40 protein-coding genes and 1 pseudogene (2 of these 41 running past the window's edge) are annotated in these 57,671 nt (G+C 71.5%); 22 read left to right on the forward strand and 19 right to left on the reverse strand.

The genetic code is table 11. The features are described from left to right. The 4 genes from ABZT02_RS04870 to ABZT02_RS04885 form a co-directional block, all read right to left on the reverse strand. Positions 1 to 296, reverse strand: the start of a protein-coding gene (locus tag ABZT02_RS04870; protein WP_356014231.1) for a sugar ABC transporter permease. It extends 682 nt beyond the left edge of the window; 296 of the gene's 978 nt are visible here — the first part of the coding sequence; the start codon lies at positions 294 to 296; its stop codon lies beyond the left edge, outside the window. A 42-nt stretch (positions 297 to 338) separates the two neighbouring features. Continuing rightward, entirely contained in the window at positions 339 to 1,637 is a 1,299-nt protein-coding gene (locus ABZT02_RS04875) for an extracellular solute-binding protein (RefSeq protein WP_356014233.1), read from the reverse strand. 479 nt (positions 1,638 to 2,116) lie between these two features. After that, positions 2,117 to 3,124 (reverse strand): LacI family DNA-binding transcriptional regulator, encoded by a 1,008-nt coding sequence (locus tag ABZT02_RS04880; protein WP_356014235.1) that lies wholly within the window; start codon positions 3,122 to 3,124, stop codon positions 2,117 to 2,119. Between the two features lie 188 nt (positions 3,125 to 3,312). Continuing rightward, a complete protein-coding gene (locus ABZT02_RS04885; RefSeq protein WP_356014237.1) occupies positions 3,313 to 4,356 on the reverse strand; it encodes a LacI family DNA-binding transcriptional regulator in 1,044 nt (347 codons plus the stop codon). A 291-nt stretch (positions 4,357 to 4,647) separates the two neighbouring features. On the opposite strand from ABZT02_RS04885, the gene ABZT02_RS04890 reads away from it, so the two are divergent. After that, entirely contained in the window at positions 4,648 to 7,197 is a 2,550-nt protein-coding gene (locus tag ABZT02_RS04890) for a GH32 C-terminal domain-containing protein (RefSeq protein WP_356014239.1), read from the forward strand. A gap of 78 nt (positions 7,198 to 7,275) precedes the next feature. Here ABZT02_RS04890 and ABZT02_RS04895 read toward each other — a convergent pair whose 3' ends face one another. Beyond that, a complete protein-coding gene (locus ABZT02_RS04895; protein WP_356014241.1) occupies positions 7,276 to 7,674 on the reverse strand; it encodes a hypothetical protein in 399 nt (132 codons plus the stop codon). A gap of 783 nt (positions 7,675 to 8,457) precedes the next feature. On the opposite strand from ABZT02_RS04895, the pseudogene ABZT02_RS04900 reads away from it, so the two are divergent. From ABZT02_RS04900 to ABZT02_RS04940, 9 genes and pseudogenes are all read left to right on the forward strand, one after another. Continuing rightward, a pseudogene (locus ABZT02_RS04900) lies at positions 8,458 to 8,543 on the forward strand (IS5/IS1182 family transposase); the annotation flags it as partial. A 79-nt stretch (positions 8,544 to 8,622) separates the two neighbouring features. Continuing rightward, positions 8,623 to 9,492 (forward strand): BTAD domain-containing putative transcriptional regulator, encoded by an 870-nt coding sequence (locus ABZT02_RS04905; protein ID WP_356014244.1) that lies wholly within the window; start codon positions 8,623 to 8,625, stop codon positions 9,490 to 9,492. Further along, positions 9,489 to 11,255 (forward strand): non-ribosomal peptide synthetase, encoded by a 1,767-nt coding sequence (locus tag ABZT02_RS04910; protein WP_356014246.1) that lies wholly within the window; start codon positions 9,489 to 9,491, stop codon positions 11,253 to 11,255. The genes ABZT02_RS04905 and ABZT02_RS04910 overlap by 4 nt, the downstream gene beginning before the upstream one ends. Further along, the gene (locus ABZT02_RS04915) at positions 11,252 to 11,992 is read left to right on the forward strand and encodes an alpha/beta fold hydrolase (protein ID WP_356014248.1); all 741 of its coding nucleotides are present in this window, start codon (positions 11,252 to 11,254) and stop codon (positions 11,990 to 11,992) included. Before ABZT02_RS04910 ends, ABZT02_RS04915 begins: the two co-directional genes overlap by 4 nt. After that, positions 11,989 to 13,185 carry a cytochrome P450 gene (locus tag ABZT02_RS04920; protein ID WP_356014251.1) on the forward strand — a complete coding sequence of 399 codons (1,197 nt, stop codon included), beginning with the start codon at positions 11,989 to 11,991 and terminating at the stop codon, positions 13,183 to 13,185. The genes ABZT02_RS04915 and ABZT02_RS04920 overlap by 4 nt, the downstream gene beginning before the upstream one ends. Positions 13,186 to 13,245: 60 nt before the next feature. Beyond that, positions 13,246 to 14,883 (forward strand): tryptophan halogenase family protein, encoded by a 1,638-nt coding sequence (locus ABZT02_RS04925; protein WP_356014253.1) that lies wholly within the window; start codon positions 13,246 to 13,248, stop codon positions 14,881 to 14,883. Next, entirely contained in the window at positions 14,880 to 15,413 is a 534-nt protein-coding gene (locus tag ABZT02_RS04930) for a flavin reductase family protein (RefSeq protein ID WP_356014254.1), read from the forward strand. Before ABZT02_RS04925 ends, ABZT02_RS04930 begins: the two co-directional genes overlap by 4 nt. Next, a complete protein-coding gene (locus ABZT02_RS04935; RefSeq protein WP_356014256.1) occupies positions 15,413 to 19,903 on the forward strand; it encodes an amino acid adenylation domain-containing protein in 4,491 nt (1,496 codons plus the stop codon). Before ABZT02_RS04930 ends, ABZT02_RS04935 begins: the two co-directional genes overlap by 1 nt. 146 nt (positions 19,904 to 20,049) lie before the next feature. Beyond that, a complete protein-coding gene (locus tag ABZT02_RS04940) occupies positions 20,050 to 20,706 on the forward strand; it encodes a DUF2461 domain-containing protein (protein ID WP_356014258.1) in 657 nt (218 codons plus the stop codon). Positions 20,707 to 20,750: 44 nt separating this feature from the next. Here ABZT02_RS04940 and ABZT02_RS04945 read toward each other — a convergent pair whose 3' ends face one another. The 3 genes from ABZT02_RS04945 to ABZT02_RS04955 all read right to left on the reverse strand — a co-directional run bounded on the left by ABZT02_RS04945 (position 20,751) and on the right by ABZT02_RS04955 (position 26,866). Continuing rightward, positions 20,751 to 22,022 (reverse strand): cation:proton antiporter, encoded by a 1,272-nt coding sequence (locus ABZT02_RS04945; RefSeq protein WP_356014259.1) that lies wholly within the window; start codon positions 22,020 to 22,022, stop codon positions 20,751 to 20,753. Positions 22,023 to 22,106: 84 nt separating this feature from the next. Continuing rightward, positions 22,107 to 23,498, reverse strand: coding sequence for a serine hydroxymethyltransferase (locus ABZT02_RS04950; protein WP_356014261.1), 1,392 nt, complete (start codon positions 23,496 to 23,498; stop codon positions 22,107 to 22,109). Continuing rightward, positions 23,495 to 26,866 carry an amino acid adenylation domain-containing protein gene (locus tag ABZT02_RS04955; RefSeq protein WP_356014263.1) on the reverse strand — a complete coding sequence of 1,124 codons (3,372 nt, stop codon included), beginning with the start codon at positions 26,864 to 26,866 and terminating at the stop codon, positions 23,495 to 23,497. The genes ABZT02_RS04950 and ABZT02_RS04955 overlap by 4 nt, the downstream gene beginning before the upstream one ends. A gap of 137 nt (positions 26,867 to 27,003) precedes the next feature. Between ABZT02_RS04955 and ABZT02_RS04960 the strand changes: the two genes are divergently transcribed. After that, positions 27,004 to 28,476, forward strand: coding sequence for an aldehyde dehydrogenase family protein (locus ABZT02_RS04960; protein WP_356014265.1), 1,473 nt, complete (start codon positions 27,004 to 27,006; stop codon positions 28,474 to 28,476). Between the two features lie 27 nt (positions 28,477 to 28,503). Here ABZT02_RS04960 and ABZT02_RS04965 read toward each other — a convergent pair whose 3' ends face one another. Then, on the reverse strand, positions 28,504 to 29,244 hold the full coding sequence (locus tag ABZT02_RS04965; protein WP_356014267.1) for an alpha/beta hydrolase: 741 nt from the start codon (positions 29,242 to 29,244) through the stop codon (positions 28,504 to 28,506). Positions 29,245 to 29,341: 97 nt separating this feature from the next. Here ABZT02_RS04965 and ABZT02_RS04970 point away from each other — a divergent pair, with 97 nt between their 5' ends. Continuing rightward, positions 29,342 to 30,313, forward strand: a complete 972-nt coding sequence (locus ABZT02_RS04970; RefSeq protein WP_356014269.1) for a YafY family protein — start codon at positions 29,342 to 29,344, stop codon at positions 30,311 to 30,313. Between the two features lie 16 nt (positions 30,314 to 30,329). On the opposite strand, the gene ABZT02_RS04975 is transcribed toward ABZT02_RS04970, so the two are convergent. The 6 genes from ABZT02_RS04975 to ABZT02_RS05000 form a co-directional block, all read right to left on the reverse strand. Beyond that, positions 30,330 to 34,712, reverse strand: coding sequence for an amino acid adenylation domain-containing protein (locus ABZT02_RS04975; RefSeq protein WP_356014271.1), 4,383 nt, complete (start codon positions 34,710 to 34,712; stop codon positions 30,330 to 30,332). A 134-nt stretch (positions 34,713 to 34,846) separates the two neighbouring features. After that, positions 34,847 to 36,310, reverse strand: a complete 1,464-nt coding sequence (locus ABZT02_RS04980; protein ID WP_356014273.1) for an MFS transporter — start codon at positions 36,308 to 36,310, stop codon at positions 34,847 to 34,849. Between the two features lie 77 nt (positions 36,311 to 36,387). Then, positions 36,388 to 41,994, reverse strand: a complete 5,607-nt coding sequence (locus tag ABZT02_RS04985) for an amino acid adenylation domain-containing protein (protein WP_356014275.1) — start codon at positions 41,992 to 41,994, stop codon at positions 36,388 to 36,390. A 60-nt stretch (positions 41,995 to 42,054) separates the two neighbouring features. Continuing rightward, entirely contained in the window at positions 42,055 to 43,161 is a 1,107-nt protein-coding gene (locus tag ABZT02_RS04990) for a winged helix DNA-binding domain-containing protein (RefSeq protein WP_356014277.1), read from the reverse strand. A 216-nt stretch (positions 43,162 to 43,377) separates the two neighbouring features. Then, entirely contained in the window at positions 43,378 to 44,412 is a 1,035-nt protein-coding gene (locus tag ABZT02_RS04995) for an aminotransferase class I/II-fold pyridoxal phosphate-dependent enzyme (protein ID WP_356014279.1), read from the reverse strand. After that, complete coding sequence (locus tag ABZT02_RS05000; RefSeq protein ID WP_356014281.1) at positions 44,409 to 45,332, reverse strand: LysR substrate-binding domain-containing protein; 924 nt, start codon at positions 45,330 to 45,332, stop codon at positions 44,409 to 44,411. The genes ABZT02_RS04995 and ABZT02_RS05000 overlap by 4 nt, the downstream gene beginning before the upstream one ends. Positions 45,333 to 45,454: 122 nt before the next feature. Between ABZT02_RS05000 and ABZT02_RS05005 the strand changes: the two genes are divergently transcribed. The 3 genes from ABZT02_RS05005 (at position 45,455) to ABZT02_RS05015 (ending at position 47,312) form a co-directional block, all read left to right on the forward strand. Further along, the gene (locus ABZT02_RS05005; RefSeq protein WP_356014283.1) at positions 45,455 to 45,658 is read left to right on the forward strand and encodes a hypothetical protein; all 204 of its coding nucleotides are present in this window, start codon (positions 45,455 to 45,457) and stop codon (positions 45,656 to 45,658) included. Between the two features lie 782 nt (positions 45,659 to 46,440). Continuing rightward, entirely contained in the window at positions 46,441 to 46,647 is a 207-nt protein-coding gene (locus ABZT02_RS05010; RefSeq protein WP_356014624.1) for a hypothetical protein, read from the forward strand. A 269-nt stretch (positions 46,648 to 46,916) separates the two neighbouring features. Then, the gene (locus ABZT02_RS05015; RefSeq protein WP_355734698.1) at positions 46,917 to 47,312 is read left to right on the forward strand and encodes a helix-turn-helix transcriptional regulator; all 396 of its coding nucleotides are present in this window, start codon (positions 46,917 to 46,919) and stop codon (positions 47,310 to 47,312) included. A 549-nt stretch (positions 47,313 to 47,861) separates the two neighbouring features. On the opposite strand, the gene ABZT02_RS05020 is transcribed toward ABZT02_RS05015, so the two are convergent. Further along, positions 47,862 to 48,551, reverse strand: a complete 690-nt coding sequence (locus ABZT02_RS05020; protein ID WP_356014285.1) for a M24 family metallopeptidase — start codon at positions 48,549 to 48,551, stop codon at positions 47,862 to 47,864. 239 nt (positions 48,552 to 48,790) lie between these two features. On the opposite strand from ABZT02_RS05020, the gene modA reads away from it, so the two are divergent. The 4 genes from modA to ABZT02_RS05040 all read left to right on the forward strand — a co-directional run bounded on the left by modA (position 48,791) and on the right by ABZT02_RS05040 (position 52,732). Continuing rightward, on the forward strand, positions 48,791 to 49,612 hold the full coding sequence (gene modA / locus ABZT02_RS05025) for a molybdate ABC transporter substrate-binding protein (RefSeq protein ID WP_356014287.1): 822 nt from the start codon (positions 48,791 to 48,793) through the stop codon (positions 49,610 to 49,612). Continuing rightward, positions 49,609 to 50,472 (forward strand): molybdate ABC transporter permease subunit, encoded by an 864-nt coding sequence (modB, locus tag ABZT02_RS05030; protein ID WP_356014289.1) that lies wholly within the window; start codon positions 49,609 to 49,611, stop codon positions 50,470 to 50,472. Before modA ends, modB begins: the two co-directional genes overlap by 4 nt. A 697-nt stretch (positions 50,473 to 51,169) precedes the next feature. Next, the gene (locus tag ABZT02_RS05035) at positions 51,170 to 52,249 is read left to right on the forward strand and encodes an ABC transporter ATP-binding protein (RefSeq protein ID WP_356014291.1); all 1,080 of its coding nucleotides are present in this window, start codon (positions 51,170 to 51,172) and stop codon (positions 52,247 to 52,249) included. A 276-nt stretch (positions 52,250 to 52,525) separates the two neighbouring features. After that, positions 52,526 to 52,732 (forward strand): hypothetical protein, encoded by a 207-nt coding sequence (locus tag ABZT02_RS05040; RefSeq protein WP_356014294.1) that lies wholly within the window; start codon positions 52,526 to 52,528, stop codon positions 52,730 to 52,732. A 45-nt stretch (positions 52,733 to 52,777) separates the two neighbouring features. Here the strand turns inward: ABZT02_RS05040 and ABZT02_RS05045 are convergent, their stop codons facing one another. Beyond that, a complete protein-coding gene (locus ABZT02_RS05045) occupies positions 52,778 to 53,221 on the reverse strand; it encodes a DUF6299 family protein (protein WP_356014296.1) in 444 nt (147 codons plus the stop codon). A 243-nt stretch (positions 53,222 to 53,464) separates the two neighbouring features. Here ABZT02_RS05045 and ABZT02_RS05050 point away from each other — a divergent pair, with 243 nt between their 5' ends. Further along, complete coding sequence (locus ABZT02_RS05050; protein WP_356014298.1) at positions 53,465 to 53,659, forward strand: DUF5999 family protein; 195 nt, start codon at positions 53,465 to 53,467, stop codon at positions 53,657 to 53,659. A gap of 462 nt (positions 53,660 to 54,121) precedes the next feature. Here the strand turns inward: ABZT02_RS05050 and ABZT02_RS05055 are convergent, their stop codons facing one another. Then, complete coding sequence (locus ABZT02_RS05055; protein ID WP_356014300.1) at positions 54,122 to 54,520, reverse strand: RidA family protein; 399 nt, start codon at positions 54,518 to 54,520, stop codon at positions 54,122 to 54,124. Beyond that, positions 54,517 to 55,644 (reverse strand): acyl-CoA dehydrogenase family protein, encoded by a 1,128-nt coding sequence (locus tag ABZT02_RS05060; protein ID WP_356014302.1) that lies wholly within the window; start codon positions 55,642 to 55,644, stop codon positions 54,517 to 54,519. The genes ABZT02_RS05055 and ABZT02_RS05060 overlap by 4 nt, the downstream gene beginning before the upstream one ends. 147 nt (positions 55,645 to 55,791) lie before the next feature. Between ABZT02_RS05060 and ABZT02_RS05065 the strand changes: the two genes are divergently transcribed. Both ABZT02_RS05065 and ABZT02_RS05070 read left to right on the forward strand, forming a co-directional pair. After that, positions 55,792 to 57,402 (forward strand): AMP-binding protein, encoded by a 1,611-nt coding sequence (locus ABZT02_RS05065; protein ID WP_356014600.1) that lies wholly within the window; start codon positions 55,792 to 55,794, stop codon positions 57,400 to 57,402. Beyond that, positions 57,399 to 57,671 carry the start of a PaaX family transcriptional regulator C-terminal domain-containing protein gene (locus ABZT02_RS05070; protein ID WP_356014304.1) on the forward strand. 540 nt of this gene lie beyond the right edge of the window, so 273 of the gene's 813 nt are visible here — the first part of the coding sequence; its start codon is at positions 57,399 to 57,401; the stop codon falls past the right edge of the window. Before ABZT02_RS05065 ends, ABZT02_RS05070 begins: the two co-directional genes overlap by 4 nt.

Raw genomic sequence — 57,671 nt, forward strand, 5'->3', positions numbered from 1 at the left:
TCGTCCTGGAAGAGCCGCACGTAGTTGTCGAACCCGACGAACGACACGTTCAGCGGGGTGCGCAGGTCGGCGTTCTTGGTGTCGGTCAAGCCCATCAGCAGAGACCACACCACCGGCAGCAGCATGAAGGCCGCGAACAGCGCGAGAAACGGGGCGGCGAGAACCCAGGCGGCCCGGGTCTGTCGGCCGCGCGCCGTGCCCCGGAGCACGGAGCGCCGGCGACCGGCACTCCGCTCCGGCAGTTTGGTGTTCTGCTCTTGGGTGTCGCCCCGCCCGGGGAGCGTTTTCGTGGACATGGATGTCATCCGTCCGTACGAGGGCTGCTCACGCGTCGGCGCTCAGCGGCCGGTGCCGATACTGGTGGCCTTGGACTGCAGCGACTGCTGCACCTGGGCGACGCTGGCCTTGCCGAGGGTCAGCTTCTCCAGTTCGGAGTCGATGGCGTCGGCGATCTGCTGCCAGGTGGTGATGGCGGGAGGCGCCTTGCTGACCTCGAGCTGCTCGGCGAACGCCTTCATGTTCTCGTCCTCGGTCAGCTTCCCCACCGTCCACGCCTCGGGCGCGGGGGGCAGGCTGCCGGTGGCCTTGGCATAGGCCGCGAGGTTGGCGGGCTCCGTGAGGAACCGGGCGAACTTCCATGCCGCGTCGGAGTTCTTGGCGTCCTTGAACACCGCCAGGTCGCTGCCGCCGGCGAACCCCGCGGGCTTCTTGGTGTACGGCACCGGCATGGTCTTCCACTTGCCGTCGAGCTCCGGGGAGTCCTTGTGGAGGCTGCCTCCGGCCCACGCGGCCTCCTGGTACGTGGCGGTCAGCCCATCCCGGAAGTCCTGCAGGTTGTCCGCCTTGTCGGTCGGCGCCAGGCCCTGCTTCGGGACGCTCGCGTAGTACTCCAGCGCCTTGGCGACCTCGGGCGAGTCGAAGGTGAACTTCCCGGTCTTGGCGTCGTAGATGTCACCGCCCTCCTGCCACACCATCGGCAGCAGGAAGAGCCAGGAGTTGAAGCCCATCACCAGCCCGGTGGCGTGGCGCAGCTTGGGATTCTGCTTGCCTGCGGTGGCCTGGATGGCCTTGAGGTCCTTCAGGTATCCGTCCCGGTCGCCGGCCAGGGCGCCCTTGATGCCGGCCTTCGTGGTGATGTCGGTCCGGTAGTAGACCGCCGTGGTGTCGGCAATGAACGGCACGCCGTAGGCGGTGTCCTTGTACTTGGTGGTGTCCCACTGGCCGGAGTAGAAGTCCGCCGACTTGATCGACGTCGGCGTGGCCTGGAAGCCGTTCATGGCGGCCATTTCGGCCATCCAGGTGGAGCCGACCAGGGACATGTCCGGTGTGTTGCCACCGGCGATCGCGGTGGTCAGCTTGTCGTGGGCGCCGTCCCAGGGCACCGCCGTGATCTGGACCTTGACGTCGGGGTTCTGCTGCTCGAACTTCTTGGCCAGGCTCTCGAGGTTCTTGTCGGTGTCGCCCATGGACCACATGACGACCTTGCCGGTGGCCTTGCCGCTGCTGAGCTTCGCGGGTGCGTCCTTGCCGGAGCCGGAGTCGGCGCTCCGACCGCAGCCGGTGGCCACCAAGGCCGCCGTGACGGTGACGCACAGGATCTGGGCGGTTCTGACGGTGTGACGAGTAGTCGTACGCATTGTGCGGCTCCTTGCCGTTGAAAGCGATACGGGCGCAGGGGGGCGGCGAAGGGTGGGACCGGGCGGTACCCGGATGGGTCGGCCGGAGAGGTGGAGGCCGTCTGCGGTGACGGCGGCATCGACGGTCAGCCGCAGGTGGCGGCTGGCACGTCCGAAGCGGTGTGACGGGGGCCGGGCGGGGTGTGCCCGGTGTGCCTGATCGGGGAGGCGCGGCTGAGCCGGCGCCTCGGCGGTGACCGTGAACGCGGTCCCGCGTGGATGGTGGTGAAGCCGACCGGTGAACAGGCCGGTCGCGGCCGCAGCGTGGAGCGGCTTCAGGTGGAGCTCAGATGGAGCTGGACGACCTACCGCCCTGCCCGAGGGCCGGTTCGGTCAGTTCCGTGGCTGGCTGGAGTCCGTCCCCGCCTGCGGGGCGGGCAGGATGGCGGAGACGGACGGTTCGGAGGACACTGACACCCCACGCATGCGATGACGCGGCGTCAGTTCGAGTTCGGCTTTAACGTCGAGCCACGGACCACGAGGCTGGTGGGAATGGTGCAGGAGGGGGCGGCCTTCGGCGATCCGCGTACGTGGTCCAGCAGCAGACGCGCCGCCGCCTCACCCATCTCCCGCATCGGCTGACGGATGGTGGTCAGTGCCGGATAGGTGTACGACGCCATCTCGACGTCGTCGAAGCCCACCACGGCGACATCCTGCGGAACCCACAGACCGGCCTCGTGCAGGGCGGCGAGCACGCCGGCCGCGGAGGGGTCGTTGTGCGCGAAGACCGAATCGAACTCCACGCCGTCCGCGAGAGCGCGCGCGACCTCGCTCCGGCAGCGGTCGAAGTCGAAGTCACCGCAGACGATGCTGCGTTGGCCGATCTCGACCCCGGCTTCCGCATAGACATCGACGAAGCCGCCCAGCCGTTCCCCAGTGCAGCCGAACGCCTCGGGACCGGTGATCACCAGGGGACGACGGCGCCCGATGTCCAGCAGGTGCCGTGCCGCCTGCGCACCCCCCTCCCGGTTGGTGGTGGCCACGTAGGGGAATCCCGGCCGCTGGAAGCGATCGTCGATCAGCACGACCGGCAGCCCCGCTTCGTGCAGTTCCGTGATGTACCCCATGGCGCCCTCGGGCTCTATCACCAGCAGACCGTCGAACGACTTGGCGGCGACCTGCAGGCCCAGCCTGCGCAGTGACTCCTCACCGCGGTTCCAGGTCAGCATGCGCAGCCCGAAGCCCTCGGCCTCCAGCGTCTCGATGACCGCCTGCACGATCCCGGCCCAGGCCCAGGCCATATCAGGCACGAGCATGCCGATCATCTGGGTCGTGCCGCGTGCGAGCCCGACTGCTCCGGCGCTCGGCACATAGCCCAGCTCCGAGATCGCCTCGCGGACCTTCAGGACGGTGTTCTCGTTGATCTCGCCTTTGCCGTTCAGCACTCGCGAGACCGTCGTCTTGCTGACGCCGGCCCGTGAGGCCACGTCGGCGATGGTGACTCCCATGCCACCTCCTCTCACTCCACGCAGAGGCGGAAGACGTCCTCCCGCACCGAAGGGCCGATCGTACAGAGATCGGTGGAACCGGTACCGGGAGCGGTTCCGGAACCGGTTTCGGTACCGGTTCCGGCAGTGAAGCACCGGGAGGCCCGACCCGTCAACACACCGGAAACAACTCGTTCACGGGGAAGTCGTCAGCCGTCCTCGGGAGCAGGGAGTTCGCCGGAGCCGCGGGCGAGGTAGCGGGTGGGCAGCACGCTGTGACGGGCGGGCCCGGTCTCGCCCTCGATTCGGTCGAACAGCAGGCCGGCGGCCTCCCGGCCGATGGCGGAATGATCCTGGGCGATCACCGAGATACCGGGTTCGAGCAGGTCGGCGAGGGACAGGTCGTCGAAGCCGACCAGCGCTACGCGGTGCTGCAGCCCGCGCTCCTGCAGGGTCATGCGGGCCCCGACGGTCAGGAGGTTCTGTCCGGAGACGAGTGCCGTGGGGGCGTGGGCGAGGGCCAGGAGTTCACGGGTGGCTTCCTGGGCGGCTTCCGCACCGTGCAGGCCACGCCTCACCAGAGAGGGGTGCAGGACACATCCCACCTCGGCCAGCCCGTCCACGAACCCGGCGTAGCGCTCTTCGGCGGTCCAGATCGAGCGGAGGTCCCCGAGGAAGGCGATGCGCCGGTGACCTGCCTCGTGCAGCCTTTTCACCGCTGCCCGCACTCCCGCGCGGTTGTCCACCGTCACGGTGTCCACCTGCGGCGCTGTGGTGCGGCGGTCCACGCAGACGACGGGTGTGCCAGCGCGTCGGGCCGCGTCGAGGTCGGTGTCGTTCTGTCCGGTGGGCACCACGATGAGGCCGTCGACCCGGCGGGCGGTGAAGGTCTTCAGCAGGCCGCGTTCCCTGACCGGGTCCTCGTCGGTGGACCCGGCCAGGAGCAACATGCCGTGCTCGGCGGCAGCGTCCTCCACCGCGCGGTGCAGCGCGGCGGAGAAGGGGTTGGCCGCGTCCTCCAGGACCAGGCCGAGGGTGTGGGTGCGGCGGTCGGCCCGTCGCAGGCTGCTGGCCGTCAGATCCTGGCGGTAGCCGAGCTGCTCGGCGGCGCGCGTCACCCGTTCCGCCAGGTCAGGGGTGACGGGCTTGCCGTTGACGACCCGCGAGACGGTGGCGATGCCTACCCCGGCCGCAGTCGCGACGTCGCGGATGGTCGCCGGTCGCCGACCTGAGTCGTTGTGCTGGCTGGGCAACGTTTTCTCCCGGAGTCGATGGCAGCGTGCAGCCGTCTCGATCCTCGCATTCGGGAGTTTTTCTGCACAGGGTCTGGACTTCGGCGACATGGTCCCCGTACGTTCGGCGAAACGTTTCCAGCCCTGGCTGGAGCTGCCGGTGCCGTGCTGCCCCCACAGCCGGCTCGCCCTTGGCCTTGGATCAGGCCACGGCGGAGCCGCCGCCCGTAACCCGCACCCGTCACGCGCGACTCGTCACGCGTCAGTCCCCCTATGGCTGAGCCGAAGCCCGCCCGCCTGCAAGGAGCCGCCATGTCCAGCACCATCCGTCCGCGCCGCAGACTCCTGCCCGCGCTGGCCGTCCTGTCCGGGCTCGGCCTGGTCGCGGCCTCTCCCGCCATGGCCGACACGCTCTACCACGAGCAGTACCGCCCCCAGTTTCACTTCACCCCGGCCCAGAACTGGATGAACGACCCCAACGGCCTCATCTACTACAAGGGCCGGTACCACCTGTTCTTCCAGTACAACCCGTCCGGCAACAGCTGGGGCAACATGTCCTGGGGCCACGCGGTCAGCACTGACCTCGTGCACTGGAAGCAGCTGCCGGTGGCCATCCCGCAGGACGACCAGGAGATGATCTTCTCCGGCAGCGTGGTGCTGGACAGGAACAACTCCACCGGCTTCGGGACCAAGAAGAACCCTCCGCTCGTCGCCGTCTACACCAGCGCGCAGAAGGCTTCCGGCAAGCAGCAGCAGGCCCTTGCCTACAGCACCGACGGCGGCACCACCTGGACCAAGTACGACGACAACCCGGTGCTCGACATCGGCTCGAACAACTTCCGTGACCCCAAGGTCTTCTGGTATGCCCCCACGCAGCGCTGGCTGATGGCGGTCTCCCTCGCCGACCAGCACAAGATCGCCTTCTACAGCTCGGCCGACCTCAAGCACTGGACCCACCAGAGTGACTTCGGCCCGGCCGGCGCCACCGGCGGGGTGTGGGAGTGCCCGGACCTGTTCCCGCTGCCGGTCGACGGCGATCCGAAGAAGACCAAGTGGGTACTCGCCGTCAACCTCAACCCCGGCGGCATCGCGGGCGGCTCCGGCGCCCAGTACTTCGTCGGCGACTTCAACGGCAAGAAGTTCACCTCCGACGACGACGGCAGCTACACCCCGCCGAGCGGCACCGTCATGCAGGACTTCGAGTCGGGCTCGTTCGGCGACTGGACAGCCACCGGTGACGCGTTCGGCAGCGCGCCGGCGACCGGGGCGGTGGACTGGCAGTCACAGGTCACCGGCATCGAGGGCAAGGCTTTCGCCAACAGCTTCCACGGCGGGGACGCCTCCACCGGCACGCTGACCTCGGCCGAGTTCACGGTGACCAGCAACTACATCAACTTCAAGGTCGGCGGCGGCAACCACCCGTACAACCCCGACTCCGTCCTGGGCGACGAGCCGACACCCACCGGTGAAACCCTCGCCGACTTCGAGGGCAGCACCTACACCAGCCCCATCGGCGACTGGACCACCACCAGCGACGCCTTCGGCACCGGACCGGCCCAGGGCGCCATCGGAGACCAGCAGCAGGTCTCCGGCTACCTCGGCAACGGCCTGGCCAACAGCTTCCTGGGCGGCGACGCCAGCACCGGCACCCTCACCTCCCCGACGTTCACCATCGACAAGAGGTACCTGGACTTCCTCATCGGCGGCGGCTACCACCCCGCGAGCTCCGACGCCCCCACCGCGGTGGAGCTCATCGTGGACGGCAAGGTGGTGCGCTCCGCCACCGGATCCAACGGCGAAGCCCTGAACTGGTCTTCCTGGGACCTGTCCGACCTGCAGGGCAAGCAGGCCCAGATCAAGGTCGTGGACGACAACGCGGGAGGCTGGGGCCACCTCAACCTCGACCAGGTCGTCCTCTCCGACACCCAGGCGAAGCCCCCCTCCATCGAGACCGGCGTCAACCTGCTCGTCGACGGCAAGGTCGTCCAGAACGCCACCGGCGCCGACTCCGAGAACCTCGACTGGGCCTCCTTCAACACCACCGCCTACAAGGGCAAGAAGGTCCAGATCCAGATCGTCGACGCCAACCCCGGCGGCTGGGGACACGTCCTCGCCGACCAGTTCACCACCGCCGACAAGCCCGCCCTGAACACCACCCAGCGCGCCCACTGGCTCGACTACGGCGCGGACTTCTACGCCGCCAACACATGGACCGACGCACCCGGCGGCCGCCGCGTCATGACCGCCTGGATGAACAACTGGAACTACGGGCAGGCCATCCCCACCAGCCCGTGGCGCAGCGCCGACTCTTTCCCCCGCCAGCTCTCCCTTAAGACCGTGAACGGCAGGGTCCAGCTGATCCAGCAGCCGGTCCGCGAACTGACCACCCTGCGCGGCGCCGGCACCAAGGTGCCCAGCACACGCGTCACGAACACCACCGCCCCGCTCGCGGTGCACAGCAGCACCCAGGAACTCCAGGCCGACCTCACCGCCGGCACCGCCGACCGCTTCGGCCTGGACGTCCGCACCGGCGGCGGGCAGCGCACCCGCATCGGCTACGACACCGCCACCGGCGAGGTCTACATCGACCGCACCGCCTCCGGCGCCACCGACTTCGACCCCACCTTCTCCGGCATCCAGCGCGCTCCCCTCGACCTGCACGGCGGCCAACTGAGCCTGCACGTCCTCGTCGACGCCTCCTCCGTCGAGGTCTACGCCCAGAACACACGCGGCGAACAGGTCACCCTCACCGACCAGATCTTCCCCGACCCCTCCAGCACCGGCATCAATGCCTTCGCCGAGGGCGGCACCGCCACCATCGACCACATGCAGGCGTGGCAGCTGAAGTCCATATGGCGGTGACGAGCCCTCAGAAATGTGCCCCGGTCTACGGCGTCGGGGTCAGGGTCAGGACCAGCACAACTGGCCACCTGACACCCATCAGAAGGATGACAAACCAGAGCACCCTACCCCTCGAACGTCACATCGCCTCTTGGTGAGGACATCGCATACAAGGCCCGCGCCAAGGATGCCCAGTGATCGCCGATAAGGCCGCGACGGGTACGTCCTGGCCTCGTCGGCCACTTGTACCTCAATGCGCTTGCCCGCTGGTTCCAGGCCGTGCCGTTTCGCGTAGTTGACGACGCGCCGCCACTCCGCGACCTCGTCGTCATCAGGGTCGGTGATCCGAACGCGGCCCCCGGCGACGAGCCGCTCGATCAGCTCATGAGCCTTCGCCCGCCGGGCTCGTGCGACGGGCCTCTCGCTGTAGGGCGTCCGAGGGTTGGCGGGCGCTGCCGGCTCACTGCCATCAGCGACCGCACAGTCGTCGTCGATCATCAGGACCTCACCATCCCGCAAGGTATCGGCCGAAGGCCAGTCCCTCGACATCTAGGCCCCACTGCCCGCGCTGGAAACGAGGGCGTTCGACGAACCCCTACTGCTATTTGAGCCGAAAGGCGCCCGGGAGCAGTAGGAGTCCTCTGGGACTTTTCTGGGACTTCCGACCCCATCAACGGGCACGAACGTGAAACAGCTGAAAGGGCATTCGCGCAGGTCAGCCGTCCTCAGCCACTCATTGCAGCAGGTCCCCGCGTTCACGGGTCTCTTCCGGGACATCTGATCGGCGCGATGTCGGGCCCCTTGGAGACAAAGGGGCCCGACACTTCGACATGCCATCCGACCTGTGGATACCCCCCTTCACGCCCCTCCACGATCACTGTTGTTTCTCAGCACCTCGTGCAACACACATGAAAGATGATCTTGCTGGCTGATCATGGGTCAGCATGAGCGGAGCTTCCGCAGGATTCGCCGGCACTTCAGGGTGGCTGCGTCCTCCACTGTTGCGCGCGGTGCGCCGGAGAACTCGACCGAGTTGAGCTGTCGCGCTACCTGCCCTCTCCAGCCGAGCGACGGCCATAATCTGTCACGCCGTCCGCGATAAGTACTTACGATCACTATTTCGCCAAATCGTCTGGACGGGGTGACATGAGGCGGGGTTGAGTACTGGAGTACCCGCTCAACCATGTCCGACTCGCTGTCCACGCACGTGACTGCATCACCCCCGGTGAGGTCCCTCATCGAACGATGCCGATGGCGGGCCCGCTTCTCGGTCGCACCCACGTGGAACACGTCATCGGCGTATGAGGAACGACAAGTTCCTCCGCAACTGCCGACAGCATGGCGATGGCCCGCATCACGCCGTCGAAGGGTGTCGCCCACAAGAGCCCAACGTGCGCTCGCGGCCAACCATGGCGAACTCCGAGCGCCGCGAAAGGAGTGAGAGGGATGATCGTCACGCCGACGCTTGCGGATGTGCCTGACGCCCCGCCCGCATACCTGTCGGTGTGCTTCTTCGGGCGGTTCACCACCTCGGTGGGCGGGGTACCGGTCGCGCGGTGGAGGGCCGGCAAGTCACGCAGTCTCTTCCAGTACCTGATGCTGCACCGGAACCGGGTGATGACCCGTGACCAGCTGCGGGATGCTCTCTGGCCGGAGGCCGAGTGGCGCGCCTCCTCCAGTTCGCTGAAGGTCGCGTGCTGTGGAGCGCGCAGCACGCTCGGTGCCGGCAAGCAACCGGAGGACTCCGGATCGCCCATCCTGCTGCTGCACCGGGACGGCGGCTATCTGCTGGACGCCGCTGACACCTGGTGCGACATCGAGGAGTTCCGGGAATGTGTCCACGAGGGAATGCAGCACCGCTCCCACGGCCGCCCCGATCAGGCCACGCGGAGCCTGACACGGGCGTTAGCCCTCTACCAGGGTGATTTTCTCGCCGGTCAGGACGAGGACTGGATCGCCGAGACGCGGGAGTACTACCGGTCGCTGGCACTGGGCGTCCTCGATGTCCTGCGCGAGAACGCGATGAAGCGCGGCGACGCCGAGGCGGTCGTCGCGCTCGGTCAGCGCACGCTGCAGATAGACGCCCTCCACGAGCCCACCTACCAGGCCCTGATCGGCGTCGCGGGCCTGCTCGGCCAGCCGGAGCAGGCGTTGCGCTGGTACCAGTTGTGCGAGCGTCGGCTGCGTCGCCTCATCGGCGTCGAACCGTCCGTTCAGACCCGGCAGGCTCTCCAGCAGGCCCTGAACGGCCTCGGCCGGCCCTTCATGCCGGGCCCCCGCGATGCGTGGCCGGTGGAAGGAAGGGCCAGCGCATGACTGCGACTTCTCCGACCACGACCCCACCGGCCGTCGTCGCCCGCCTGCTCGGTCACCTGGACCGGCACGCCGCTGAGCGCCCCGACGAGCCCGCGGTCCTGACGTCCGACGCCGGCCTCAGCTGGACCGAACTCGCCGCGTCCGTCGCCACGGCGACGCGAGTGCTGCGCGTGCACGGGATCGAGCGCGGCACCGCGGTGGCGCTCACCACCGGACGGGACCGGCACGCGGTCACCGCTCTCATGTCCGTATGGGCGCTCGGGGCGACCGCGGTGCTCCTCGACGAGCGGCATCCGGCGGCTCACATCAGCGAGATCGTCGTCAACTCCGGTGCCGAGTGGATCATCGCGGCCGAACTGACGTCCGAGGTACTCGGACATGGCATTCCCGTGCTGACGACCTCGGACCTGTTCGAGGAGCCCGGTGCGGCCGTCGACGCCCTCGCGGCGGATGCCGGGCCGGTCCGCCCCGATGATGTCGCCTACGTGATCCACACCTCCGGCAGCAGCGGCAGGCCGAAGGGAGTCGATGTCTCGTTCGCGAACCTGGAGGCGTTCCTCGACGCGATCGAGACCCTCGGGATGCCGAGTGGGGGCAACGGCATCAACGCGGTGTCGCCCGCGTTCGACGGCTGGCTGTGGTGCACCCTGCTGTACCTGGTGTTCGGTAACGCCCTCGGTATCGTGGACCTCGCGCGGTCGGCGGCCGACGGGCCCGCCGGCGCGATCGCCGCCCTCGCCCCCCGGGTGGTGTGCCTGACCCCGTCGTTGCTGGCCGCCTGCGAGGCGGGTGTGGACAGCGCCGAGGCGATCGTGGTGGCCGGCGAGCCCTGCCCCCCGGACCTGACGAAGCGGCACGGGACCGGTCGCCGCATACTCAACGTCTACGGTCCGACCGAGGCCACCATCGCCGCCACCTGGGCGGACAGCGCCCGGGGCGACGACCTGGACACGATCGGCACGGCGATCCCCGGCTACACCGTCCATGTGCTCGGCCCCGAGGGCCGGCCGGTGCCCGACGGCACACAGGGCGAGCTGTACATCGGCGGCCCCGGGGTCGCCCTCGGCTACCGCAACGAACCCGAGCTGACGGCACGGCACTTCGTGACCGACCCCGAACTCGGGCGCGTCTACGGCACCGGGGACCTCGTCCGGCGCCGGAGCGACGGCCTGCTGGAGTTCTGCGGCCGGAACGACGCCCAGGTCAAGGTGCGCGGATTCCGCGTGGAACTCACCGAGATCGAACGCCGGGCCATCGGCCCCGGCGTGGCACAGGCCGTCGCCTACCTGCTTCCGGGGGACCGGACCATCGGTCTCACGGTGGTGACCGCCGAGGGCTATCCGGGGGACGGCGCGCTGCGGGACCGGCTCGCCGCGGCACTCCCCGCGCACCAGGTGCCGAGCGGCATCCGGTGTCTGGAGAAACTGCCGCTGACCCCGAACGGCAAGACCGACCGGTCCGCGCTCGCCACGGCGCACGCGGCCGCGGACGGCGCCGGGCCGCACCCGCCGCAGATCACGGACACCCTGCTCGGCACCGTGACGAAGGTCTGGAACTCGGTCCTCGAGCAGTCGGTGACCGACGCGGACGCCAACTTCTTCGCCTCGGGCGGGCACTCCTTGCTGGCCGCCGAGATGATCACCACGCTGCGCCGGGAGACCGGCGTGTCCCTGTCGATGCGCGATCTGCTGGGCAACCCCACCATCCGGAGCTGCGCGGATCTCGTCCGCACCCGGCTGGAAGAATCCGCGGCGGCGTCATGACCTATCTGCGCACCTGGACGAATGACGTGCCGACGGCCCGGCCCGTGCTGCTCTGCCTGCCGCAGGCCGGGGCCGGCGCCCTCCAGTTCCAGAACTGGCAGCTCCGGCTCGGCTCCCGCGCCACCGTGTGTGCCGTGCAGCTGCCCGGCCGGGAGGACCGGTGGGGTGATCCGGCGCCGTCCGACATCGCCGAGGTGGTCGAGACCGTGGTCGCGGAACTGGCGGACATCGGACTCCTCGGCAGGCCGCTGGTCGTCTTCGGGGACAGTTTCGGCGGACTGCTCGCGTACGAGGTGGCCCGGGCCGTCGGCCCGGCCGCACTCGTGGTCTGCGTCTGCCGGGCGCCGGTCCATTGGACGCGGCAGGGCGGACTGGACGATGACGACGTCGAACAACTGGCGTACGCGAGCGTCGAAGGCTCCTCCCTGCCGTCGGAGCTCGTCGACGAGATGCGGGAGATCACCGCCGAGGTGCTGCGGCGCGACGCGGTGCTGTCGACGACCTTCCGGATCCCGCCGGACGCGGAGCCGCTGCGCTGTCCCGTGTACGCGTGGGGCGCCGTCCACGACGAGAAGGTCACCCCCGCGCAGCTCGATGACTGGCGCGAAGTGACCATCCGACCGCTGCGCCGCCACGACTTCGACGGCGGACACCGGATCAGCCGTGAGGACCCGCTCGCGCTGCTCGGGCAGCTGTCCGAAGTCCTGTCCGATCTCGCCGAGGAGGAGCCCTCGTGACCTCTCAGGCATCGCCGGTGATCGACCTGCTCGATCCCGGTCCCTTCGCGCGCGACGATTTCTGGGACACCCTGGCCTGGCTGCGCGCGCATGCACCGGTGTACCGGCACGAGGGCGGTGGCGCGCCGTTCTGGGTGCTCACGAAGCACCGTGACATCACCGACGTGTACGCGGACTCCACCCATTTCGGTTCCCGCTTCGGCATGCGGATAGGCAGCGACGTGGCCGCCGTGGCGGCGGTCGCCCAGCGCATGCTGATCGTCTCCGATCCGCCGCAGCACACCGCCGTCAAGCGGACGCTGATGGAGTGGTTCGGGCCTGCCCGGATGCCCCGCGTCGAAAGGCTCGTACGGCAGGTGGTGGACGAACTGGTGACCGACGACATCCTCGACCGGCCACTGGACTTCATCGAGGTGGCCAAGCGGCTGCCGAATCACGTGGTGTGCGCCTTGATGGATCTGCCCCGGGCGGACTGGGACTGGGTCGGCATGGTCACCACCGAGGCGTTCGACGACGCGTCGGGCAAGCAAGCCAACACTGAGATCTTCCTGTACTTCGCCGATCTCCTCGCGACGCGCAGGGCTCGGCCGGGCGACGACTTCGTGAGCTGGGTCGCGGCGCACGGCAGGGTGGAGAGCGACGGCGGCCGCCCGCTGACCGACGAGGAGATCATCTTCAACTGCAACGGGGTGCTCTCCGGCGCCAACGAGACCACCCGCTATGTCGCCGCCGGTGCGCTCCTCGCCTTCTCGAAGTTCCCCGGGCAATGGGAGCGGCTGCGCGCTCTGGGGGCGTCCGAACTCCCCGCGGCCGTCGAGGAGGCGCTGCGCTGGACCTCGCCGGGGGTGCACGCGATGCGCACCGTTCTGCGCCCGACGGAGGTGGCCGGGCAGCGGCTGCGGCCCGGAGAGCGGGTCACGCTGTGGAACGCGTCCGCCAACCGGGACGAGGAGGTCTTCGACGAGCCGGACCGGTTCCTCGTCGACCGCAGTCCCAACCGGCACCTGGCGTTCGGGCACGGCAGGCATTTGTGCCTGGGCGCGCGGATGGCGCGCTGTGAACTCGGCGCCCTGTTCGGCCGGCTGGCCGAGCTCGTCGGGCAGGTGGAACTGCTCGGCACGCCCTCGTTCACGCCGTCCAACTTCACCTGGGGAGTCAGCGCGCTCCCGCTCCGGCTCCACCCACGTGCGTAACCAGCGGGTAATCGCCTGCGCCGACGATGCCGCGAGGACAATCATCTGACGGAGGTCACCATGGGGGAGCCCATCCGCAACATCATTATCCTGGGCGGCGGCACCGCCGGCTGGATGGCCGCTTCCTACCTAGGGAAGGCGTTGTCCGGCCAGGCGGCCATCAGCGTCGTCGAGGCACCGGCCATCCCGCGCATCGGCGTCGGTGAGGCGACGGTGCCCAACCTCCAGCGGGTCTTCTTCGACTACCTCGGGCTGCCCGAAGAAGAGTGGATGAGCAAGTGCAACGCCGGTTTCAAGATGGCGGTCAAGTTCACCAACTGGCGCACGCCCGGACCGGGCGAACCGGTCAGCAGGCAGGACGCCAACGGGTCGGACCACTTCTACCATCCGTTCGGTCTGCTCCCCTCCCCCGACGGGGTACCGCTGTCGCACTACTGGACGCGCAAGCAACTGTCCGGCGCGACCAGTGAGCCCTTCGACTACGCGAGCTTCGTCGAACCGCCGCTGATGGACGCGAAGCGCTCGCCCCGGTTCCTCGACGGCACCCGCTGCACGAACTACGCCTGGCACTTCGACGCCGCCCTCGTGGCCGCCTTCCTCCGTGACTTCGCCACCGTCAAGCAGGGCGTGCGGCACATCGAGGGCACCGTCTCGGACGCCCAGGCCGACTCACGCGGGTACATCGAGTCGATCACGCTGGAATCCGGCGAGGTGATCGGAGGCGACCTCTTCGTCGACTGCAGCGGCTTGCGCGGTCTGCTGATCAACAAGACGCTCGGCGAGCCCTTCATCGACATGAGCGACCACCTGCTGAACAACAGCGCGGTCGCCACCCAGGTACCGCACGACGACGAGGCGAACGGGATCGAGCCCTACACCTCCTCGATCGCGATGCCGGCCGGGTGGACGTGGAAGATCCCGATGCCGGGCCGGTTCGGGACCGGTTACGTGTACTGCGACAAGTTCGCGGACAAGGACGAGGCCGCCCGCGACCTGTGCGGGCTGTGGGGCCTGGACCCCGAGAAGGTCCCGCTCAACCACATCAAGTTCCGGGTCGGCCGCAACCGCCGTGCGTGGGTGGGCAACTGCGTCAGCATCGGCCTCTCCTCGTGCTTCGTCGAGCCGCTGGAGTCGACGGGCATCTACTTCATCACCGCTTCGCTGTACCAGCTGGTCAAGCACTTCCCCGAGCGCAACGTCGACCCGGTGCTGCGGGACCGGTTCAACCGCGAGATCGTCGACATGTTCGACGACACCCGGGACTTCCTCCAGGCGCACTTCTCGCTGTCCCCGCGTACCGACACGCCGTTCTGGCTGGCCACCAAGGAACTCACCCTGGCCGACCAGATCAAGGAGAAGATCGAGATGTACCGCTCCGGAGTGCCGGTCAATCCCCCGGTGACCGACGAGGGAACCTACTACGGCAATTTCGAGGCCGAGTTCCGCAACTTCTGGACCAACGGCAGCTATTACTCCATCTTCGCCGGGCTCGGCGTCCGGCCGCGCTCCTCGCTGCCGATCCTCTCGTACCGGCCTGACTCGGTCGCCGCGGCCGAACGGGCCTTCGCCGACGTGAAGACCCGCCAGCGCCAACTGCTGTCCGAACTGCCCTCCACCTACGAGTACTTGCGCTCACTGCACCAGACGGACCAGCCGCGGCCCGCCCCCGGGGAGACGCCACGGCGGCGGCAGGTGTGACCCGCACCCCGGCACCGCTCGTCGCGACGGAGGAAACGTTCCGCCGGGTCATGGGCTCGCTCCCGGCCGGAGTCACCGTGGTCACCGCGCCGGCGGACGACGGCCCCCGCGGAATGACCTGTTCCTCGCTGACCAGCGTGTGTCTCGAACCGCCGACGCTGGCGGTGTGCCTGCGCACCGCCAGTTCGACGCTGAGCGCCGCTCTGCGGCAGGGACGCTTCGCGGTGAACCTGCTGCACGGCGGCGCGGAACGTACGGCCCGAGTGTTCTCCACCGACGTCCCCGACCGGTTCGCGCTGGTCGGCTGGCACACATCCGGGACCGGAATGCCGTTGCTCACCGCGGACGTCTGCGCGTACACCGAGTGCGAGGTGAGCCGCGCGGTCGAGATCGGCGACCACACGATGGTGTTCGGCACGGTCATCGAGGCCGGCGTGGTGCCCGGGACGCCGCTCGTCTACGCGCACCGGTCGTTCCGGTCCTGGGACACCCTGCCCACCACCCCCGAACGCCCGGAAGGCGACCGCTGATGCCCACTCCTGCCGTAGAACCGCTGCCGGCGCTGCTCGCGGACCGGCCGGCCGAGCCCCACGAGCCGCGCGAGCCGCATCGCCCCTGGCACGTCGCACCGGCCGGTGACGTCCTCGGCCGCGACCACCGGTGGTGGTCGGGCGTGTGGGCCGCCCTCCTCGCCCGGCAGAGCGGACACGACCGGGTGTGGCTGGTCGGCCGGGGCGGCTGGTACGAGATCCCGGTGGGCCAGGAAGCGCCGGTCGGTGACGTGGTCTCCGCCACGGCGAAGGCGCTCGACGGGCCCGCGTTCCAGCCGTCCCGGCCGCCGGCCGGCCCGGTGGCCCTGATCGCGGGCGGGCCGGGGGAACACCGCGGCGCCGGCGACCTCGCTGTGGAGCTCGCGGACGGCGCCGTCGGCGTGGCCGGTGACGCCGGGCTGTGGGAGTTCGCGACGCTGCGACGGCTGGCCGGACAGTTGCGGCTGCTCGGCGCGCAGGCGGCGGCCGCCCCGGACACGCCGCTGACCACGGTGGACCTGCTGACCGACGCGGACCAAAAGCTCATCACCGAGGAGTGGAACCGCACCGCCGCCCCCTGGCCGTCGACCGGCTACCTCGACCTGATCGCGCAGCAGGTGCGTACCCGCCCGGACGCTCCGGCGGTCGAACAGGGCGAGCGCGTCGTCTCCTTCGCCGAACTCGACCGACGCGGTGACCAGATCGCCGGTGAGCTGCGCCGGGCCGGGGTCGAGCCCGGGGACCACGTCGGGCTGTTCTGCCCGCGCGGCGCCGACTACGTGCTCGCCGTCCTCGGCATCCTGAAGGCCGGCGCGGCGATCGTCCCCCTCGACCCGGTCGTCCCGGACGCGCGGATCGCGTTCATGCTCCGAGACAGCGCGGCCACGGCGGTCCTCACGGGCGACGGGCTCGGCGACCGCCTTCCGCAGGGTCCGCCCGTCCTCGACATCGCGGCCACCGCGACCGCGCCCGCCCGGCCCCCGGACACCCCGGTGGCCGCGGACCCCCTCAGCCACCTCATCTACACCTCGGGCTCGACCGGGGAGCCGAAGGCGGTCCTGGAACGCCTGCACGCGATCGAGAATTTGGTGCACTGGACCGGCCGCGCCTACGGGGTGCGGCCCGGCGACCGGGCCTCCTGGCTGTCGGCGCCCGGGTTCGGCGTCCAGATCATGGAGTGGATGCCGCACCTCGCGCTCGGCGCCACGGTGTGCGTCCCCGCCGCGCGCCACGCGCTGTCCCCGGCGCAACTGCGGGACTGGCTGGTCGCGGAGAAGATCACCCACACCATGCTGGTGGCCGCCCTCGCGGAACCGGCCTGGGCCCTCGACTGGCCCGCCGACGCCGCGCTGCGCATCATGGTCACCACCGCGGAGCGCGTGCACAGCTGGCCGCCCGTGGACACGCCGTTCCGCGTCGTCATGACCTATGGCACCACCGAGAGCACCAACGCGCTGACCTGCCTGGACCTGGGCGCGGGAATCGACCTGACCAGTCAGGCGACCGCCCCGCACGTCAAGGCCGCGCATCCGGTCCCCGCGGGACGGCCGATCGCCAATGTTCGCGCCTACGTGCTCGACGCGCTGGACCGTCCGGTGCCACCGGGACTGACCGGCCGGCTGCTGATCGGCGGGGCCGGCCTCTCCGCCGGGTACCACAACCGGCCCGAGCTGACCCGGAAGCTGTTCCGCCCGGACCCGGTGACCGGCGACGGACTCGTGTACGAGACCGGCGACCTCGCCCGGTACCGCGCGGACGGTGCGATCGAGATCCTCGGCAGAGCCGACGCCCAGGTGAAGATCCGGGGCTTCCGGGTCGAGCTCGGTGAGGTGGAGACCGCCCTGGTCAACTGCCCGGAGGTGGCCGAGGCAGTGGTCACCACCGTCCAGACCGGCCAGGGCGGCCGGCAACTGGCCGCCTACGTCACCGCGGCCGACGTCGCCGGACTGGACGGCGCCACGCTCAAGGCCAGGCTCAGTGAACGGCTGCCGTACTACATGGTCCCGGCGACGGTGACCACGCTGCCGGACATCCCCCGGCTGCCGAACGGTAAGACGGACCTGCGCGCGCTGCCCGCCCCCGACGCGGCGGGGCAGAGCGACGACGACTTCGTCCCCGCCCGCAGCGAGACCGAGGCCGCCATGGCCGGCCTGTGGGCCGAGATCTTCGACGGCCGGACGATCTCGATGACCGACAACTTCTTCCATCTCGGCGGCCACTCACTGCTGGCTTTCCGGCTCATCGACGAGCTGCGCGGCCGGTTCGGCACCGAACTGTCCATGACGGAGCTGTACGCCAACCCGACCGCGGGCGAGCTGTCCGCGGCCGTGGAGGCGGGTCTGGCGGGCTCGGCCGCCTTCGCCGGCCTGCCGCCGGTCGAACCGGACCCTGCCGCGCGGTGCGAGCCGTTCCCGCTGAACGACGGACAGCAGGCGATGTGGATCGGCCGCGGCAGCCTGGTCGATCTCGGGAACGTCGGCTGCCACGGATACTTCGAATGGGAGTCGGACGACCTCGACCTCGGCGCGTTCGAGCGGGCCTGGCAGAGTCTGGTCGAGCGCCACGACGCGCTGCGCACCGTCGTGCTGGCCGACGGCACCCAGCAAGTGCTGGCCAAGGTGCCCGACTTCGTGATCCGGCACCACGACCTGCAAAACGCAGCGGACCCCGAGCCGGAACTGCTCGCCCTGCGAGAAGTGTTGTCGCACACCATCCTCGACGCGGCCACATGGCCGCTGTTCGACCTGCGGCTGACCCTGCTCCCCGGCGGCAGGACCCGGATCCACCTGGTGCTCGACTTCCTGGTCGCCGACGCCTGGAGCTACTTCCAGGTGATCGTGCCCGAGCTGAGCGAGCTGTACGCGGGCCGGGGCGCGGGGCTCGAACCCCTGCGGCTGACGTTCCGCGACTACGTACTCGGTCTCGCGGCGAACCTGCCGGAAAGCGACGTCTATCAGCGCTCCCAGTGGTACTGGCTCGACCGGCTCGAATCGCTTCCCGGCGCACCCCGACTGCCCGAACGCCCCTCGCACCAGGCCGAGTTGCCGACACGGATCGAACGGCACAGCGGTACCCTCGCCACCGAGGACTGGGCGGCGATCAGCGCCCTGGCCGGCGAGCACGGCGTGACCGGCTCCGGCGTGCTCGCCGCCGCCTACGCCGAGGTGCTGCGGTCCTGGACCGCCGAACCCTCGTTCTGCCTCAACTTCCCGTTGTTCAGCCGACTGCCCCTGCACCCGCAGATCGGCAAGGTGATCGGTCACACGACCACGACGCTGCTCCTGGAGGCCACCGGCGCCGGGGAGACGTTCGCGGACCGCGCTCGGACACTGCAGCAGCGGCTCTGGGCCGATCTCGAACACCGCCACTTCACCGGTATGCAGGTCCTGCGCGCCCTGACCCGCCTGCGAGGAGCGCTCACCCCCGCGATGCCGGTGGTGATGACCAGCCTGGTCGGTTACCCGCCGGACCCGCGGGAGACCACGTTCGGCTCCGCGGTGTACGGCGTCTCCCAGACGCCCCAGGTCAGTCTGGACTTCCAGGTCTTCGAGACCGAGGACGGGGGTCTGCGGTTCAACTGGGACTACATCCAGGCGGTTTATCCCGACGGACTGATCGGCGAGATGTTCACCGCCTTCCTCGACCTGCTGGGCCGGCTCACCACACGCGAGGGCTGGGACGCCGTCGACCTCGGCTACGGGATCACCCGGCCCGCGGTGGCCTCGGCGGGTCCCTCGGCGGCCGCCGGCACGCAGCGCACCGGTGAGGCGTGGGAGCGGTACTGGGCGTCGGTGGACGCCACCGGCCGCGGCGGGGACGTGCTGTGGGACGCCGACGACGCCGAGGAGATGCGCTGGCTCCTGGACACCACGGCACGGCACCTGGACCCGGAGCTGCCGGTCATCGACCTGGGCTGCGGCAACGGCCGGTATGCCAGGGCGCTGGCCACCCGGTTCCGCACCGTGGTCGGGGTCGACGTGTCGCCCACCGCCATCGCCCGTGCGCGCGCGGAGAGTTCGGCGCACGGCGACCTGTCCTTCGACGTCCTCGACCCGGGCGACCTGGACGCGGTCGAGGCACTGGCCAAGCGGATCGGCCCGGCCAACGTCTTCATCCGCGCCGTCCTGCACATCCTGGGCGACGAGGAACGGGCCGCGACGGCCGCCGCGACGGCCGTGCTCACGGGTGGTCAGGGAGGTGTTCTCATGGTCGAACCCGACTACGCCGCCGACTCGTTCGGCTATCTCGGCCATGTGGGCGGGGCCCGCGGCCGGGCCGCCCACCTGGTCAGGCCTCTCGAGGCCGCGGGGGTGCGCCACTCGACCCGCTTCGGCCCGACGGACCTGGACCGTCACTTCCCCCAGGCCCGGTGGCGCCGGCTGTCCACGGGACCCGCGCAGATGTATGCCGTCGACCCCGAGTCCGACGGCGGCACGATCCGCGTGCCCGGCTACCTCGCCGCGGTCCGATCCCGTACCGCCGGAAAGTGAGACAGGGCCCGGCGGACGGCGGAGTCGGCCGAACCCGACCGCCGGAACTCTCTTCCCTACTACAATCGGCGCGCTCTGCAAGGCTGTTGCCCACCACGGCGACGTGGGCGGACCCGTCGGCTCCGGCACGAAAGCAGGATGACCCCATGGCCTTCACCGGGATTCCGGACGAGGCGTTCGACTTCTACAAGGAGCTCGCCGAGGACAACTCGACCTCCTTCTGGCACCGCAACCGCGACAGATACGAGCAGGCGGTACGGGAGCCGATGGCGGACCTGGTCGCGCAGCTGTCCCCGGAGTTCGGTGAGATCCGCATGCTGCGGCCCCAGCGGGACACCCGGGCCTCCAACGACAAGTCGCCGTACAAGACCTACCAGGGGGCCCTGGTGGATCTCGAACCGGGCCTGGGCTACTGGCTCCACCTCGACGCCGACGGCCTGCGCGCCACCGGCCGGTACTACTCACGCGCCCCGCAGGAGATGGCCGCCCTCCGCGCGGTGGTGGCCGAGGAGAAGGGCGCGGAACTGCAGTCGCTCGTCGATGGCCTGGAGGGGCTCGGCCACACCGTGGGCGGGGTCGCGCTGCAGACCAGACCGCGCGGGGTATCGGCCGACCACCCGCGGGTGCGGCTGCTGCGCCACCGCACACTGGACATCGGCCGGAGCTGCGACCGGACCACCGCCGGCCGGTCGTCGGCCGCCGGGTGGGTGGCCGGGACCTGGCGCGAGCTGCGCCCGACGCTGGACTGGCTCGCGGTCAATGTCTGCTCGCGGGCACGCGAGTTGCGCGGCGCGGGCGCTTAGCGGCAGACGGAAGGGCCGGCCCGCGGCAACGGGCCGGCCCCTTCTCACGTCTCCGTGCGGCCGGCGGACGGGACCGTCTCACCGGCGGCGGACACCGGGCCGCGGGGCCGGGCGAGGAGCGCCAGCAGCGGGCTGGTCGTGGCCGTCGTGATCAGGGCCACCAGCACCAGGACGGTGAAGAGCCGGCCGTGGATGATCCCGGCGCTCAGGCCGACGTTCAGCGCGATCAGCTCGGTGAGCCCACGGGTGTTCAGCAGGACCGCGACGGTGGCCGACTCGCGCCGCTCCAGCCGGTTGAGCCGGCTCATCAGATAGCCGGGCACCACCTTTCCGGCGACCGAGATCAGCAGGAGCAGGAGGAGCACGAGGGCACTGTTCCGGTCGAGAGTGCCGAGGTTCAGGGAGAGCCCGGTCACCACGAAGAACAGCGGCAGCAGCAGATCGGTGGCTCCTTCCATCGCCCGCAGTACGTCGGCGTCGGGTGCCCCGTCGTGTCGCGGCATGAGCAGCCCGGCCAAGAAGCCGCCGAAGACCGCGTGCAGGCCCAGTTGGGAGGTGGCCCAGGCGCAGCTCGTCGCCAGGATGATCGCCACGGGCAGCTGGGAGGCGAACAGGCCGCCGGGCCGGTCCATCCACCGGCTCAGCAGCGGACGGACCACCAGGACGCCGCCCAGCCCGAGGACGACGGTCAGCGCGACGGTCTTCGGGACCGACAGTCCGTGCGACTCGCCCGGCATCGCGGCGGCGAGCGCGGTCCACGCGCCGATGTCCATGAGACCGGCGGCGGACAGCGCGACGACGCCGGCCCGCGTCCCGGCGATCCCGGTGTCCCGGATGATCGCCGCCAGCACCGGCAGCGCGGTGATCGACACGGCGACGGCCATGAACAGCACGAAGGAGCGGGAGCCGACGGCGTGTTCTCCCACCGCGGAGAAGACGGACGGCAGGAACTCGACCATGCCCGCGCCCAGGGTCATCGGCACGAGCAGGGCCACGGCCGCCACCGACAGGGTCGTCCTGCCGCTCGCGCGCAGGGACCCGAGGTTGAGCTCGTAGCCGACCACGAACATGAAGGTGACGATGGCGACCTGGGCGAGCACGGACAGATACGGCAGGGCGTCCGGCGGGAACAGCCGGCCGGTCGGATTCCCCGGGAGCCGGCCCAGCAGAGTCGGGCCGAGCACCACGCCGGTCAGGATCTGCCCGATGACCGCGGGCTGACCCAGGCGTCTGGCCAGCCCGCCGAGCAGCGTGGAGACGAGCAGGATGACGGCGATGTCGCCCAGTACGGCGGTGGTGACGTCAGCGATGCTCAACGTGCAACTCCCGGTGGTCGGTCACGGTGATGGCGTCAGCGTCCGCGCGGTGCGGCCTTGGGGGACGGCGGAGGCCCCGTCCTGTCAGGGGATACGGGGTTTCGCGTACCCCGGGACGGGGTGCTCGGCGCAGATGCGGCGGACCTCGGCCTGGATCTTGGCGGTCGTGCTCGGGTGCACGGCCCCGGCGGTGCGCAGTTCCTCGACCACGTCCGCGACGAGCTCGGCGCACTGGGCGGCCGTCTCGGGCGAGACGCCGCGTGCGGCCAGCGTGTTGGTGCCGATCCTGATCCCGCCGGTGACCCGGGGCGGCGTGTCGTCGCCGGGCACCCGGTTCCGGTTGACCAGGATTCCGCAGGCCTCCAGGGCCTCCTCGGCGTCCGCGCCGCTGACGTGCTCGGGCCGGAGGTCGGCGAGGACCATATGGGTGTCGGTGCCCCCCGTGATCACGCACAGGCCGCGCCGATCGAGCTGCTCCGCGATGGCCGTGGCGGTGTCCAGTACCCGCGCCATCAGCGCGCGGAAGGCGGGCCGGGCGGCCGCGTGCAGGGCCCTCGCCTTGGCCGCCACGTTGCCGAGGTCCGGCGTGCCCTGGACGAGCGGGAACACCGCGCGGTCGGCCAGCTTGCGCAGCGGCAGCCGGCCGTCCGGTCCGGGCCCGTCCGCGTCCCTGCCGAGCAGGATCAGGCCACCCCGCGGCCCGTAGAGCTGCTTGTAGGTGCTCGTGGTGGTCAGATGCGCGTGGTCGACCGGGCTCGGGTGCAGTCCGGCGGCCACCAGGCCCGCGATGTGCGAGATGTCCGCGATCAGGTACGCGCCCACCGTGTCGGCGATCTCCCGGAACCGGGCGAAGTCGATCTGCCGGGGGTAGGCGCTGGCGCCGGCGATGATGACCTTCGGCCGGTGCTCGTCGGCCAGTCCGGCGATCTGTTCGTAGTCCAGCAGGTCATCGGCGCCCGTGCGGTAGTGGACGGAGCGGAAGTAACGTCCGGTGACCGAGGCGGCCGAGCCGTGCGACAAGTGGCCACCGCAGTCCAGGCCGAGGCCGAGAAGGGTGTCGCCGGGCTCCAGCAGCCCTGTGAGGACGGCGAGGTTCGCGGAGGATCCCGAGTGCGGCTGGACGTTCGCGGCCCGGGCCCGGAAGAGCGCCCGGGCCCGGTCGAGGGCGAGGCGCTCGACCTCGTCGGCGATCTCCGCTCCCGCGTGGTAGCGACGGCCCGGATACCCCTCCATGGTCAGGTTGGCCAGCGATGAGCCCGCGCAGGCCAGGACCGAGGGCGGCGCCACGCTGGAGGAGGCGACCAGCACCAGGGTGTCGTGCTGCCGGACGTCCTCGCGGGCGAGCAGGTCCGCGAGCGCCGGGTCGTCCTCGGCGAGCGCGCTCGGAGGCCGCCCGGTGCCGGTGGCCGGTCGGGTGTCCGGCTCGGCGAGCGGAGGCGGGACCGGTTGCGTGGCCGGCTCCTCGCGCGGATTCATGTCCGGCTCCCCGCGTCCGGCTCCCCGGCCGGTTCTGCGTCCGGCTCCTCGTCCGGCTCCTCCAGGGTGTGCAGCAGCCGGGCGACCCGGATGGCCTGCGGGCCGGCGGCCGGATCGCCGGCGATCGCCGACGCGAGGTCGCCGAGACCCGGATTGGCGAACACGGTGCGGATCGGCACCGGGGTGCCGAGCAGGTCCTGCAGGCGGGAGGCCAGTCGGGTGCCGCTGAGCGAATCGCCGCCCAGCCGGAAGAAGTTGCCGGTCGTGGGGACCTCGTCGAGCCCGAGCAGCTCGGCCACGCAGGCGGCGACCAGCTCCGCCAGCAACCCGACGTCCGTTCGCGGCGCGTCGTCCGTCCGTGCCTCGGGCTCGGCCGCCTCTTCCGGGGTGGCCGCGAGCCGCGCGAGCGCCAGGCGGTCCACCTTTCCGTTGGCCGTGAGCGGCAGTTCGGGCAGCAGCCTGATCGCGGCGGGCACCATGGCGGCGGGCAGTTCCGCGGACAGGTGCTCGCGGAGCGCGTCCACGCTCAGGCGTGCGCCCGTCTCCGGCACGACGAAGGCCTGCAGCCGGACCACGTCGGCGCTGCTGCGCGGCGCCGTCACGACCGCGGCCCGCACCCCGTCGGCGCGGTGCAGCAGCGCCTCGATCTCGCCGAGTTCGATCCGTTGCCCGGCGACCTTGACCTGGAAGTCCTCCCGGCCCAGGATCTCGATCCCGCCGTCCGGCAGCAGGCGTCCGAAGTCACCGGTCAGATAAGCGCGTTCACCGGTCCCCGGCAACGTGACGAACTTGGCCGCGGTGCGCTCGGGGTCGTTCAGGTAGCCGAGGGCCAGGCCCAGGGGGCTCGCCACGGCCATCTCGCCGCGTGCCCACGTCGGGCGCGGCCGCAGGTCCCGGTCCACTATGTAGTACCGCTGGTTGGCGATCGGCTTTCCGTAGGGGATGCTCGTCCACCGCGGGTCCACCGCGTCGATCGGGTGGAAGAGCGACCAGCAGATGGTTTCGGTGGGGCCGCCCGATCCGACGACGCGCAGCCCCGGCGCCTGGGCGCGGGCCCGGCCAGGCAGGTCGAGCGGAATCCAGTCCCCCGACACCACCGCGAGCCGGAGGGTTGCCAGCGGCCGGTCGTCGCGCGACTCGGCCTCGCCGACCAGCAGTTCCAGCAGCACCGGTACCGAGTTCCAGAACGTCACCCGCTCGTCCCGCACGAGTTCCGCCCAGACGTCCGGTTCGGCGCGCCGGAACGGCGGCGGGACGACGACGGTGGCCCCGCAGGCCAGCGGGCCGAACACGTCGTAGATCGACGCGTCGAAGTGCAGGCCGGAGAGCGCGAGGAGCCGGTCCGCCGGGGTGACCGCGAACCGTCGCCGTACGTCCCGTACGAGGTTCGCGACCCCGCGGTGCGCCACCACGACGCCCTTGGGTTCCCCCGTGGATCCCGAGGTGTAGATGACGTAGGCCGGGTCGTCGGGCCCCTGGACGGGGGTGAGCGGAGCGGTGGAGGCGGTCTCGAAGTCGGTGTCGGCCCGCAGCACGGTCGTCCCGGCCGGCAGGTCGAGCTCGTCCCTCAGGCGGGACTGGGTGAGGACGATGCCGGCACCGGCCGCCTCCAGCAGCCGGGCGACACGTCCCCGCGGTGACGCCGCGTCGATCGGCAGGTAGGCACCGCCGGCGGCCAGGATGCCGTACACCGCGGCGTACTGCTCCCAGCCCTTCTCCATCACCACGCCGACCAGGTCCCCGGGCCGGACGCCCCGCTCGCGCAGCGTGTTCCCGATGCGGTACGCGTGACGGGCCAGCTCGTCGTAGGTCAGCCGCAGACCGGACGCCACGACCGCCTCCGCGTCGGGGGTGCTCCGCGCCTGGGCGAAGAACCGCTCCTGGAGAAGGACGGCGGGCACCGGTTCGGCGGTGTCGTTGGTCTCGTTCCAGACCGCCCGGTCACGCCTGCTCCGCATGTCGGCGAACGGGGCGTCCCAGACGCCGTGGCCCGGCTCGTCCGCGAGCATCCGCCCCACCAGGTCCAGGAACGCCTCGAACGCGCCCTCGACGACGCCGGGCGCGAAGGCGCCGGACCGGTGGTCCCACACCAGCCGCAGCTCCCCGTCCTCCGGCCGGATCTGGAAGTCCAGCGACACCTGCGGGGTCTGCGTGATCGAGTGCACCTCGGTACCGAACTCGGTGATGGACCGGGCGGCGGACGGCAGTCCGAGGAGGCTGGTCACCACGACCGGCATGGCCGCGGCGGCGAGACCGCGGCGCCGGGCCAGCTCGCGCAGCACCTCCACGCCGTTCACGCTCGCGTGCCGGGTGTCGGCGCGCAGCCGCGCGGCCAGGGCGACGATCCGTTCGGCCACGGTCCGTCCCTCGGGCCGCGCTTCGAGCAGGATCGGGTTGGTGTAGTCGCCGATCACGTCCTCGATACCGGGGACATCGAACCGCTGGAAGACCGGCACGTTGAGGGTGAAGGCGGGATCGGAGCTCCACCCGCGGAGCACCTCGGCGAACGCGCCGACGAGCAGTTCCGTCTCGGTGAGGCCGTGGGCGAGGGCACGCTCGCGCAGCAGCGCGAACTCCTCGGCGGGATAGCGGACCGTACACCGTTCGAACTTCCCCGGCCCCTGCGCGCCGTGCCGCGCCGCGGGCAGGTCGGGCGCGGGCGGAAGGCCGTCGAGGCGCTCCTGCCAGTACGCCCAGTCGGCCCGCCAGCGCGCTCCGCCGCGTACGTCCTCCTCCAGCCACCGGGCGAAGTCCCGGAAGGCGAGCTTCTGGGATGCCAGCGCCGCGTCCGGATCGTCGTAGAGCGTGACCAGGTCGGAGAAGAGGTTGAGGAACAGGCTGCTCGCGTCCATGAGCTGGAGGTCGATGCCGAGCTGCACCCGGACCCGGCCGGACAGCAGCACCACCCGCAGGTCGAACATCGGCCAGGTCCCGGGGTCGAGGGCGCGGTGACCGCGCTCGGCCCGGCTCTCCTCCAGCCGCCGTACCGCGTCCGGGTCCTCGCGCAGGTCCTCGACCGTGATCGGCACCGGTCCGGGGCGCTCCAGCACGTGCTGGGTGCCGTCCGGGCGAACCACGGTGCGCAGTCCGGGGTGGTGGGCGACCAAACGCTCCCAGGTACGGCGGTACCGGGCCAGGTCCAGCTCGGGCCGCTCCCACTCGAAGTACCCGTAGCACCCGATGTCGCCCAGGTCGACGGCATCCGCGCGGCCCACCCACAGCGCCTGCTGGGTGGGAGTCAGCGGGAACGGCTCGCCGGCGTCGTCCGGTTCCGGCACCAGTGGTGGCAGCACGGCCGCCTCGCCCCCGTTCGCGGCAGCGCCGTCCGGTGCGAGGAGCGTGCTGTCCCCCGGGACACTGATCGTCATCGCGACTCCTCGAACATGGCGGCGGACAACAAGGCCCGACTCTAGGAACCGCAGTTACCCGGGGGTTACGTCACCGGGTGATAACCGACGGGGCCGATGCTGCGCGCATGGAGAGTACGAGCGCAAGGATTCCCGCGGTGGCCCGTCGTTCACGCTCGGTCCAGTGGATCGACGGCGACTGGCGTGCCGCGCGGTCCGACGAGGTCGTCCCGGTCGTGGATCCGGCGACCGGTCTCACCCTCGCGGAGGTCCCCGCGGGCGGGAGGGAGGATGTGGACGCCGCCGTCGCGTCCGCCGCCCGGGCGTTCCCCGCCTGGTCCGACACGCCCCTGGAGGAACGCCTGCGGTACCTCGACCGGCTCGCCGGGCTGCTCGAGAAGCACGCCGACACCGTGGCCGGCGTGCTGACCGCGGAGACCGGGATGCCGGTGACCCTGGCCCGGCACGCGCAGGTCCCCTTCGGCCTGGAGGCTCTCCGCTCCTCCACCGAGGCCGCCCGGGAGCATGTCTGGGAGCAGCGGATCGGCAACTCCCTGGTGCGCTCCGAGGCCGCCGGACCCGCCGGGTGCATCACCCCGTGGAACGCCCCGGTGGCGCTGAACCTGCAGAAGGTCCCCGCCGCGCTGGCGGCCGGCTGCACCGTGGTGCTCAAGCCCAGCGAACTGGCGCCGCTGAGCGCCTACCTGCTGACCGAGCTGCTCGCGGAGACCGACCTGCCGCCCGGGGTGTTCAACCTTGTCTGCGGGACGGGCCCGCAGGCCGGCGAGGCGCTGGCCGCCCACCCCCAGGTCGCCGTCGTGTCCCTGACCGGCTCGATCCGCTCCGGACGCCGGGTCAGCGAGCTGGCCGCGCCGCGAGCTGCCCGGGTCAACCTCGAACTGGGCGGCAAGAGCGCCTCGCTCGTGCTGCCCGACGCCGACCTTCCCGCCGCGGTGGCCGCGACCGTCGAGCAGGCGAACTTCAACACCGGTCAGGTCTGCTTCGCCTGGAGCCGCCTCCTGGTCCCGGCCGACCGGTACGACGAGGCCGTGGCGCTCGCGGCCGACACGGCCGGGGCCCTGCGGGTCGGCGACCCCTGGGACCTGGCCACCCAGATCGGACCGCTGATCCACCCTCAGGCGGCCTCGCGGGTGCGCGGCATCCTGGACGAGGCGGTCGCCGGCGGCGCCACCCTGGTCACCGGCGGCGACACCCCGTCGGGGGCGGCCGGCGGTGGCTGGCTGACCCCCGCCGTCCTCGCCGGCCTGCCGACGGGGGCGCGGGCGGTCGTCGAGGAGGTCTTCGGCCCGGTCGTCGTGGTGCTGCCCTACCGGGACGAGGACGACGCCGTCCGGATCGCCAACGACACCGGCTACGGCTTGTCGGGCGCCGTGTGGTCGGCCGACGTGGTGCATGCCACCGCGGTGGCCGGGCGGCTGCGCACGGGCCGGGTGGACGTCAACGGCGCCCCGTTCAACATGCGCGCGCCCTTCGGCGGGTACAAGAGCTCGGGTAACGGCCGCGAGCTCGGCACCTGGGGCCTGGCCGCCTTCAGCGAGACCAAGGCGATCCAGCTTCCGCCCACCGACGAGGACCCGGCCGGCCTCACGCTCAGCTCGACGGCGGGCTGAACAGCGCCGCGCCGGGCCGAGCGGTCGTCAGATCCCGGACAGCAACTCCGCCAGCTCCTTGGGCCGTGACAGCATCGGCCAGTGCCCGGTGGGCAGGTCGGCCATGGTCCAGCCCGGACCGGCCAGCATCGAGAAGGCCGGGAGTCCGGCCGCGACCATGGCCTCGACCTGCTCGGTCGTGAAGGTGGAGGCGATCAGGGTGCGGGGGGTGTCCGGGATCTCGGCGGGCCTGCGCGCGGGCTCCAGCAGCATCGCGGCGGGCTGCGCCGAGGCACGCCCGCGCATCAGCGCCAGGTCCCGCTCCGAGAGACCGGCCAGGGAGACCGGGTCACGCTGCTGGTCGTCCCCGTCGAAGGGCCGGGTCGGCAGCAGCCATCCCTGTCCCTCCGCCTCGATCTGCCGCCGCTGTTCCGCCTGCGCCTCCGGCGGGAGGAACTCGATCTGCGCCATACCGTCCGGGAACGGGGCGGTGTCCACGTAGACGATGTGCCGCAGCCGCTCGGGTACCCGGTCGGCGGCTGCGGTGCCCGCGATCGTCGCGCCGCTGTGCAGGACGAGCACCACGTCGTCCAGGTCGCCGATCGCGTCGGTGATGTCGGCGATGTGGGTGGTGATGCCCACGTCGGGCGTCGCCTCGCCCGCGCGCTCGCCCTGGCCCGTCAGCGATACCGTCCGCACCTCGTGCCCGGCGTCGCTCAGCAGCCTTCCGGCTTCCTCCCAGACCCAGGGACCGAAGAAGAACCCGGGAACCAGCACGTACGTCGACATCCATGCTCTCCTTGCTTCGCCACATGCTCCGACCCTCCGACGGTAGACTCGTATCAGGACGAAATCGGTCCGGATACCCGTCGGGAGAAGAGGGGTTGTGCCGAAGGAGCGACCCACGGCGCGCGTCCTGGCGATGCTGGAGCTGCTGCAGGACCGGCCCGGGATCAGTGGCGCCGACCTCGCGCAGCGGCTCGGTGTGGGCGAGCGAACCGTCCGCCGCTACGCCGCCCACCTCGCCGATCTCGGCATCCCGGTCACCGCCGAGCGTGGACGCTACGGCGGCTACTGGCTGTCACCCGCCTTCCGGCTGCCGCCGCTCGCGCTCACCGACGGGGAGGCGGCCGCGGTCGTCCTCGGGCTGCTGGCGGGCTCCCCGCACGGCCTGCCCGGCGGCGCCACCGAGAGCGCCCTCGCCAAGATCAACCGGGTGCTGCCCGAGTCCGTCGCGGACCAGGTCACCGCGCTGCGCGACACGTTCGCCCGTACCCGCCCCGACGGGCAGGCCACCGCGCCCGACTCCCGCATCGCTCTGGGTCTGGCCACCGCGGCACGCGATCGCCGCCGGGTCCGCATCACCTACCAGTCGTGGCACGGCGAGACATCGGCGCGTGACCTGGACCCGTACGGCCTGGTCCTGCACGGCGGCCGCTGGTACGTGACCGGGCTGGACTCGCTCCGCGCCGCGATCCGCGTGTTCCGTGTCGACCGCGTCCGCTCCCTGGAGCCCGCCGAGGATCCGCGTGCCGACCCGCCGCCTCCCGGCTACGACCCGGCCGCGCAGCTCACCGAGGCCCTCGGCGAAGTCGCCGGCCGGCACCGGGTCCGGGTGCTCCTGCACACCACCCTGGACCAGGTCACGCGCCGTGTGCCGCCGGCCGCGGCGACCCTCGTCCAGACCTCCGGGGGAGTACTGCTGGAGACGCGCGCCGAGCGGTTCGACACCATGGCCGGCTATCTGGCGGGGCTCGGCTGCCCCCTCACCGTCCAGGAGCCGGCGGAGCTCCGCGAGGCCCTCGCGGAGCTGTCCGACCGGCTCGCCTCCTGCGCGGCCCGCACCGGCGAACCATGATTCCCGGCGTGGGAGTTCAGTGTTTGACAGCCTTGATCATGGCGTGCTCCATGGGCAGTCCCCCGACAGCACCGACCTGGTCGAAACCGGCCTTCCGCAGCATCCGCTCGTAGTCGGCGACCGGGTACGCCATCCCCTCGCCCGTGGCGATCACGTTCAGGAACAGGGAGAGCGAGGTGGCGATGACGCCACCCGCCTCGTCCGGCGCCGTGTTGCACGAGTAGATCAGCACCCGGCCGCCGGGACCGAGCGCGTCGTAGGCCTTGGCGAGCAGCGTCTCCACCCGCTCGGCGTCGAAGACATCGAGCACGCTGCTGAACAGGATGGCGTCCACGCCGGCCGGGAACGGGTCGATGAACATGTCTCCGGACTGGAAGCGCACCCGGCCGTCCACCCCGGGCGGCAGTTCGCGCGCGGCGAGCCGCGTCACCGACGGCAGATCGAACACCGTGACCTTGATCCCCGGGAAGTGCCCGGCTATGGCGGCCGCCTTGGCGCCGCTGCCCCCACCGACGTCGAGCAGGTGCCCGGTGCCCTCGAAGTCCGCGGTGTGCAGCAGGCCGTGCATCTCCTGGTGGGCGAAGGCGGCGATCGACTGGTGCAGGATCGCCTCGGTCTCCGGGTCGGCGCCGAGCCGTTCGTAGACCGAACCGCCCTCCCCCGCGTGCACTTTCAGCCCGTCGTTGGTGCCCGAGCGCAGCGCCTGCGTCGTGTGGGCCATACCGGCGTAGTCGGTGCGGTGGCGGGAGAGGAAGATGTTGCGCCAGCTCTCCGGGCCCCTCGGTGCGAGGAGCCGCTCCGCGAGCGGCGCGTTGCTGTACCGCCCCTCCGTCCTGACCAGGAGGTCGATCGCGCACAGCGAGGCGAGCAGGACGCGCATCTTGTGCGGGGCGACGCCGGCCTGCTCCGCGAGTTCGTCGAGGGTGGCCCCCGGGTGCGCGGACAGATGCCCGAACACGTCCAGCTCCAGGCCCGCCACGACGGCGTTGAACAGCGTGTGCCCGTGGGCGACGAGCAGGAACCGCTGGTAGGCATCGTCTTCGGAAGAGATCGCCATGGCGGTGTGTTCCTCCTGGGTCGGTTCGGTCTTGTCGAGTTCGTCCAGCAGCGCAGCCACTTCGTCGTCGCTCATCGCGTCGACCTGGCGTTCGAGTTCGTCGGTGACGTTCCCCTCGTCGACCAGCGCGGCCAGCGCTTCGACGGTCGGTGTGGCCAGGAAGGCGGCGAGGCCGACGGCGACCCCCCGGCCGGTCGTCACCCGGTGCAGCATCGTGACCGCGAGCAGGGAGTGACCGCCGGCGCCGAAGAAGTCCTCGTGCACACCGACCCGTTCGCGCTCCAGCAGTTCGGCCCAGAGCTGCGCCAGCCACTCCTGCGTCGGAGTGGCCGGCGGATCACCGGCCTTCTCGTCCTCGGCGAGAACGGAGTCCGCGAGGTCCCGCTCCGCCAGCGCGCGCCGGTCCACCTTGCCGCTGGCGTTGTGGGGGAACTCCGGCAGGGCGACGATCCGGGCCGGCACCATGTACGCGGGCAGCCAGGCACGCACCGCGTCCTTGAGTTCCGCCTCACCGGTCCGCGCGTCGCCGGCGAGCCGCACGAACGCCACCAGCCGCAGGTCGCCGTCGCCGAACTCCCGGCCGAGAGCCACCGCCTCACGCACCCGGTCGTCACGCTCCAGCGCCTCGGCGACCTCGTCCGGCTCGATCCGGTGTCCGCGGATCTTGAGCTGGTGGTCCACGCGCCCGTGGCAGCTGAGCGATCCGTCGGCGTGACGTCGGAAGAGGTCGCCGGTGCGGTACAAGCGCTCGCCGGTCACCGGATGCCGCACGAAGCGCTCGGCGGTCAGCTCCGGCTCATCGAGATATCCGCGGGCCAGTCCGGCGCCCCCGAGGAACAGTTCGCCCAGCACACCGGAGGGCACCGGTCGCAGGTCCTCGTCGAGGACGTGCGCGGTCGTGCCGGCGATGGGCGGGCCGATCAGCGGGGCGGCGCCGTCCCATCGCCGGACCAGCGAGTAGACCGTGGTCTCCGCCGGGCCGTACAGGTTCCACACCGGACCGACGGCGGCGCGCAGCTCGCGGGCGAGTTCGGCGGGCAGCGCCTCTCCCCCGGACAGCACGGAGCGCAGCCCGGACAGGTCGGCCCCGGCGTCGAGCAGCATCCGCCAGGTGGACGGCGTGCCGTGCTGCACGGTCACGCCCCGCAGCAGGGCCGCCAGCCGGTGCGCGTCCCGCGCGTCATCACGTCGGCACACGGTCACCGCCGCACCGACGGCCAGGGGCAGGAACAGCTCGATCACCGAGCCGTCGAACGGCAGGCTGGCCAGCGCGAGGGTCACGTCGTCCGCGCGCATGACGTCGAGCTCGGCCATCGAGGCGAGGAAGTTCCCCAGGCTGCGGTGGGTGACCGCGACGCCCTTCGGACGCCCCGTCGAACCAGAGGTGTACATGACGTAAGCCAGCCGGTCCGGGTCCTCGGCCCCCGGGTCCCGGGTGAACGCACGGTGCGGCAGTGCGCGGACGTCCAGCGACGGAGGCGGTGACGGGAAGTGCGGCAGTGCGGCCCCCGCGGTCAGCAGCAGCCGTGCACCGCTGTCGGTCAGCACGCGGGCGAGCCGCGCCGCCGGATACTCCAGCTCCAGCGGCAGGTACACGCCGCCGGCCTTCCAGACGCCGAGTACGGCCGGCAGCAACTCGATCGAACGGCCCGTGCCGATGGCCACCACGGGCTCCGTGCCCGGGACACGCTCCCGGACCGCCGCGGCGACGGCGTCCGACGCCGCGTCCAGCTCGGCGAAGCTGAGGACGGCGCCGTCACAGCGCACGGCGGGCGCGTCGGGCCGTAGCGCGACCTGACGGGCGAACATCTCGCCGAACGTCGTCTCGTGTGCCGGCCTGCCCGGTACGGCGGCCGCCCGCAACGCCGCCAGGCGCACGGCCTCGGGCTCCAGCGGGTACCGGCCGATCGGCAGGTCGGGCTCGGCCGCGATGCCGGCCAGCAGGGTGACGTACCGTTCGAGCAGCCGCTCGGCCGTCGCGGCCTCGTAGAGGTCGCAGTTGTAGTCGAGCCGTCCGCCGAGGCCCTCGCCCGACTGCTCCACGGTCAGTTCGAGGTCCAGCCGCGCGGTGTTGTTGCAGAACGCCACCGGGCGCAGGCTCAGTTCGGGGGTGACGGCCACCTCCGCGTCCCCGAGCGGCAGGCTGCCCATGCTGAACAGCACCTGGTAGAGCGGATTCCGGGTGGTGTCCCGCGCGCCGCCGAGCCGTTGGACGAGCGACCCGAACGGCAGGTCCTGGTCGGCCAGGAGGGCCACGAGAGAGTCCTGGACCCGGTCGACGAGTTCGCGGAACCGCGGTCCGTCGGCGGAGTCGATCCGCATCGGCAACGTGTTGGCGAACGGGCCGATCAGCGCCTCGGTGCCCGGCCGAACGCGCCCGGACACCACGACCCCGGTCACCGCGTCGTCCAGCCCGCTGTACCGGGCGACGAGCACGTGCAGGGCCGCGAGCATGACCGGGAACAGCGTGACCCCGCGCTCCCTGGCCAGCTCACGCAGGTCCGTGGCGACGGCCCCGGGCAGCTGGAACGGAACGCTGCGCCCGTTGAAGGTCTGTACCGCGGGTCGGGCGCGGTCCGTGGGGACGACCGCCGCCCCGGCTCCGGTCAGCCTGGCCCGGTAGGCCTCGATGCGGTCGTCGGCCTCGTCGAGGCGGCGCTGCTGCCAGGCGGCGAAGTCCGCGAAACGCGTCTTCAGCGGCGGGAGTTCGGGAGCGGTACCGGCCAGCCTGGCCCGGTAGGCCACGCTCAGCTCCTCGATGAGAACTCCGACCGACCAGCCGTCGGCGGCGATGTGGTGCACGATCCACAGCAGCAGGTGGTCCTGCGGCGCGAGCGGAATCAGCTCGCTGCGGACCACTGGGCCCTGCTCCAGGTCGAAGCGGAGGCGGGCGCGCTCCTCGGCGTAGGCGAACGCCGCCCGCTCCCGCTCGGCCTCCGTCGCGTCCGGCACCGGCAGGGGCACGACGGACAGCTCGGGCGGCGGCCCGGGGACGGCCATCGCGGTTCCGTCCTCGAACCGGAAACGGCAGGAGAGCACCGGGTGCCGCTCGGTGACGTCCGCCAGGGCCAGCCGCAGCGCGGGAACCGACAGGGGACCGGTCAGCCGGAGGGCGAAGGGCACCACGTACGGGGCACCGTCACCCGTCCAGAGCCGGTCGAGAAAGAGCTGGTGGGCCTGGCCCGGCCCGGCGGGTGCGGCGGTCGGCTCGGGGGCCGGCCCGGCGGGTCCGGCGGACTCGGCCGATCGTGCGGCGGGCTCGGCGGCCGCCCCCGCGCGGCCGAGGAACGCGGCACGTTCCTCGGCCGTCATCCCGGCGAGCCGTTGGAGCGCGTGTCGCATGGGGGACTCCTCTCGTCGGGTTCCCCGGCCTCCGGCCGGGGAGGGGAAAGGCGCGTGACCGGGCGCGCCGGGCCCCGCCCGGGCCGTTCGGAAGGCGCTCCCGGCCGGTGCCGGCCTGATCCGGAAGACGGGCCCTAGGCGGCAAGCGGCACGGTCGCCTCGTCGGCGGCCGCGGGCTTGATCGTGCGGTGGGTGATCAGGTAGCAGACGACCGCGCCCACCACGAGCACCGCACCGGCGATCACGAAGGAGAGGGACCGGCCCTCCTCCGCCGCCTTCGCGGCGCCGGTGCCCGAGACGCGCAGCGCGTGTGCGTGACTCAGCCCGATGGTCATGATCACCGAGAGGCCCAGCGACTGGCTGATCTGCTGAAGCGACGTCAGCACACCGGAACCGAGGCCCGCGTTCTGCGGGGAGACGTCGTCGAGCGCGGAGAGCTGGAGTGCGGGGGCCGCGAGGCCGGAACCGAACGCGGCGAGCGCCATCCCCGGCAGCAGGCCGGTGACGAAGCCGCTGTCCCCACCGAGCAGGCTGAAGAGGAAGATCCCGACCCCGATGATGAAGAGCCCCACCGAGAGCAGCAGACGCGATCCGAGCACCGGCATCAGCCGGGTGGAGAGCACCAGCCCGGGAGCGAACAGAACGGTGTACGGCAGCCAGGCCAGGCCGCTCTCCAGCGGCGAGTAGTGCGAGGTCTGCTGCATGAACAGCACCACGAGGAAGAACATCACCGAGGTGGAGACCGCCATGAACACCTGCCCCGCGTACCCGGTCAGCCGGGTACGGCTGGTGAAGAACCCCAGCGGAATGAGCGGATTCGCGCTGCGCAGTTGCAGGAGGGTGAACACGCCGAGAGCGACGATGCCACCGACCAGGGAAACGAGCACCGAGGCCGAGCTCCAGGGGTGGGTGATGCCGTTGAGCAGGCCGTGCACGACGGCGATCATGCCGCCGGTGAGCAGTACGGCGCCGAACCAGGTCGTCCGCCCGCCGGCCGTCGCCGTCTCCTTGGTCTCCGGCACCAGCTTGAGGGTCATCACCAGCGAGATCACGCACGGCGGGACCCCGATGTAGAAGATCCAGTGCCAGCTCGCCAGGTCGGTGAGGATCCCGGACAGCAGTACACCCGAGGCGGCGCCGAGGCCTGCCAGCCCTCCCCAGATGCCCAGCGCCTTGGTCCTCTCCCGCTCGTCGGTGAAGAGCAGCGCCACCATGGACAGGGCGGTGGGAGCCGCGAGGGCCTCACCGATGCCCTGCGCGAACCGGCTCCCGATGAGCATGGCCGACGAGGTGGACAGGGCGGCCGTGAGCGAGGACACGGCCAGCAGCGCCGCGCCGGCGGTGAACACGCGGCGGCGTCCCACGAGGTCGCCGAGCCGGCCGCCGAGCAGCAGTAGACCGCCCGCGGCGATGAGGTAGGCGTTGACCACCCAGGTCAGCTGGGACTGGCTCAAGTCCAGGTCGCGCTGGATCGACGGCAGCGCCACGTTCACGTTCGTCGCGTCCAGGAAGATGATGAACTGGACGAGAGCCAGCCCGATCAGAGCCTTCCAGCGAAGAGGATTCGGCGCTGGTACGGCCTCGGTGTCGCCAGCCATCTGTGCTCCTGGTTCGTCGTGCGCGGTCAGGGGTCGTGGAACGCGCGGTACGGTACGAACGATCAGTTATGAGCCGGTTACGCAGGCCGGTTTCGCAGATGAGCGGTCAGTGCCCGCAGTGTCGCCAGTTCGTAGACGTCACGGACAGCTGCCCGCGCGAGGCCCCGGGCGCGCAGCTCCGCGACGAACCTGCTGATGGTCACCGAATCGGCGCCCCTGTCGAAGAGGTTGTCGTCGCCGCGGACACGCAGCCCGGTGAGCTGCTCCCAGATTTCGGTCAGCAGGTCCTCGGACGCTTCCGGGACGCCGGGCGCCGCCGGGTCGCTGGACGCTTCCCGGACGCCGGACGCCGGATCGGAGCCGGGCCGCGGCAGCCGTGCCCGGTCGAGCTTGCCGTTCACCGTCAGCGGGAACGCGTCGAGTACGGTGATCGTGGCCGGGACCATGTACGGGGGCAGCAGCGCGCGCACCCGCTGACGTGTCGCCAGCGGGTCCACCCCGGCGGGCGTCACATAGGCGTCGAGACGTGGTGCGACCGGCGTACCGCCGACCACCACCGCCGCGGAGGCGACGCCGTCCGCGGCGAGCAGCGCGGCCCGCACCTCCCCGAGCTCGATGCGGTAGCCGCGGAGCTTGACCTGATCGTCCAGCCGGCCGAGGCACTCGATCGTCCCGTCGGGCAGCATCCGGCCCCGGTCCCCGCTCCGGTACACCCGGGTGCCGTCCGGATCCGTGACGAACCGTTCGGCGGTCAGGTCGTCCAGGCCGAGATAGCCGAGGGCCACCCCCGCTCCGCCCACGTGGATCTCCCCGGGCACGCCCAGCGGAAGGAGCCGGCCGGCCCGGTCGCGGACCGACAGGGACTCCCCCGGCAGCGGCACCCCCACCGAGCGGGACGCCGTCTCGGCGCTCCGCGGCGTCACCGTCGTCCAGGTGCTGTGCACCGTGGTCTCGGTGATGCCGTAGAGGTTGACCAGTCGGCACCGTTCCGGCGCGTACCGCCGGAACCAGGGCAGCAGCATCCGGGTGTCGAGCGGCTCCCCGCCGAAGGTGACCAGGCGGAGCGCCAGCCGGCGCGACGCGTCCTGGTCGGCATCGATCAGCATGCCGAAGGCGGTGGGCGTCTGGTTCAGGACCGTCACCCCCTCCTCGGCGAGCAGCCGGTGCAGTTCGTCCGGGGCGCGGGTCACCGGCTGCGGCACCACGACGAGCCGGCCTCCCGTGGTCAGCGCGCCCCAGATCTCCCACACGGACATGTCGAACGCGACCGAGTGGAAGAGCGCCCAGACGTCGGAGGCGGCGAAGGCGAACTCGGTGCCGGTTCCGGCGATCAGCGCGGTGACGCTGCGGTGGGCGACGGCGACCGGCTTCGGCGCGCCGGTCGAGCCCGAGGTGCAGATGACATAGGCCGCGGCGCCCACGTCACCGCTGCGGGCCGGCGGTGTCGAAGGCCGACGTGCGGCGAGGGCGCCGAGCGACGCGGGCGACACGGTCCGGCACGCGCCGGGTGGGAAGCCGGCCGACGCGGTCACCACGAGCCGGGGGCCGGCGGCCGCGACGATGCGGGCCAGCCGCTCCGTCGGGTGATCCGGCTCCATGGGCAGGTACGCCGCTCCGGCGCGCAGCACGCCGAGCAGTACCACCACCAGTTCCCAGCCCCGGGCCATGCAGACGCCGACTCGGTCGCCGTCCTCGACGCCGAGCTCGCGCAGCGCCCGGGCGACCCGGTTCGCGGCCTTGTCCAGGTTGTCGTACCTCAGGCTGCTGTTCCGGTCGGTGATCGCGGTGGCGTCCGGTGTCTCGGCGGCGCGGGCGGCGACGAGCTCGTCGATCCTCCTGTGCTCGGTGGGCGGTACGAGCCCGGTGCCCAGCCGCCGGACGCGTGATCTGCCGGCCTCGTCCAGCAGCTCGATCCGTTCCAGGCGGCCGTCCCCGGCAGCCAGTTGTCCGGCGACGTGAGCGACGGCGCTCGCGAACCGCTCCGCGGCTCCCTGGCCGATCCGATCGCCACGGACGGCCGCGGTGAGGCTGTCGCCCACTGTCAGTGTGAGCGGGAACTCGGTCTCCGCCGACTCGTGGAACCGGATCTCGACGACCGGAGTGCCCTCGCCGAGCAACCTCGCGAGGAGGGGACCCCGGCGCGGCCATGTTCCCTTCAGCGCGTCCTCCGCGACGGCGAGCAGATCGGCGACCGGGGTCGCCTCGTCGGTCGGGAAGGCCACCAGAGCCGGGCGCTCGGCCTCCGCGCTCTCCCGCACCGCCAGAACGGTGACGGCCGAGCCGTGATACCTGCCCAGGACGACCGAGGCCGCCGCGAGCACACAGTGGCGCGGAAGGGCACCCAGTTCGTGCGTGCTCCGGGAGGCCGGTTCGGCGAGCTCCGGGAGCCCCCAGTCGGGGCTCGGGCTCGTCGCGGTGAGCAGCGCGTCGATCCGTTCCCCGACGCCGTCGGCCAGCCATTCGATCAGCTCCAGCACCGGGCCTGAGTCGTCCGCCAGGTACATGTGGCCGCCGGCGGTTTCGAGGGAACGCAGCGGGAGGGTCGTCGCCTCCTGCCAGCGTGCCGCGTCGGCGGTGCTCACCAAGGTGTCGGCCTCGCCACGGAGCACGGTGACCGGCACGTCGAGAGGGGTGAGCGAGGTCCGTCGGTAGTCCTCATACATCTCCTGGTCGGCGCGGAGCACGGGAAGCAGCAGTGCGGCCATCTCCGGGTCGGCCAGCGCCGGGTGACGGTAACCGGCCAGCTCCTCCAGCCGTGTCAGGAACTCCCGGTCCGGCAGCCCGGTGGTCCGCCGGGGCCGGGGCACGGTGGGACCGGGCGTGCCGCTGATGATCAGGTGCCGGAGCCGTACGCCGTGCTCCAGGAGCAGCTCCGCCAGCTCGAAGGCGATGGTGCCCCCCAGGCAGTGGCCGAACAGCACGGCCTCGTCCCGGCCGTCCAGGGCCGCGAGCACCCGGGGCAGCAGGTCGGCGGCCGCCGCGGCCACCGTGCGGTGCGGCGGCTCGCCGAACCGCTTGTCGTGCCCGGCCAGATCGGGCGCGATGATCTCGAAGTCCCCGTCGGCCTGCCAGGGCCGGAAGAACGACGCCCCGGCGCCGGTGTGCGGAAGGCAGACGACCGGCAGCCGGGACGCCGTTACGGCGGGGGACGCCGCGCTGATGACCCGGGCCAGCTCAGCGGCGTGATCCCGGGCGAAGTAGTGACCGCCGCCCTCGACGAGTTCGAGCCGCACGGTGTCGGCGAACACCGACCAGCCGCGGTGGCCGCGCTCCGGATCCGGGGTGACCGGATCGGCGGTCCCGAGCACGCAGTACAGCGGGGCGCGCAGGCGTGGTTCCGGGGTTCTGTGCGCCGCGGCCTGGAACCTCGTCGCACCGGCCATGTCGTGCCGTACCGCGGCGAGCACCTGATGGCGATCGGCCTCGTCGAGGGCGCCGTCGAAGCCGCCGATGGCCTTGATGTAGGTGTAGAACTCGTCGCCCGAACTGTCGTTGACGCGGGCCAGGTTCGCCTCGGCTTCCGGGTCGGTCAGGCTGGCACCGACAAGCACGGCTCGCAGGTCGGCTTCTCGCGCCTCCAGCTCGCGTGCCACCGCCACCGCGAGGGACGCGCCCGCGCAGTGCCCGTACACCACCAGCGCGCCGGTCACGCGCTCCTGGATCTCGTCGACCAATCGCGAGACGGCCGCGCCGAACTCCAGAAAATCACGGTCGTCACCCTCGTGGCCGGGCAGACCCGCCGCCCACAGCCGGAACCGCGGGGGCAACGCGTCCGCGAGCGGCTGGTAGGCGATCGCGGCCCCGCCGGCGTAGGGGATCGCGATGACAGTGAGGTCGGCCTCGGAGTCGTCGCTCGTGAGCGGCCACAGCAGCTGGTCGGTCGACGGCGGCGTCCCCTCGGCCAGGTAGGCCGCGAGCGCGTCGGCGGTCCGGTGGCGAAACAGTTCGGCGAGAGGTACGTCACCCCCGAGCAGCCTGCGTACTTTGAGCATGGCGAAGGAGTTGCCGCCCAGGTCGAAGAAGTCGCTGTGCGCATGGACGTCCTCCGCGTCCAACACCTCCCGCCAGACCTGGCGGACCCGCTCCAGCGTCTCCGACGTCGGCGGATCCTCCGGTGTCGCCTCGTCGATGGCCTCCGGCTCGGGAACACCGGCCGGAGCAGCGACGGCAGCATTGCGGGGAAGGGGAGTTGAAGTCGGAGCGGCGGCCGATACGGCCGTGCTCACCCGTGCCGGGGGGCGCGGCGGTTCGGGCAGCAGCAGGTCCTCGATGCCCAGATCAGGGCTTTCCGCCACCGCCTCGGCCACCCGCGCGTAGAACGCGGCGAGCCGGTCGGCGGTCGCCGGGTCGAACAGATCCCGCGCGTAGACGAGGTCCAGCACCAGCGCTCCCCGGTCGGCGCGCACCATGAAGTTGAGGTCGAACTTGGCGGCCGTCAGCTCCGGGACGAGTCCCTCCGCGGTCAGTCCGTCGTACGCCGGCAGCCGTTGGTAGGCGGTGGACTCGCCGTCCCGCTCCTCGAACTGGACGTGTACCCGGATCAACGGTGTCCGGGTGCCCGACCGTTCCGTCCGCAGGGCGTCGACGAGCAGTCCGAACGGCAGCGCGCTGCCCGCGTAGTCGGTGATCAGCCCCTGGCGGGTGCGCGCGAGCAACTGCCGGAACGTCGGGTTTCCCGAGAGGTCGGCGCGGACCGGGAACAGGTTGGTGAACAGCCCGATCAGGTGGCGCAGTTCGGGCTGCTCACGCTGGGCCGCGGTGGAGCCGAACAGCAGGTCCCGCTGCCCGGTGTAGCGGGCGAGCACCACGCCGAGCAACGCGGCGACGGTCATGAACCGGGACGCTCCCGCGCCCCGGGCGATCTGGTCGAGCCGGTCCACGGTGGGCCGGACAACCGTGGACCGGCACAGCTCGCCCTCGGCCGCTCGCGCGGGATCGGCGGGGCGGTCGGTCGGCAGCATCATCCACGCGCCGTCCAGCCGGGTACGCCAGTAGCCGGTCAGTCGCTCCCGCTCCACCGCGTCGAGCCGGTCCCGTTGCCAGGCCGCGAAGTCCGCGTACTGGACGGGGAGCGGAGGGAGCCCCGAAGGGACGCCGCGCAGAGCCGAGTTGTAGGTGTCCGCCAGTTCGGCGTGCAGGAGCGGAACCGACCAGCCGTCGCAGGCGATGTGATGCACGGCGAGCACAAGCAGGTGCTCCCGCGGTCCGAGGCGGAGCAGCTCCGCGCGCAGGAGGGGACCGGCTCCGAGGTCGAACCGGGCCGCCTGCGCCTCGGCGAGCCGGCGGGAGATCTCGGCGGCGGTCGTGCCGGTCAGGTCGCGGACCGGCAGCGGCACCGGAGCGGCAGCACCGATGACCTGGTACAACTCGCCGTCGCGCTCGGTGAACGTGGTGCGCAGCGCCTCGTGCCGCCCGACCACGCGGCTCAGTGCCGCGCCCAGCGCGCCGGTGTCGAGGGAGCCTCGCAACGTCACGGGCAGCGGCACGGTGTACGCCGACGCGCCCTGTTCCAGCTCGGCGGCCATCCACAGGCCGGCCTGTGCGTACGAGGCGGGGACGAGCGGTCCGGCCAGGTGCCGACGCCGGATACCGGGCCCGGCCGACCGCCGCTCCGCGAGAGCCCTCAGCAGCCGAGCCCGTTCCGGTGATCGCGCGGATGACCCCGGGGAAGGGATAGTCGCCACCTGTTCTCCTTGGACTCGGCATATCTCCCGAGACCGTAGAAGGGGGCGGTTAGCCCGGGGTTACGCGGCGAGGAAGCGGGAGATGTCGCGGATCTCGGCGTCGAAGGCCTGCGCGTCGGGTGCCGCCGGGTCCGGGGTGTCTGCGCCGGCGTCGTCCGGAGCCCCGCCGAACATGTCCAGGGCGACGTCGCGTGTCCGGTCACGGCGCCATACTCCGCGGACCAGTCCGTCCACCACCGCGGTGGCGCTGATCTGACCGCCGCCCGGCCAGACCCTGCGGTCGTGTTCGGGCCGGACGGACAACCGGCGGTCGGTGAAGCCCACCAGGTAGTTGTCGTAGGCCGGCAGCAACCGGACGTCGCCCGTCGGCTCCGGACCGGACGGCGCACCGGCCGGCAGCACGTACCCGTCCTGCCCGTCGACGCGGCACGGTTCGGTCAGACCGGCATCGAGCAGCTCCTTCCACGCCGAGCGGACGGCGGGCAGCCCGAGCCCCGACCAGGTGGCGAAGTCGGCCACCGTCGCCGGTCCGTGCGCCGTCAGGTATCTGCGCAGCAGCTCTTGGACCGCGTCCACGCCGGAGAGTCCGGCCGCGTCGGGCAGCCAGTCCTTCGCGAGCACATAGGTGGCGGAGCCGTCTTCCCTGACCGGGCCGAAACAGGCGGTACCGAGCAGAGCGGACCGGCGGACGAGATGGAACGGGATCTGCCCGGAGGCGTGGAGGCCCGCCTCGGTCATCCGCGCCGCGAGCTCGTCCCGGGTCAGGGGGCCGTCGGCCAGGGCATCGGTGATCACTCGCTCCCCCAAGGCCAGCTCGGCGGGGCCGAGACCCAGCTCGCGGTACCGGCGTTCGCTGCGGCGCAACAGTTGCGGAGCGAGCAGTTCACGGAGCCAGCCCGCGTCACGGGCCGGGACAAGGTACAGCGTGCCCCGCATGAACCAGCCTCGCACCACGGTTCGCGCAGCGCCGAGCGCCAGGTGCACGTCCGCCTCGGTCAGCCCGGAGCCGCGCGCCCTGATCCCGAGCGCCGCCGCCCTCAAATCCTGTGCCTGCACTGCCAGGCACCCCTCCAGAACGTCGGGCACCGACTTCGCGCGCCGGTCGCCCCCCACGCCCTGCGACCATGCGCGAAGCAGTCTTGCCTCAGACGGATCGAGCTCCCGCACGTTCCTCCCCCTGCCTCAGGCTGCTGCCGGTTTCCGAACTGTAGTGGGTGGCCGTCGCGCACGCGCGTTGTCACAGTATGTGCGCCGGCAGCCCTCGTGGTCGGCCTGTCCCATCCCGCGCACGCGACCGGTGACGGCGGGTCAACCTCAGCATCGACGGTCACATTTCGAGATCCATGAGACGGAGAACAAGAGCCGACCGCCGGTGTTCTCTCGTTATGTCAGGCAAGCCTTGACCTCCGCGACAAGGTCGCTCACGTCCGCGCGGCCAGTGGCGTGAGAGGTCATGAGACGGGCCTCCCCGGTTGGCGAGAGGTGGAACGCCCAGCGCTCGCGCAAGGAGTCCGCCGCGGCGCGTGGCAGCTCGACGAAGACCGCGTTGGACTGCACCCGCTGGGTCAGACGCAGCCCCGGCAGCGGCTCCAGCTCCGCCGCGAGGCGGCCGGTCATGCCGTTCGCGTGCCGCGCGTTGTCCAGCCAGAGCCCTCCGTCGACCAGTGCGGTGACCTGGGCGGCGAGAAACCGCATCTTGGACGCCAGCTGCCCCTGCTGCCTGCGCAGGTAGGGCGCACGCTCGGCGGTGCCGGGTGTCATGAGGAGCAGCGCGTCGACGCCGAGTGCCCCGTTCTTGGTGAAGCCGAAGCTCAACGCGTCGGCGAAGCGGGTGATGTCGGCCACTTCGCAGTTCAAATGGGCCACGGCGTTGGCGAGCCGTGCCCCGTCCATATAGATGCGCAGTCCTCTGCGGTCGCAGAATTCCCGTAGTTCCGCCAACTCCGCCAGGGTGTAGCACGTGCCCAGCTCGGTGGCCTGCGTGAGCGCCACGGTGGACGGACGCGGCGTACGTACGTCCGTGCACCGCTCCAGCAGGGCTTCGATCGCCGTCGGGGTGAGCTTGCCGTCCGGTGCCGGGACCGGCAGGAGCTTCCTGCCCAGCATCGCCTCGACCGCACCGCACTCGTCCATGGCGAGATGGGAGTGCTCGGCACAGATGATCGCGTCCCCCGGGCCGAGCAGGACCGAGAGGCCGAGCACATTGGCGGCCGTGGCGTTGAAGACCAGCAGGGGAACCGCCGCCGGCCCGGCCAGGTCGCGAAGGCCCGCCTCGGCCGCAGCCGTCCAGCGGTCACCGCCATAGGCGGGAGCCGGACCATGGGCGGCCGCCTGGAGTGCGGCGAGCACAGCGGGGTGCGCCTCCGCGTGGTTGTCGCTCGCGAAGTCCTCACGAGGGAATTCGGACGGTCCCTTCATCGTGCGACGAGCTCCAGTGGTTCACTGATGGACGCGGAGCCGGTCTCGGCGAACGGGTAGCCGTCCAGCGCTCGGCGGAAGGCCTTCTTCACGATCGCGTGCACACCTGAGGTCGTCGTCGCTCCCGCGGGAAGCGCCATCATCATCGCGATGGGGCCCGGCGGGGCGGGGAGCCCGAGCTTCGCGGCCCGCGGCAGCCCCCACAAATCGTCGCCGTTGGCGACGAGGCACGCCAGCCCCAGCCCGGCTTTGACCGCTGCGCGCAACCCGACGAATTCAGCTCCCTCGTACGAGATGCGCCAGGAAATGCCGGATGCGTCAAGGGCATCGACCAGTCGGCCACGCAGGATGCAGGGCTCGGTGAACAACGCCAGGGGCAGTCCGGCCTCCGTGCCGTGGACCGGCCTCCCGAACCACGCCATCCGGATACGACCGAGTTCTTCCTCTCCGGCGACCGCCTCCGGGGTCGGCCACCGGAACAACAGGGCTAAGTCAAGCTGTCCCGAGGTGACTTGACTCGACAGCGCTGGGCTGGGCCCGGTTCGCACGCTTACTTGGGTCCCAGGCAGGCTTGCCGACAGCAGCCGCAGGAACTCCGGGAGTGCTTCGGCAAGTTGGTCCACTACGCCGATGGAAATTCTGGTCTGGTTAGTCCTCGGCATCAGGCGGTCGACGACCTCATCGTTGAGGGCCACGACGCGACGCGCGTAGCCGAGCAGCTCCTCGCCCCGCACGCTGAGCTGTAGGTTGTGCCCGGTGGACGTGAAGACAGGTCCCTGGATGAAGCTCTCCAGCTGACGGATCTGTTGGCTGACAGCAGACTGGGTGATGTGCAGGATGGCGGCAGCCCTCCGGAATCCGCCGCATTCCACCACGGCCACCAGGGTTCGCAACCGAGTAACTTGCAGATCGTGGTACATTTCCCCCCGCTCATGATCACGACGCGTTGACATCGCCGCTGCCCGCAAGCGGCAACGTCGGCACACAATTCCTGAAGGACGCCGTGTTCACCGTCGTTCGTGACGAATGAACACGACTTCCGGTGCGGGCCAGCCAGTTCGGACCTGTGCACCTCTTCCACAAAGCCCCACGCATTGTCCGGGACCCGGCGCGGTCCTACGTTGCCATCAACGCTTATTCGGACGGCACCTGCGTGGTTTTACCCGGCAATTTCGGCGCACTGATCGACGATGCCGCATCGCGCACCATTTCTTTTGTCATTTCACCAAACACCTATCACCCTTGAGTGATCCGAAGGCGCCGGCTGTGGCGCAGGCTGCACCGGGCAGCGCTGCATGAGCCGGGCGTCAGAGGTGAGCTGGGCCGGACGTCCGCGATCGTCGACGCCGCGTCGCTGCCGGGGCAAGAGGAGCTCGCCGACCGGCCCGAATCCGGTCGGTCGCGGCAAGAAGGGCGGCAGCACACCGCACGTGCTGTCCGAGACTCAGGGCCTGCCACCGGCCGTCGCGGTGTCCGGTGCGAACCTGCATGACGGCCAGGCGCTCGAGCCGTTGATCCTCGGCGTACCCGCCGTTCGCTCCCGGCGCGAACCGCGACGGAGACGGCCTACAGCCCTGACCTGCTACAAGAAGCCGGTAAACCTCACCACGTGAAACATCCCCTGAGCGTGGCATTCACCACTCCTCCCCCTTCGCCCCTCGGGAGCGACCCCGGACAAGGGTTACGCACACCGAGATGTACGTCAACGATATTCGAACACTTTGAGCAAGCATTACTGAGCTCGACCAACACGGGTCTTCGAATTTACTGAGGATGCGGCGTCCGCCAACACCTGTGCCGGTCACGGTGCGTGATGGCCTGTCGGGTGGGATGCGGGCGGCAAGGACGACGGTGCGGGCGGCAGTCTGGTCCATGTGATGACCGCTGCCCCGGACGAGCGGGCCTGCCCGGCCGCGTTCACCGAGCGGATACCGCAGGTCTCGGCCGGAATGCGCACCACCGTCGCGCTGCGTGAGGCAGCAGGGGCGGCGGTGTGCGACGGCGGCCGCACCGGCCTCCAGTCCGGCCGTGACCTGGGCCTTCCTGGCCATCGTCCAACGCCGCTTCGAGGCGTACGCGACCGGCGCCCTGCCCGCTGAGCCGGAGGAGCCCGAGGCCGCCGGGATCGACGAAACCCGCCGCGGCAAGCCGGTCTGGAAACAGAACCCGGACACCGGCTCGAACCGGGCGTCCGCGATCACCTCCAGGTCGGCCCGGCCCTCGGTGGTGAGGTAGTCACCGAGGAAGATCGAGTTGGCCAGATGGAGAGGCAGCCCGGGTGGTGCGTGCCCGTGCACGTGCAGCGTGATGTGGAAGACGCGGCGAACGCCGACCTGACCTTCGCCACCGCCACCGCCACCACCACGGCAGTCGCTGGCTCGACGGTCGGTGGCACGATGACGCCGAGTTCACCGACTCGACCGAGACCAGCGCCGGCACCGTCCACGTCCCGGAGACGCGGGTCGCCTGCGCCGCATGACGTCGGGACGCCTATCTTGGCGCTCATGCAGTCCTACACGATCGGCCAGGCCGCACGGTTGCTCGGCGTGAGCCCCGACACCGCGCGGCGGTGGGCCGACGCCGGGCGGGTCCCCACGCACCGCGACGAGAGCGGTCGGCGCCTCATCGACGGGCGGGACCTGGCCGCCTTCTCCGTGGAGCTGGCCAAGGGCGACGGCGGTGAGGAGGAGACCTCCCACACCTCCGTCCGCAATGCCTTTCCCGGCATCGTCACCGCCGTCAAGCTCGGCGATGTCGCGGCCCAGGTGGAGATCCAGGCGGGCCCGCACCGGTTGGTGTCGCTGCTGACGCGGGAGGCCGTGGAGGAACTCGGACTGGAGGTCGGGGTGGAGGCCACCGCCCGGGTGAAGTCGACGAACGTGCACATCGACCGCACCTGAGCGGGCCTCCGGCTTGCGCTTGGTGACCGAGCAGGAGTGCGCTCCCGTTCCCTTGTGGCGGTTACGCACAAGGGAGTTGGGCGGCCACAGTGAGAGAGCGGCCCCTGCACCGAACGGGCAGTAGGGCGGCTCGCCGCCGGCAGTCGACCCGGTCAGCAGCATGTACCGCTCCTTCGTGAGGCGGCAGCCGGTGCAGGTGGCCTCGTCGAGGTGAGTCATCGCGGCATTCAGCCCGAACTCGGGGAGACCATGGGCGATCTCGGCCGGGAAAGCGACTCGGCGCCGACGCGGGCGAGGGGTGGCGCGGGCAGGAGGGGGTCGTCAGAAGGGAGGCAGCGGGTGGCGACGACCCAGAGGCGCAGGGTGCCGGTGAGGCCGTCCCTGGGCGGACAACTCCTGGACCGGGGTCTTCAGGGGGGAGGCCCACGTACCGTCTCGCCCCGCCGCACGATCGGTACGAGATGACGCTCGCCGGTGAGGGCGACCAGGAATCCCCGCCGGCGCAGTTGCATGGCGGCCACCTTGTCGCATGGGAGTCGTGGCTCGGGATCAGAGAGTGAGCAGTTCCTCGTGGAAGCCGCCGAACTCCCGCTCGCCGTCGATGAGATGGATCTCCAGGATCCAGTGGCAGCGACGTCCGGCCTTGTCGGTGCGGCGCAGCGGGGTGTCGTTGGCGGGGGTGATGTACGACTCCACGTCGGCACCCTCGATCGACTCGTGCGGAAACTCACCGACGAGATGTCCGGCGTGCCAACCACCCAGCGTCCAGCCTGAGTTGGCGGCCAGGCGTTCGACCTCGGCGTACAGTCGCGCACCGGTGACGTCCGGGTCGGCCTCGAAGGCACTCCGGCCCGCCGCGAAGATCTTCGGCAGGTCGTCGCGGAGGCGGTGCTTGACCGGGTCGTCGCCGAGGACGAAGGTCCGCCCGAAGTCGGCCTCGTACTCCTCGAAGATCGGGCCGAAGTCGGCGAAGACGATGTCGTCAGCGCCGATCATCCGGTCCGGCGGGTTCTCCCGGTACGGCTTGAGCGTGTTCGGTCCGGAGCGCACGATCCGCTTGTGCCAGTGCCGGGTGGTGCCGAACAGTTCGTTCGCCAGGTCCCGGACCCGGTCACTGACCGCCCGTTCACCCTGGCCCGGCGCGACGAGTCCGCGCGCCTCGATCTCCGCGAAGAGCCGCGCGGCCTTCGCCTGGGCGTCCAGCAACCTTGCCGCGCGTGTGGGTTCGTCGTCCGCCATGGGCCCGAACGTATTCACCTGGATCGACTGCGGCAACGGAATTCTCCTGTGCCGATCCGGCCCACGGCCCGCACTCCGTACGAACGCACATGCCACCCTGCTGGATCGGAGTTCCGGCTCATGCGATGAGACAGGGGACTTTTGCCTGGCATCTGCGTCAGTATGATCGATGTATCGACGTACGTGGCCCTGCCGAGGCCTGAGCCGGGACCATGTGGACCAGAGGGAGCGGACCTGTGATGACCCCTACCGCGCGCCGGCATCGCCGCGCATTGCGGACGGCCGGTGCAGGTGCGGGTGCCGCAGCGCTGCTGGTCCTGAGCGCCTGCTCGTCGTCGGGCTCGGACTCCCCGTCCTCGGGGTCGGCGTCCGCCTCGGGCGAGCTCTCCGGCACAGTGACCGTGTTCGCCGCCGCCTCCCTCCAGGAGAGCTTCACAGCACTGGGCAAGCGGTTCGAGCGGGCACACCCCGGCACGAAGGTCACCTTCAGCTTCGGCGGCAGCGACTCGCTGGCCGCGAGCATCACCGGCGGCGCCCCGGCGGACGTGTTCGCCTCGGCCAGCCCCAAGACGATGAAGATCGTCACGGACGCGGGGGACGCCTCCGGCACGCCCGTCACCTTCGTGCGCAACCAGCTGGAGATCGCCACCCTGCCCGGCAACCCGGACGGGGTCGGGTCGCTGAAGGACCTCACGGACAAGGACCTGAAGGTCGTGCTGTGCGCCGAGGAGGTGCCGTGCGGTGCCGCCGCGCGGAAGGCCCTCGACGCGAGCAAGCTGAAGCTCACACCGGTCTCCTACGAGCAGGACGTCAAGGCCGCGCTGACGAAGGTCGAGCTGAAGGAGGCCGACGCGGCCGTCGTCTACAAGACCGATGTGCACGCGGCGGGTGACAAGGTGGAGGGCGTGGAGTTCCCCGAGTCCGCCGACGCCGTCAACGACTACCCGATCACCCTGCTCAAGGGCGCGCGGCACACGGACGCCGCGAAGGCGTTCATCGCACTCGTGCGGTCCGCCGAGGGCCAGAAGGTCCTGACCGGGGCCGGGTTCCTCAAGCCGTGAGCCCGACCGACAAGGCCACTGCCGCGTCCGAGACCCTCCGGGGCGGGCCGCGGCGCCGGCGTGTCCGAGCGACCGGCGGCGGCCGCGGTGTGCCGTTGCCGCTGCTCGTGCCCGCGCTGATCGGCCTGGCGTTCCTTACCGTGCCGCTGATCGCCCTGCTCGTACGGGCGCCCTGGCGCGGCATGCCCGAGCAGCTGACCGGCGCCGCGGTGTGGCAGGCGCTCCAGCTGTCCCTGGTCTGCGCCACGGCCGCGACCGCGGTGAGCCTGGTGCTCGGGGTCCCGCTGGCCTGGCTGCTGGCCCGCGTCGAGTTCCCCGGCCGGGGCCTGGTCCGCGCCCTGGTCACCCTGCCACTGGTCCTCCCTCCGGTCGTCGGCGGTGTCGCGCTGCTCATGGCACTGGGCCGCAACGGGGTGGTCGGGCAGTGGCTGGACGCCTGGTTCGGGATCACGCTCCCCTTCACCACCGCCGGGGTCGTGGTCGCCGAGGCGTTCGTCGCGATGCCCTTCCTCGTCATCAGCGTGGAGGGCACCCTGCGGGCCGCCGACCCGCGCTACGAGGAGGCGGCGACGACCCTGGGCGCCTCGCGTTTCACCGCGTTCCGGCGGGTCACGCTGCCGCTCATCGCACCGGGGGTGGCGGCGGGGGCCGTACTGGCCTGGGCGCGGGCACTGGGCGAGTTCGGCGCGACGATCACCTTCGCGGGCAACTTTCCGGGCCGTACCCAGACCATGCCGCTGGCCGTCTACCTCGCCCTCCAGAGCGACCCGGAGGCGGCCATCGCCCTCAGCCTGGTCCTGCTGGCCGTGTCCGTGGCGGTACTGGCGGGCCTGCGCGACCGTTGGATGGCGACGGGATGACTGCGGTGGGCGGGAGCGGGACGGCCGGGGACGGGACGGACGGGGGCGGAACGGCCGACGGCAGGACGGCCCGCAGCGCATCGGCCGACGCCGGGACGGACGGTGGTCGAACGGGCGGGGGCAGGACAGCAGACGGCAGGACAGCCCGCAGCGGATCGGCCAACGGCGGGACGGGCGGTGGTCGAACGGGCAGTGGCAGGACGGGGGACGGCAGGACAGCCCGCAGCGCATCGGCCGACGCCGGGACAGGCGATGGTGGAACGCCCCGCAGCGCTGACCACACGACGTGCGACGCCGGCGACACCGAGACGGCCGCGGCCGCTGACGACCGAACGACTCTGACCGGAGCGGGACCCGGAGCCGGTCCGGCCACCGCGACCGGCGTCGACGGCGACCACGCGACACACGATCCCGGGGCCGGCAGGACCGCTCGGACTGCCGAAGCCCCTACGACGGAAACGGCACTCGCCCGATCGCCGCGACCGACGCCGGCCCTGACCACCCGACGCCCTACCCCGGGTGACAGCGACATGGCCCCGACCGCTGACACCCCTACGACGGAACCCGGCACTCGCCCGACCACCGCGCCCGGCGTCCGCCCCGTGAACCGCGCCGGAGGCAGTCATGCGGGCGGCACCGGTGACGGTCGGACGGTCCGGACCGGCGGCATCGCACGAACGGGACGAGTGACCGCGCCATGACCAAGCAGACCCCAGCCACCGCCCCCGACGCCACCCTGGACGGCCTCGACGCCCGCCTGGTGGTGGACCGCGGCGCCTTCCGCCTCGACGTGTCCCTGTCCGTCGCCCCCGGCGAGGTCGTCGCCCTGCTGGGCCCGAACGGTGCCGGAAAGACCACTGCCCTGCGCGCCCTCGCCGGTCTCACCCCGCTCACGGACGGCCATCTACGGTTGGACGGCGACGAGTTGGAACGTACGTCGCCGGAGTCCCGCCCCGTCGGCGTCGTCTTCCAGGACTATCTGCTCTTCCCGCACCTCACCGCCCTCGACAACGTCGCCTTCGGCCCGCGCTGCCAGGGCGCGTCCAGGGCGGAGGCCCGCGCGCAGGCCGCCGAGTGGCTGGACCGGATGGGTCTCGCGGCCCACGCGGGCGCCAAGCCCCGCAAGTTGTCCGGCGGCCAGGCCCAACGCGTCGCCCTGGCCCGCGCGTTGGCCACTCGCCCCCGGCTGCTGCTCCTGGACGAGCCGCTGGCCGCCCTCGACGCCCGCACCCGTCTGGAGGTCCGCGCCCAACTCCGGCGCCACTTGGCCGAGTTCGAAGCCGTCGCCGTACTCGTCACGCACGACCCGCTGGACGCGATGGTCCTCGCCGACCGCCTCGTGGTCGTCGAACACGGCGAGGTCGTCCAGGAAGGCGCTCCCTCTCACATCGCCCGGCACCCCCGCACCGACTACATCGCCCAGCTCGTCGGCCTGAACCTGTACCGGGGCGAAGCCGACGGCCACACGGTCCGCCTCGAAGCCGGGCCCGCGCTCACGACCACGGAATACCTCACGGGACCGGTGTTCGTGGCCTTCCCGCCGAGCGCCGTGACCCTCTACCGCGAACCCCCCGCCGGCTCCAGCGCCCGCAACCACTGGCGGTGCGAGGTGGCCGGCCTGGAGACCCACGGCGACCAGATCCGCGCCGACCTCACGGGCGAGCTCCCCCTCGCGGCGGACCTCACGACGGTGGCCGCGGCCGAACTGGACCTGCATCCGGGCGCGGAGGTCTGGGCGGCGGTGAAGGCGGCGCAGACGCACGCGTATCCCGTCTGAGGGAGGGGCCGGGCCCGGAACCGAGCCGACGATCACGAGTGATCACGCTTCGCCACGGCCGCGGGAACTCCCGGGCTTCACCCGAACGGCGGTCCGGACGGGCTGCCCGGCCCGCCCGTTCCTAGCGTGAACGCATGCGGGGTGCACCCGTCCGGCCCCTCGCCCCGACCGCCGGACGGAAGGACCGAAGGACCGAAGGACCGCCGGATCCCAGGAGGAGGAGACCATGACTCTGGCCACCCTCGAACACACCTCCGAAGCGAAGGCGGGCGGCCGGTGACCCCCGCGGACCCCACACCCGCACTGCGGTGCGCGAGTCGGCACTCCGGTCCCCGGGACGGGGAGGAGTGCGGGGCCCGCGCCCGCTTCGAGATCGCCTGCCACGCCCGGCCACCGCTGGTCGTGTGCCCTCAACACCTGGGCCCCGCACTGCTGTTGGCCGACGGCGTGCTGTGGCCTCCGGAGATCTCCCTCGTGCGCTGACCGCCCGGCGGTGAGCGAGCCCACCGGCGGGCACGTGCGCCTCGGTCAGCCCTTCGTCAGCGTGATGTCCCGCTGCTCGGCCGCGTGGAAGCGGGGCCACGGCAGGCCGCCCTGGAGGCTGAGTTCCATGAGGGTGGCCTCGACGTGGGCCGCACCCGGCTCAAGGGTCTCCAAGGTGGGCTTGCCCGTGTTTTCCCAGCTGTGCTCCACGCCGTCACACACCGCGCGGGTCCCGCCGAAGCCGTGCTGGACCGACGGCGAGCGCCCGCTCACGGAGGAGCTCACGAACACCGGGCCCGAACCGCCGGTGCAGCGGTAGGTGCCGGACAGGGTCACGGTGCCGTCCTCGGCGATACGGCCGACGGGGTCGACGGTGATGGTCTCGTTCGGGGCGGCGGCGGGCGGCGCGGCGGCGGCGGGCGGCGCCGCGGCGGCCATCAGGAACAGCACGGCGCCGGCAGCGGCGGCGAGAGCGGGGCGAACAGGCATGGGGGGTACCTCCCGGATGAGTGGAGCGGTGACCTCCACTGCTACCGGGAAGACGGCCGGACAGCCGTGATCGTCACTCCTTCGGTGGCGAGTCCGCACCGAGCGTCGTGGAACCGTCCGAGAGTTGTCCGCGTGTTGTCACGCTTCACGTCGGGCCGTTCCGATGAGTTCGCGACAGGAGCATGGTCTACCCATACGGATGCGGCCCCCATAGGGACGGTCCGACGAATATGGAGGTGCGCCATGTGTTCTCACCGGTCTTCGTGCGCTTCGTCCGACACCACCACCCCGCACATCGTGGCCGCCCACCCCGAACAGGGCTGGAACCTGCTGTGCGACGGCGCGATCGTCTTCGACGACACCGGCGAGCTGCTGCCCGACGGCCGCGTCGTCGCGCCGCACCGGGTGCCGACCGGACAGCTGGCCGTCGCCGCCTGATGCCCCCGCGGGAGGGGTCCGACCGGGCGGCGACCGTGGACGCGGGACGTCTTCGGATCCTCGGCCGCCCCCGCGACGAGCGCGAGCCTGACGAACGCCCTCACCCTCACCGAAGGGCCGCATCGGTCCACAGGGGCGCCCTGGCCCGCCGCCGACGTTCTCACCCGGCACCGGCCGCCCGCTGAGCGAACCGACCCCCGCCGACACCCGGCGCGGCGGCTTCAGCCCCAGGGTTCGCAAACCCTTAGGGCTCGCAAACGAGGAACAGCACCCCCGCCCGACACCTCGCCGGCCCCGCAGACCGCTCGGAAACGCCGAGCCGCTTCCGTCCGCGCCCGCTGGTGGTCCCCGTACGGCGGCGTGGCCGGGCCGTCACCGGTGGGGGGCGCCACGACCGCGCCGCCCCTGTCCTCGTACGCCACGATCCCCGCGCTGCACCCGATCCCGCGCAGACCGGCGATGCTAGGGCAGCACCGCGAAGCCGTCGAGTTCCACCGCGGCCTGGTCGTCCCACAGCCGTACGACCTCGACGACGGCCATCGCGGGATAGTCGCGGCCCGCCAACTCCCGCCAGATCCGGCCGAGTTCGCGCGCATGGGTGCGGTAGGCGGTGATGTCGGTGGCGTAGACGGTGACGCGGGCGAGGTCGGACGGGGTGCCGCCGGCGGCCTCGAGGGCGGTGAGGAGATTGGTGAGCGCCTTCTCGAACTGCTCCGGCAGGGAGTCGCCCACCACCTTGCCGTCGGTGTCCAGGGCCGTCTGCCCCGCCAGGAAGACGACCCGTGAGCCGGTGGCGACGACCGCGTGCGAGAACCCGGTGGGCGGGGACAGTTCGGGCGGGTTGATGCGCTCGGCGCTCACGACACCTCCAGGTCGGCGTACAACTCCTTGGCGATGATGCCCCGTTGGACCTCGCTCGCCCCTTCGTAGATGCGCGGGGCGCGCACCTCCCGGTACAGGTGTTCCAGCAGATGACCGCGTTGCAGGGCGCGTGCGCCGTGGAGTTGGACCGCGGTGTCGACGACGTACTGCGCGGTCTCGGTGGCGAGCAGCTTCGCCATCGCCGCGCGCTTGGGCACGTCCGGGGCGTCTTCGTCGTACGCCGTCGCCGCCGCGTACACCATGAGGCGGGCCGCGTCCGTACGCAGGGCCATCTCGGCGACCGTGTGGGCCACGCTCTGCAGGTCCCTCAACTTGCCCCCGAAAGCGTCCCGTTGCGAGGTGTGCGCGAGGGTCGCGTCCAGTGCGGCCTGGGCCATGCCGACCGCGAAGGCGCCCACGCTGGGCCGGAAGAGGTTCAGGGTTGCCATGGCGACCCGGAAGCCGCGGTCGACCTCGCCGAGGACGTCGTCGGCGCTCACCGGCACGGCGTCGAGGGCGAGGGCGCCGATGGGGTGCGGGGAGAGCATGTCGAGGGCGGTGCCGGTGAGGCCGGGGCGGTCGGCGGGCACGAGGAAGGCGGTCACTCCGCGGGCTCCGGCGGCGGGGGTGGTCCGGGCGAAGACGGTGTAGAAGTCGGCCTCGGGGGCGTTGGAGATCCAGCACTTCTCCCCGGTGAGCCGCCAGCGGGAGGGGCCGTCGGGCTCGGCGGACAGGGCTAGGGCCGCCGCGTCCGAGCCCGCCCCCGGCTCGCTCAGCGCGAACGCGGCCACCGCGGTGCCCTCGCCGACCGCCGGCAGCCAGCGCTCCCGCTGGGCCGGGGTGCCGTGGGCGTGGACGGGGTGGGCGCCGAGGCCCTGGAGGGCGAGGGCCGTCTCGGCCTCCGTGCAGGCGTACGCCAGGGACTCCCGCATCAGGCAGAGGTCGAGGGCGCCTGAGGTGAACAGCCGCTCCAGCAGGCCCAGTGCGCCGAGTTCGGCGACCAGCGGGCGGTTCACCTGGCCCGGCTCGCCCTTCTCCGCGAGCGGGCGCAGCCGTTCCGCGGCGAGGGTGCGCAGCTCCGTACATCGGGCGGTCTGTGACGGTTCGAGCGAGAATGCGGGCATTGCCGGTCCCCTCTCGTCGACAGGGCCCTCCGACAGTATCGCGTGCCGTTGACTGTCGTCACCAACACGATACGCTCCTTGTGCGAGCCCACCATCGACGCCCACAAGGCGGCCCACGCGGCCCAGAAGGCAAGGGGGCGACCCGCCATGAACGCCTCGGCCCACGTCGACACCTTCGCGCGCGACCACCTCCCACCCCCGGACCAGTGGCCGCAGCTCCGCTTCGACCTTCCGGAGCTGCGGTACCCCGATCGGCTGAACTGCGCCGCCGCACTGCTGACGGGCCCGCCCGACGACCGCCCGGTCTTCCACACCCCGGCCGGGGACACATGGACCTACGGCACACTCCGCGCCCGTGTCGACCGGCTCGCTCACCTCCTCACCGGTGACCTCGGAGTCGTTCCCGGCAACCGGGTGCTGCTGCGCGGCCCGACCACCCCCTGGCTCGCGGCCTGCTGGCTGGCGGTGCTGAAGGCGGGGGCGGTCGCCGTGACGGTGCTGGCCCAACAGCGCCCGCACGAGCTGGCCACGATGTGCGAGATAGCGCGCATAGAGCACGCCCTGTGCGACATACGCGCCGTGGACGATCTCGCCAAGGCCGAGATACCGGGCCTCCGGATCACGACGTACGGCGGCGACACCCCCGACGACCTGCTGAACCGCGAGGCGCCCGGGACGCCGTACCCGGCCGTGGAGACCGCCGATGACGACGTGGCGCTGATCGCCTTCACCTCCGGGACCACCGGCCGCCCCAAGGGCTGTATGCACTTCCACCGGGATGTGCTCGCGATAGCCGACACCTTCTCCAAGCATGTGCTGCGCCCCCATGTGGACGATGTCTTCACGGGCAGCCCCCCGCTCAGTTTCACCTTCGGGCTCGGCGGCCTGGTGATCTTCCCGATGCGCGCGGGCGCCAGCTCCCTCCTCCTCGAACAGGCCCATCCCCGGCAGCTGCTGCCGGCGATCGCCGAGCACCGCGTCTCCGTCCTGTTCACCGCCCCCACCGCCTACCGCGCCATGCTCGACGAACTCGACGCGTACGACATCGCGTCCCTGCGGCGCTGTGTCTCCGCCGGTGAGAACCTGCCCGCGGCCACCTGGCGGGCCTGGCAGGAGCGGACCGGGCTGCGGATCGTCAACGGCATCGGCGCCACCGAACTGCTGCACATCTTCATCTCCGCGGCCGACGAGCACATCCGGCCCGGGACGACCGGGGTGCCCGTACCCGGATGGCACGCGCGCGTGGTCGACGGGACGGGTCGTGAAATGCCCGACGGTGAGCCCGGGTTGCTCGCCGTACGCGGACCCGTCGGCTGCCGCTACCTCGCCGATCCACGGCAGCGCGAGTACGTGCGGGACGGCTGGAACATCACCGGCGACACATACATCCGGGAAAACGATGGGTACTTCCGCTATGTGGCCCGCGCGGACGACATGATCATCTCCGCCGGGTACAACATCGCAGGACCGGAGGTCGAGGACGCCCTGCTGCGCCACCCTGACGTGGTCGAGGCGGCGGTCGTGGGCCGGGCCGACGAGGCGCGCGGTCAGATCGTCGTCGCCTTCGCCGTCCTCAGGGAGGGCGCCGAGCGCGACGCCGACGCGCTGCGCACCTTCGTCAAGGCCGAACTGGCGCCCTACAAATGCCCGCGTGAGATCGTCTTCCTGGACGCGCTGCCGCGCACGGCGACCGGCAAACTCCAGCGGTTCAGACTGCGTACCGATGTGACCAGCAGTGATCCACACGACCTAAGATGATCAACGTGTCCGACCAGCATGCACCACGGTCTCTCATCGTCACGCTCTACGGAGCCTACGGCCGCTTCATGCCGGGCCCCGTGCCCGTCGCCGAGCTGATCCGGCTGCTGGCCGCGGTCGGCGTGGACGCCCCCTCCGTACGCTCGTCGGTGTCCCGCCTCAAGCGGCGCGGCCTGCTGCTGCCCGCCCGCACGGCACGGGGCGCCGCCGGGTACGAACTGTCTCCGGACGCCCGCCAGCTGCTCGACGACGGCGACCGGCGCATCTAC

It is taken from the genome of Streptomyces sp. NPDC005402 (assembly GCF_040606575.1).
GTDB lineage: Bacteria > Actinomycetota > Actinomycetes > Streptomycetales > Streptomycetaceae > Streptomyces.

Bases quoted from the DNA above. Each gene is read 5' to 3' on its own strand.
- ABZT02_RS04875 (WP_356014233.1), bottom strand. From the start codon at position 1,637: ATGCGTACGACTACTCGTCACACCGTCAGAACCGCCCAGATCCTGTGC.
- ABZT02_RS04880 (WP_356014235.1), bottom strand. From the start codon at position 3,124: ATGGGAGTCACCATCGCCGACGTGGCCTCACGGGCCGGCGTCAGCAAG.
- ABZT02_RS04890 (WP_356014239.1), top strand. From the start codon at position 4,648: ATGTCCAGCACCATCCGTCCGCGCCGCAGACTCCTGCCCGCGCTGGCC.
- ABZT02_RS04895 (WP_356014241.1), bottom strand. From the start codon at position 7,674: ATGATCGACGACGACTGTGCGGTCGCTGATGGCAGTGAGCCGGCAGCG.
- ABZT02_RS04905 (WP_356014244.1), top strand. From the start codon at position 8,623: ATGATCGTCACGCCGACGCTTGCGGATGTGCCTGACGCCCCGCCCGCA.
- ABZT02_RS04910 (WP_356014246.1), top strand. From the start codon at position 9,489: ATGACTGCGACTTCTCCGACCACGACCCCACCGGCCGTCGTCGCCCGC.
- ABZT02_RS04915 (WP_356014248.1), top strand. From the start codon at position 11,252: ATGACCTATCTGCGCACCTGGACGAATGACGTGCCGACGGCCCGGCCC.
- ABZT02_RS04925 (WP_356014253.1), top strand. From the start codon at position 13,246: ATGGGGGAGCCCATCCGCAACATCATTATCCTGGGCGGCGGCACCGCC.
- ABZT02_RS04935 (WP_356014256.1), top strand. From the start codon at position 15,413: ATGCCCACTCCTGCCGTAGAACCGCTGCCGGCGCTGCTCGCGGACCGG.
- ABZT02_RS04940 (WP_356014258.1), top strand. From the start codon at position 20,050: ATGGCCTTCACCGGGATTCCGGACGAGGCGTTCGACTTCTACAAGGAG.
- ABZT02_RS04950 (WP_356014261.1), bottom strand. From the start codon at position 23,498: ATGAATCCGCGCGAGGAGCCGGCCACGCAACCGGTCCCGCCTCCGCTC.
- ABZT02_RS04955 (WP_356014263.1), bottom strand. From the start codon at position 26,866: ATGACGATCAGTGTCCCGGGGGACAGCACGCTCCTCGCACCGGACGGC.
- ABZT02_RS04965 (WP_356014267.1), bottom strand. From the start codon at position 29,244: ATGTCGACGTACGTGCTGGTTCCCGGGTTCTTCTTCGGTCCCTGGGTC.
- ABZT02_RS04975 (WP_356014271.1), bottom strand. From the start codon at position 34,712: ATGCGACACGCGCTCCAACGGCTCGCCGGGATGACGGCCGAGGAACGT.
- ABZT02_RS04980 (WP_356014273.1), bottom strand. From the start codon at position 36,310: ATGGCTGGCGACACCGAGGCCGTACCAGCGCCGAATCCTCTTCGCTGG.
- ABZT02_RS04995 (WP_356014279.1), bottom strand. From the start codon at position 44,412: ATGAAGGGACCGTCCGAATTCCCTCGTGAGGACTTCGCGAGCGACAAC.
- ABZT02_RS05000 (WP_356014281.1), bottom strand. From the start codon at position 45,332: ATGTACCACGATCTGCAAGTTACTCGGTTGCGAACCCTGGTGGCCGTG.
- ABZT02_RS05015 (WP_355734698.1), top strand. From the start codon at position 46,917: ATGCAGTCCTACACGATCGGCCAGGCCGCACGGTTGCTCGGCGTGAGC.
- ABZT02_RS05020 (WP_356014285.1), bottom strand. From the start codon at position 48,551: ATGGCGGACGACGAACCCACACGCGCGGCAAGGTTGCTGGACGCCCAG.
- modA (WP_356014287.1), top strand. From the start codon at position 48,791: ATGACCCCTACCGCGCGCCGGCATCGCCGCGCATTGCGGACGGCCGGT.
- ABZT02_RS05035 (WP_356014291.1), top strand. From the start codon at position 51,170: ATGACCAAGCAGACCCCAGCCACCGCCCCCGACGCCACCCTGGACGGC.
- ABZT02_RS05045 (WP_356014296.1), bottom strand. From the start codon at position 53,221: ATGCCTGTTCGCCCCGCTCTCGCCGCCGCTGCCGGCGCCGTGCTGTTC.
- ABZT02_RS05050 (WP_356014298.1), top strand. From the start codon at position 53,465: ATGTGTTCTCACCGGTCTTCGTGCGCTTCGTCCGACACCACCACCCCG.
- ABZT02_RS05060 (WP_356014302.1), bottom strand. From the start codon at position 55,644: ATGCCCGCATTCTCGCTCGAACCGTCACAGACCGCCCGATGTACGGAG.
- ABZT02_RS05065 (WP_356014600.1), top strand. From the start codon at position 55,792: ATGAACGCCTCGGCCCACGTCGACACCTTCGCGCGCGACCACCTCCCA.